Below are 47433 nucleotides of genomic sequence, written 5' to 3'. Positions count from 1 at the left end.
TGCCCTCGGGGGAGGGGTAGAGGACGACGCCGAAGCCGTGTTCGGCGGCGACGCGGGCGGCGCCGGTGTAGACGCCCGCGAAGAACTCCGTCGTGAGGACCGGGACCACGAGCAGGACGGTGCGGGTGCGGCCCAGGCGGAGGTTGCGGGCGGCGAGGTTGGGGCGGTAACCCAGGTCGCGGGCGGCCTCGCGGACGCGTTCGGCGGTGGTGGCCGAGACCCGGCCGCGCCACTTGTCGCCGAGCACCAGGGAGACGGCCGCCTGGGAGACGCCGGCGGCCTGCGCGACGTCGCGGCTCGTGGGGCGGGTGCTGCCTGCTGCCACCGTCGGCCTGCTCCTTGGTGAGGACTCCGTGGGGACTCCGTATGGACTCGTGAACAGCGCACATGGTACGTATGACAGACGACGTTATACGTAAAACCTCATGTGTGCGGTGAGGGGGAGGGCGGTACGAGGCCGTGGGATATCTGGAGATCCTCAGGGCGAGGCACGCCACCCGCCTGCTGGTGGGCACGCTGGTGGGGCGGTTGCCGAACGCCACCGCGGCGATCGCGATCGTGCTGTTCATCCGCGCCGAGGGCGGCACCTACAGCCTCGCGGGGGCGCTCGCGGCCGTGTACGGCATCGCCAACGCGGTCGGACAGCCCCCCCTCGGGCGCCTGGTGGACGTCCACGGGCAGCCGCGCGTGCAGCTGCCCGCCGCGGTCCTCTCGGCGCTCTCCATGGCCGTCTTCGCCTTCTGGGGCACCGATCCGCTGCCGCTCGCCTACACGGCCGTCGCGGCCGCCGGGCTTTTCGCGCCACCCCTGGAGGGCGGTCTGCGGGCGCTGTGGCCGGCGGTGCTGCGCCGGGAGGACCAGGTGCACACGGCGTACGCCATGGACGCGGTCGCCCAGGAAGTCATGTTCACCGTGGGGCCGTTGCTCGTGACGGTGTTCGTGTCGCTGTGGTCCGCCCCCGTGGCGCTGCTCGTGCTGAACGTCATCGGGGTGCTGGGCGCCCTCTCCGTAGTCGTGTCGCCGCCCTCGCGCGCGTGGCGTTCGGCTCCGCGTGAGGCGCACTGGCTGGGCGCCCTGCGCTCGCCGGGGCTCCTCGCGCTGCTCGGCGCGTTCCTGTTCGTCGGGATGGCGCTCGGGTCGATCACGGTCGCGTCCGTGTCGTACGCCGACGGGCACGGTGGTGACGTGGTCTACGGCTGGCTCATGGCGGCGATCGGACTGGGCGCGCTGCTGGGCGGCACCGTCTACGGGGCGCGGCAGTGGAGCGGGGTGCCGGAGCGGCGACTGCGGGTCCTGGTGGGGCTGCTGGCGGTGTGTTACCTGCCGCTGATGCTCATGCCGGGCGCGGTCGCCATGGTGCTGCTCACCGTGCTCGCCGGGGTGTTCCTCGCGCCGGCCCTCGCCTGCGCGTTCATCATCGTCGACCGGCACGCCCCGAAGGGCACGGTCACCGAGGCTTTCTCGTGGCTTGTGACGACGTTCACCGTGGGGGCGTCGGTCGGAACGGGCGTCGCGGGGCCGGTCGTACAGGCCGGTGGGGCGCTGTGGGGGTTCGCCGTGCCGGGGGTCGCGGGGGTGGTGTCGCTGCTGGTTCTGGTGGCCACCGGGCGGGTCCTCGCAGCTCCCGCCGTGGGCGCGGTGGTTGCGGCTTCATCGGAAAATGATCCAAACCGTGCCGCCGAACCCCGTTTCAGCACAGGCGATCGGGCGTAATGTTCAGTCATGGACCGCCGCATTTTCGGGCTGGAGAACGAGTACGGCGTCACGTGTACGTTCAGGGGACAGCGGCGTCTGTCTCCCGACGAAGTGGCTCGGTACCTCTTCCGCCGTGTCGTGTCATGGGGCCGCAGCAGCAATGTCTTTCTGCGAAACGGCGCCCGGCTCTATCTCGACGTGGGCTCACATCCGGAATACGCGACCCCCGAATGTGACAACGTGACCGAACTGGTCACCCACGACAAAGCCGGCGAGCGCATTCTCGAAGGACTCCTGGTGGACGCCGAACGACGCCTGCACGAGGAGGGAATCGCGGGCGACGTCTACCTCTTCAAGAACAACACCGACTCGGCGGGCAACTCGTACGGCTGCCACGAGAACTACCTGGTGGCACGGCACGGCGAGTTCTCCCGGCTCGCGGACATCCTCATCCCGTTCCTGGTCACGCGTCAGCTTCTGTGCGGCGCGGGCAAGGTGCTCCAGACTCCGCGCGGCGCCGTGTACTGCGTCAGCCAGCGCGCCGAACACATCTGGGAGGGCGTCTCCTCGGCGACGACGCGTTCCCGGCCCATCATCAACACCCGGGACGAACCGCACGCGGACGCCGAGCGCTACCGCCGTCTCCACGTCATCGTGGGCGACTCGAACATGTCCGAGACGACCATGTTGCTCAAGGTCGGCGCCACCGACCTGGTGCTGCGCATGATCGAGGCGGGCACGGTGATGCGCGACCTGACCCTGGAGAACCCGATCCGGGCGATCCGCGAGGTCAGCCACGACATCACGGGCAAGCGCAAGGTGCGTCTGGCCAGCGGACGCGAGGCCTCCGCGATCGAGGTGCAGCGCGAGTACTACGAGAAGGCCGTGGACTTCGTCGAGCGCCGCGGCATCCGCACGGGCACCGTCGAGCAGGTCCTGGAGCTGTGGGGCCGCACGCTCGACGCGATCGAGGCCGAGGACCTCGACCGGATCGGCACCGAGATCGACTGGGTCATGAAGTACCAGCTGATCGAGCGGTACCGGGCGAAGCACAACATGACCATGTCCCACCCGCGGGTGGCGCAGATCGACCTCGCCTACCACGACATCCACCGTCGCCGAGGGCTCTACTACCTCCTCGAGAGGAAGGGCCAAGCCGCCCGGATCTGCAACGACTTGAAGATCTTCGAAGGCAAGTCCGTTCCGCCGCAGACCACTCGGGCACGGCTGCGCGGCGACTTCATCCGCAGGGCTCAGGAACAGCGGCGGGACTTCACCGTCGACTGGGTCCATCTCAAGCTCAACGACCAGGCCCAGCGCACGGTGTTGTGCAAGGACCCGTTCCGTTCCGTGGACGACAGGGTGGAGAAACTGATCGCCGGAATGTAGGCGAAAGTATCCGGATATCGACCTCCGGATACATATTCGGTACGCCACACGGGCCCCGTACGTTTCACGTACGGGGCCCGTGCCACGTCGTAGAGTTGCGCGCACGCCATCAACGAGATCGACCGATACGAGGCCTTCACCGTGCGCCGACGCTCCCTTCTCATCGCTGTTCCCGCAGGATTTGTGACGCTCGCGGGGTGTGGTGACAGCGATTCCTCCTCCAGCAAGGCCAGCGCGTCGCCGTCGCCCTCACCGTCCGCCTCGGCCACGGCGGTTCCGCCGCCGAAGCTCGTGGACGGTCCGCTGCCGGCGATCACCGCGGGCACGAAGTTCGACGAGAAGCCGACGGTCGCCAAGGGCAGCGGTGATCCGTCGAAGGACCTCGCGGTGAAGACGGTGATCGCGGGCAGCGGCAAGGCCGTGGCGGAGGGCGACTTCGTCAAGGTCAACTACCTGGGCCAGATCTGGTCGACGGCGAAGGTCTTCGACAACTCCTACGACCGCAAGACCTCGTTGGTCATCCAGCTCGCGCAGGGCGGCATCATCGACGGCTGGCGCTACGGCCTGGCGGGCAAGAAGGTCGGCAGCCGCGTCGAGATGGCCATCCCGCCGACCTGGGGATACGGCACGGCGGGCAGCTCCGAGGCGGGCATCAAGGGCACCGACACGCTGGTCTTCGTGATCGACGTCCAGGACTCCTTCAACGCCAAGAGCTCCGCCAAGGGTTCGACCGTCGCGCAGTCCGACGCCGATCTGCCCAAGGTCGGCACCAACACCGACGGCAAGGCCCCCTCGGTCACCGTCCCCAAGACCGACCCGCCGAAGAAGCTGGTGTCGAACTACGTCCTGGAGAGCGACGGAGCCGTCGTCAAGGAGGCCCAGTCGATCCTCTGCCAGTTCAAGGGCGTGGTCTGGAGCACCGGCAAGGAGTTCGAATCGACGTACTCCCAGGGGCGGTTGAGCCAGTTCGCGATCAAGGACATGGAATCGGTCGTCAAGGGCCTGGCCCAGGGCATCACCGGCAAGAAGGTCGGCAGCCGCGTCATGATCGTCGCGCCCGCGGACCTGGCCTACGGGAACACCCCGCCGAGCGGCGGCGCCATCAAGAAGGGCGACACCCTCGTGTTCTCCGTGGACATCCTGGCGGCCATGTGACCCCTGAGAGGGTCGGGCCTGGCCGCAACGCGATCCCGGCCGGGATGCGAGACTGTCCGAGTTGTCTTGTCGTACACAAGCAGGAGCCAGAGACGTGAGCATCGAGAAGCCCGAGATCGACTTCCCGGAGGGCGAAGCCCCGGCCGCCCTGGAGATCAAGGATCTTTGGGAGGGTGACGGCGAGGTCGCGGTGGCGGGCCAGAACGTCACCGTCCACTACGTGGGCGTGGCCTTCAGCACCGGCGAGGAGTTCGACGCCAGCTGGAACCGCGGCACCCCGTTCAAGTTCCCGCTCGGTGGCGGCCGTGTCATCAAGGGCTGGGACCAGGGCGTACAGGGCATGAAGGTCGGCGGCCGTCGCCAACTGACCATCCCGGCGCACCTCGCCTACGGCAACCAGAGCCCGACCCCGGCGATCAAGCCGGGCGAGACCCTGATTTTCGTGGTCGACCTCGTCGCCGTCTGATCACCGGTTCCGACCGGACCCGATCACCTGGGGCCCATGCCTGTGAGGGCATGGGCCCTCGGCTTTTGCCAGGCCTCCGTGGGGCGGTACGGTCATCGTTCGTAAGCACATACAGGGAGGCGAAGGGCGTCGATGGCCATTGCCAAGGCCGAGCGGCTGATGAACCTCGCGCTGTGTCTGCTCGGGACGCGGCGGCCGCTCAGCAAGCGTGAGCTGCGCGAGTCCATCGAGGCGTACCTGGAAGCGGGCAGCGACGACTCCTTCAACCGGATGTTCGAGCGCGACAAGGACGATCTGCGCGAACTCGGCCTCGTCATCGAGACGGTGGAGAACCTGGACGGCGAGGTCGGCTATCTCGCCCGCCGCGACAGCAACCGCCTCCCGCCCATCACCCTCGACGCCGAGGAAGCCGCCGCGCTCGGTCTCGCCGCCAAGGTGTGGCAGCAGGCCCGGCTCGCCGGCGCCGCGAGTGGCGCGCTGCAGAAGCTGCGCGCCGCCGGGATGCCCGAGGACCTCGACCCGTACGAGCCGCACGGCGCCCTGGAGCCGCGCATCCCGGTGCACGAGGCGTCGTTCGAGCCGCTGATGCTGGCCTGCCGCGACCGCCGGCCCGTCGTCTTCGACTACCGCAAGGCCACCGCCGCGCGCCCCGAACCCCGCAACGTCGAGCCGTGGGCGCTGGAGTGCTGGCGCGGCCACTGGTACCTCGCCGGCTGGGACCGGGACCGGGGCGCCGAGCGCGTCTTCCGGCTGTCCCGGATCACCGGCAGGGTGCGGTCCCGCAACGGGCGGTTCACCGCGGACATCCCCGACGTCGTCACCGTGCGGGAGACCGTCGCGAGCTGGGCGGGGGAGACCGCCGACCGCTCCGCGCTGATCCGGCTGCGCACGGGCTCCGGATACCCCTTGCGGGCGAAAGCCGTGGCGGTGCGGGAACTCGGGGACGGCTGGGACGAGTTGGAGATTCCGTACGGCCACGGGCTGGACGCCTGGCTGGTGGAGTTCGGGCCCGATGTCGTCGTCCTGGAACCCGCCGAGCTGCGGGCCGACGTGGTGGACCGGCTGCGTGCCGTGGCCAAGGGCTGAGGGGGAGCGGAAGAGAACTGTGGCAGGCAAACCGGTCAGGCCCGTCAACGCCATCGACCAGACCCGGCGGATGCTCTCCCTGGTGACCTATCTGAAGGAGCGCCCCGGGGCACGTATCGAGGACGTCGCCCGTGCCTTCGGGATCACCGAGGACGAGCTGGTCTCCGACCTCGACATCCTGCCCATGTGCGGGACCAGCTTCCGCGGCGGCGACCTCCTCGACATCGACACCGACGGCGACCGCATCTGGTGGCACAACCCGGACGACGTCGCCGAACCGCTGCGGCTCGCCGCCGACGAGGCGACCGCGCTCCTGGTGGCCGCCCGCGCCGTATCGACGCTCCCCGGCCTGCGCGAGAGCGACCGGCAGGCGCTGCTGCGGGCCAACGCCAAGCTGGAGGCGGCGGCCGGTGAGGCGGCCGGCGCGAGCGCGCGGCTGTCGGTGACCTTCGAGTCCGAGGGCGGGGTCTTCGCCGACGTCGACCGGGCCATCTCCGAGCGCCGCCGCCTGTGGATCCGCTACTACTCGCCCGCCCGCGACGAGTTGAGCGAGCGCGAGATCGACCCCATCCGGCTGGTCAGCATCGGGCACACGTACGTGGAGGCCTGGTGCCGGCGCTCCGAGGCGCGCCGCACCTTCCGCCTCGACCGGGTCGCCGAGATCAAGATCCTCGACGAGCCGTCCGCACCGCCCGAGATCGAACTGCGGGACCTGTCGGAGGCGCTGGTGCAGCCCGCCGCCGAGGACCCGGAGGTCGTCGTGGAGGTCGGCCCTGGCGGGCGCTGGGTCGCCGAGTACTACCCGCACGACAGCGCCGATGAGCTTCCCGACGGCGGGCTGCGTATTACCTTGCGCACCCCCGACCCCACGTCCCTGAGACGCCTGGCCCTGCGGCTCGGGCGCGACGGCCGGATCGTCTCCCCGAGCGACCTCGCCGACAGCGCCCGCCGGGCCGCCCGCGAGGCGTTGGAGGCGTACGACGGCCCGCAGGGTGTGGTTGACGCAGTGCACGGTGTTGACGAGAGGCGGGAGTGAGTCGTAGGGGCGCGCCGTTACCGAGAGGGCGAGCGCGCGGAGGCCCGAAGGGGTGAGCACGGTCGCCCTCTCGGTAACGGCTGAAAGCGCCCCGGAGGCGAACGACCAAGGAAAGAGGAGCAGGGGCTGTGAGCGAGTCGACGATGACGGGTGTCCCGGGCGTCTCGGACGCCCAGGGCGTCTCGGGTGGTCCGGAGATGACGGTGGCCGCCGCGTTCGCCGGGATGAAGAGCGTGGTCCCCGTGATGTTCAGAGCGGGCTGCCCGGACTGCCGGGGCAACTTCGAACTGGCGGCGAGCGCCCTGCGCCTCGCCATCGGCGCCACCAGCCGCACCACCTTCTACTCCTTCACCTGCCCCGACTGCGGCGCGGCCGTACGCAAGCCCGCGGGCGAGCGGATCGTCGAACTGCTCGTCGGCGGCGGGGTCAGGACCCTGCGGCTGACCTCCGTCGGGTAGCAGGGTCTAGGCTCGCCCCATGTTCTGGGCGATGGTCGCGGTAGCTGTGGGTTTCCTGGGTCTCGCCGTGCTCGGCGTGCTCGCCGTCCGGGTCTTCCTGGAGGCGCGGCGGCTCGGACTCCAGGTCGCGGACGCCGCGCACCGCATCAACCGGGCGGCCGAGGACCTGGAACGGGCGGCGGTGTCGACGGCGCGTTCCGTGGACGCACTGTGAGTCACATATGGGCGGGGTGTGAGTTGCGCGCCTCATGCGCTTCGCGTCACTTTGCCCTGTCACGTTGTCGGCGGAGGCGGGTACGCTGCTGATCGCGGTCCGGATAACGAGGCACGGAGCGCGGACCGGGAGTACGCACGGGGATTGCCTCACGTTTACCCCTGAGCGTTACGATCGCTGGCAGCACGAAGGTCGGACAGATGTCCGACCGGTCGCACAGCACCCCACCCCAGCCGCCTCGGTGAGAAGGTAAAGACTTATGTTCGGAAGGCTCGGAGCTCCCGAGATCATTCTCATCCTCGTCGTCATCGTGCTCCTGTTCGGCGCGAAGAAGCTTCCGGACATGGCCCGCTCGCTCGGCAAGTCCGCCCGCATCCTCAAGAGCGAAGCCAAGGCGATGAAGGAAGAGGGCAACACCACGCCCACCCCCGCCGGCCCGCCGAACACCGACGAGTCCGTGCAGCGCACCATCCAGGCGGCCCCCGGCGACGTGACCAGTTCGCGTCCCGTCACCGAGCCGTCGGACACGACCAAGCGCTGACGCAGGGCCGGGACCCCCTCGGCCTGCCGCACGAGATGAGGACGTGGGTTGCCTAAGTCTGCCCGCACGAAGGAGAAGGACCCCGAGGGGCGGATGCCCCTCGCGGACCATCTGCGTGAGCTGCGCAACCGGCTCGCGAAGGCGATGCTCGCCATCATCGTGGTGACCTGCGTGGCCGCCTTCTTCTACAACGACATCGTCAACATCATCACCAAGCCGGTGCTGGACTCGGTCGGTTGCGCCTCCACCTTCGAGGAACTGCAGAAGGCGGGCGACAAGACCCACCAGTGTGCGCAGATCACGATCAACGGTCTGCTGACACCGTTCACGCTGGCGTTGAAGGTGTCCCTGATGGCCGGTGTCGTCCTGGCCTCCCCGGTCTGGCTGTACCAGCTCTGGGGCTTCATCGCCCCGGGCCTGCACAAGAACGAGAAGAAGTACGCGCTCTCCTTCGTCGGCACCGGCGTCCCGCTGTTCCTCGGCGGCGCCTACTTCGCCTACAAGGTGCTGCCCACCACGGCGAAGGTCCTGATCGGCTTCACGCCGAAGGACGTCAACAACCTGCTGCCGCTGGACGACCTGCTCGACCTGGTCACGCGCATGGTGCTCGTCTTCGGCCTCTCCTTCGAGCTGCCGCTGCTGCTGATCATGCTGAACCTCACCGGCGCGCTGACGGGCACGCGGATGCTCGGCTGGTGGCGGGCCATGATCCTCGGCATCACGGTCTTCGCCGCCATCGCCACTCCCAGCACCGACCCGCTGACCATGCTGGCGCTGGCCGGGCCGATCTGGGTGCTGTACTTCGGCGCGGTCGTCTTCTCCCTGCTCAACGACCGGCGCAAGCGCCGTCGCGAGGCGGAGGGACCGGACGACGACGAGGCCTCGGACCTGGATCTCACCCCCGAGGACATCGGCGACATCGAGACCGTCTCGGCCGGCCGGGCAGCCCTGCCCGAGCAGGCGGGCGGCACCGGTTCCGACCGGGTCAACGGCTACGACGACGTGACCTGATCACCTCCCGGACTCCACCGAGACCGGCCGTTCCCGCAGCGCGGGCGGCCGGTCTCCGTGTGTGGAGGACTCGTGGGAACGGATAATGATCGTCCTGTTGTCAGTGGCGCCCGGTACGCTCGAAAGCACGATGACAGAGGACCTCTCCCCGGCCGAGCGGTACGCGGCAGCCCGCCTGCGGGCAGCCGAGCAGGCCACCGCGCTCGCGGACTTCCGCGAGATGTACGACTTCGGTCTCGACCCCTTCCAGATCGAGGCCTGCCAGGCGCTCGAAGCGGGGAAGGGCGTGCTGGTCGCGGCGCCCACCGGCTCCGGCAAGACGATCGTCGGCGAGTTCGCCGTCCACCTCGCCCTCCAGCAGGGCAAGAAGTGCTTCTACACGACCCCCATCAAGGCCCTGTCGAACCAGAAGTACGCCGACCTGTGCCGCCGTTACGGCGCGGACAAGGTCGGCCTGCTCACCGGCGACAACAGCGTCAACTCCGAAGCCCCGGTGGTCGTCATGACCACCGAGGTGCTGCGCAACATGCTGTACGCCGGTTCGCAGACCCTCCTCGGCCTCGGCTACGTGGTCATGGACGAGGTGCACTACCTCTCCGACCGCTTCCGCGGCGCCGTATGGGAAGAGGTGATCATCCACCTCCCCGAGTCGGTGACCCTCGTCTCGCTGTCGGCGACCGTGTCGAACGCCGAGGAGTTCGGCGACTGGCTCGACACCGTCCGCGGCGACACCGAGGTGATCGTCTCCGAGCACCGGCCCGTGCCGCTGTTCCAGCACGTGCTCGCCGGGCGGCGGATGTACGACCTCTTCGAGGAGGGCGAGGGCAACAAGAAGGCCGTCAACCCTGACCTCACCCGCCTGGCCCGCATGGAGGCGCAGCGCCCCTCCTACCAGGACCGCAAGCGCGGCCGTGCCATGCGCGAGGCCGACCGGGAGCGGGAGCGCAGATCGCGTTCGCGGGTGTGGACACCGGGCCGCCCCGAGGTCATCGAGCGGCTGGACAACGAAGACCTGCTGCCCGCCATCACGTTCATCTTCAGCCGCGCCGCCTGCGAGGCGGCCGTACAGCAGTGTCTGTACGCCGGGCTGCGGCTCAACGACGACGAGGCGCGGGAGAGGGTGCGGGCGCTCGTCGAGGAGCGCACGGCGTCCATTCCGAACGAGGACCTCCATGTCCTCGGGTACTACGAGTGGCTGGAAGGCCTGGAGCGCGGCATCGCGGCCCACCACGCGGGCATGCTGCCGACGTTCAAGGAGGTCGTCGAGGAGCTGTTCCTGCGCGGGCTCGTGAAGGCCGTGTTCGCCACGGAGACCCTGGCGCTCGGCATCAACATGCCCGCGCGCTCGGTGGTGTTGGAGAAGCTCGTCAAGTGGAACGGCGAGCAGCACGCCGACATCACCCCCGGCGAGTACACCCAGTTGACCGGTCGGGCCGGCCGCCGCGGCATCGATGTCGAGGGCCACGCCGTCGTGCTGTGGCAGCGCGGGATCAGTCCCGAGCACCTCGCGGGACTCGCCGGCACGCGCACGTACCCGCTGCGCTCCAGTTTCAAGCCGTCGTACAACATGGCGGTCAACCTCGTCGAGCAGTTCGGGCGGCATCGCTCGCGGGAGTTGCTGGAGACGTCCTTCGCGCAGTTCCAGGCGGACAGGTCGGTCGTCGGGATCTCGCGGCAGGTGCAGCGCAACGAGGAGGGTCTGGAGGGCTACAAGGACTCCATGACCTGCCACCTGGGCGACTTCGACGACTACATGCGGCTGCGCCGCGAGCTCAAGGACCGTGAGACCGAGCTGGCCCGGCAGGGTGTGGCACAGCGCCGTGCGGAGTCCGCCGTAGCGTTGGAGAAGCTCAAGCCGGGAGACGTCATCCATGTCCCGACCGGCAAGTACGCGGGTCTGGCACTGGTGTTGGACCCGGGACTGCCCGCCGGGCGGTCCAACGGTCATCGTGGCTTCGAGCAGCACGACGGTCCGCGTCCGCTGGTCCTGACCGTCGAGCGGCAGGTCAAGCGGCTCGCGTCGATGGACTTCCCCGTCCCGGTCGAGGCGTTGGACCGGATGCGGATCCCGAAGTCCTTCAACCCCCGTTCCCCGCAGTCCCGTCGGGACCTGGCGTCCGCGCTGCGCACCAAGGCCGGGCACATCCCGCCGGAGCGGGCCCGCAAGCAGCGCTCGCAGGCCGCGGACGACCGGGAGATCGCCCAGTTGCGTACGGCGATCCGGGCGCACCCGTGTCATGGGTGCAACGACCGTGAGGATCACGCCCGTTGGGCCGAGCGGTACCACCGGCTGCTGCGGGACACCTCGCAGCTGGAGCGGCGGATCGAGGGGCGGACCAACACGATCGCCCGGACCTTCGACCGGATCGTCGCGCTGTTGACCGACCTGGACTATCTGCGCGGCAACGAGGTCACCGAACACGGCAAGCGGCTGGCCCGGTTGTATGGCGAGCTCGATCTGCTGGCCAGCGAGTGTCTGCGGGAGGGTGTCTGGGAGGGGCTTTCCCCTGCCGAACTCGCCGCGTGCGTCTCGGCGTTGGTGTTCGAGGCGCGGGTCAGTGACGACGCGACCGTTCCCAAGGTGCCGTCCGGTGCGGCCAAGGCCGCGCTGGGGGAGATGGTGCGGATCTGGGGGCGGCTCGACGCCCTTGAGGAGGACTTCCGGATCACTCAGACCGAGGGGGTCGGGCAGCGGGAGCCTGATCTTGGGTTTGCCTGGGCCGCGTATATGTGGGCCAGTGGGAAGGGGTTGGACGAGGTTCTTCGGGAGGTTGAGATGCCGGCCGGGGACTTTGTTCGGTGGTGCAAGCAGGTGATCGATGTGTTGGGGCAGATTTCTGCCGCGGCGCCGGTTACTGGGGGCGAGGCGTCTTCCACTGTGGCGAAGAATGCGCGTAAGGCGGTTGAGCTGTTGCTGCGGGGGGTTGTGGCCTACTCGTCGGTGGGGTGAGGGTTCGTTGGCGGGTGCGGGTTGACTGTGGCTGGTCGCGCAGTTCCCCGCGCCCCTAAAAACTCCGGCCCAGGTACGTTTTCCAGCCGCCGTAGCTTGTGATGTCCTCTGCGTTGGACAGCGCGCCCGGCTCGCACAGGAAACCCGGGACCCTTGTTCCGTCTGCCAGTTCTACGCTGCCCAGCGTCATTGGGCGGGGCAGGCCTGCCAGCAGGCGGCCCAGGCCCTCTGCTGGTAGGCGCCATACCTCTGTCTCTATCGCTGCTCCGCCCTCGCCGACGTGAACCAGGCCCGGCTTGGGCGGAGTTGTTGTCAGGGCGTGCAGGCGGTAGACCGGGGCCGTTGTGGTCGTGCGGTCCAAGTGGGCGCCCAGGGACAGGAGTTGGGGGTTCAGGGGCTGGCCCGTCAGGTGGGCGCCTACTACGGCGATGTAGGTCTCCGGCTCCAACTCGCGCGCTATGCGCGCCAAGCGGTCGTCTGTGAATGACGGGCCGATCAGCATCACGCCGAAGGGGAGGCCGTTCACCTCGGCCGACGGGACTGCTACCGCCGCCAGGTCGAAGAGGTTGGTGGAGTTGGTGTAGCGGCCCAGGCGGGCGTTGGCGCCCAGGGGGTCGGCGGCCACCTCGGACAGGGTGGGGTGGCCCGGTGTCGTCGGGAGCAACAGGGCGTCCGAGTCCGCCAGTTCGGCGAGGGCTCGGGTGCGGAGGGCGGCCAGGCGTTCCTCGTCCGCGTACAGCTGGTGGGCCGGGATGTCTCGGGCTCGGGTGATGATGCCGGTGACTGTGGGGTCCAGGCCCTCGGTGCCGGATGCGATCGCCTTGTCGACAAAGGCTCCTACCGCTGTGTAGCGCTCGGCCACGAACGCCCCCTGGTAGAGCATCGCCGCCGCTTCTGTGAACGGGGTGAGGTCCAGGGTGCGGATCTCGCAGCCCGCTGAACGGAGGCGGGTGACCGCCTTCTCGTAGGCCTCCGCCCAGCCCTCGTCCAACTCGCCCAGGTCGTTCCGTGCGGCTACCGCGACGCGCCACGGGCCCGGTGCGCGCTGGGGGAGGGGCGGGAGGTCCCTGTCCGGCGGAGAGGCCATGAAGGACAGGGCCTGTTCGGCCTCGGGGAGGGTGCGGGCGAAGACCGTCACGCAGTCGATCGAGGCGCAGGCCGGGACCACGCCCGCCGTCGGGACCAGGCCACGGGTGGGCTTCAGGCCGACTATGCCGTTGAAGGCGGCGGGGACCCGGCCCGAGCCCGCCGTGTCGGTGCCGAGTGCGCAGTCGACGATGCCGAGGGCCACCGCGACGGCCGAACCCGCGCTGGAGCCGCCGCTGATCCGCTCCGGATCGTGGGCGTTGCGGACCGCGCCGTACGGGGAGCGGGTGCCGACCAGGCCCGTGGCGAACTGGTCGAGGTTCGTGGTGCCGAGCACGATCGCGCCGGCCGCGCGGAGCCGGGCCACCACCGGGGCGTCGGTCTCCGGGTCGTAGGCGTATGCGGGGCAGCCCGCCGTCGTCGGGAGGCCGTGGACGTCTATGTTGCCCTTGGCCGCGAACAGGCAGCCCGCGAGCGGGAGTTGCTCGCCCGCTGACAGTCGTTCGTCCAGCGCCCTCGCCTCGGACTCGACCTCCGGCTGCGGGCGCAGGTCGATCCAGATCTCGGGGCGGGCTACGGCCTCGATACGGGCGTAGGCGGCGCGGACTCGGGACACGGTGGTCGAGGTGGTCGACATCTCTTGGTGCTCCTTGCTGTTCAGCTTGCGGGGGCCAGGACGAGCAGCGCCGTGCCCGCCTCGACCTGGTCGCCGGGCCTGGCCAGGATCTCCGTGACCACGCCGGCCATGGGCGCGTGCACCCTGGACTCCATCTTCATCGCCTCCAGGGCCAGGAGGGGTTGGCCGGCCGTCACCTCGTCGCCCGGCGCTACGTTCAACTGCCAGACGGAGGCCGCGAATTCGGCTTCCACCAGGCGTCCGCCCGCCGGGACCGTCACCTCGGCCTGCGGTGGTGCCGGGGCGGCCGCCGCCTCCGCCCGGGTGAACTCGCCCGCCGCCTCCCAGGCATCGCGTTCCGCGCCGAACGCGGTCTGCTGCCGGGACCTGAACTCCGCGATGGACTCGGCGTTCTCGGTGAGGAACGCCTCGTACTCGGCGAGCGAGAACGTGCCCTCCTCGATGCGCGGGACGAAGCGGCCCGAGGTGATGTCGGCCCGGAGTTCGAGGAGTTCGTCCGGCTCCACCGGGTACCACTTGATGCGGTCGAAGAAGCGGAGGAGCCAGGGCGAGCCCTGCTCGAACGCGCCGCGCTGCTGCCAGCCCGACCACACCTGGGTCGTACGGCCCACGAACTGGTAGCCGCCGGGGCCCTCCATGCCGTAGATGCAGAGATACGCCCCGCCGATGCCGACCGAGTTCTCGGCGGTCCAGGTGCGGGCCGGGTTGTACTTGGTCGTCACCAGGCGGTGGCGGGGGTCCAGGGGGGTGGCCACGGGTGCGCCCAAGTAGACGTCTCCCAGGCCCAGTACGAGGTATTCCGCGTCGAAGACCGTGGCGTAGACGTCCTCGACCGAGGCCAGGCCGTTGGCGCGGCGGATGAACTCGATGTTCCACGGGCACCAAGGGGCGTCGTCGCGGACACCGGCCATGTAGCGGGCGATCGCCTCGCGCGTTGCCGGGTCGTCCCAGGAGAGGGGGAGGTGGACCGTGCGGGAGGGGACGATCAGTTGGTCCGTGGGCGGGAGTGCTGCCGCTATCTCCCTTACTGAGGTGAGGAGTTGGGACTGGGGGAGGCGGGTCGGGTCTGTCTGGATCTGGAGCGAGCGGATGCCTGGGGTGAGGTCCGTGACGCCCTCGAAGTCGGCCTCCGCCACCGCCTCCATCAGGGCGTGGACCCGCATGCGCTGGGCCAAGTCCAGTTGCATGGGGCCGAATTCGACGAGGAGGTTGTCGTCGCCGCTGCGGCGGAAGGTGACGTCTCCGTCCCGGGCGAGTATCCCGCCGTCCACTATGTCGGGACGGGGCGAGCCGTCGACGTTCACCGGGACGAAGCGCACCGTGTCGCCGGGCCTGAACTGGCCCAGTTTCCAGCGCTGTTGGCTGATGACCGTCGCCGGGCAGACGAAGCCGCCGAGGGACGGGCCGTCGGGGCCGAGCAGTACCGGCATGTCGCCCGTGTAGTCGACGGCGCCGACCGAGTACGGGGTGTCGTGGATGTTGGACGGGTGCAGGCCCGCCTCCCCGCCGTCGGTGCGGGCCCAGCGGGGTTTCGGGCCGACCAGGCGGACGCCCGTGCGCGCCGAGTTGAAGTGGACCTTCCAGTCGGCGGCGTAGAAGTCGCGGATGTCGTCCTCGGTGAAGAACTCCGGTGCCGCGTGCGGGCCTTCGACCGCCGCTACGTCCCATACGGCGCCGAACGCCGGGCGGTCGGCCGGGGATACCGGTGTGCCCTCGGCGACCGTGCCGCCGTGCAGGACGTCACCGGTGCGCAGGGCCCGGCCCCCGTGTCCGCCGAAGCGGCCCAGGGTGAAGGTGCTCGCGCTGCCGAGGAAGGCGGGCACGTCCAGGCCGCCCGCGAACAACACGTAGGTCCGCAGGCCGTGTTCGGCCGGGGTGTCGATCTCCAGGGTCGCGCCCGCGGGTACCGTCACCGGCTCCCACTGCGGGACCGGCGTGCCGTCGACCGTCACCGGTGCCGGGGCGCCCGTCACGCACACCGTGGTGGTGTGGGTGAACCTCAACGTCGGTCCCTGGAGGGTGCATTCGAGGCCGGGGGTGCCCTCGCCGTTGCCGAGCACGCGGTTGCCGAGACGGAAGGAGAGGTCGTCCATCGGGCCGCACGGGGGGACGCCGACCTGCCAGTAGCCGGTGCGGCCCGGCCAGTCCTGGACCGTGGTGAGCGTGCCGCCAGCGACGATCTCGATACGGGGGGTGGGGTCGGTGACGGTGGCGAGGGTCGCCGTGGAGTGGGTGGCTGCTCTGAAGTCCGGTTCGGCCAGAGCCGCTTGGACCAGGCCCAGGTTCGTCTCGATGCCGTCCACGCGGGTGCGGGCCAGTGCCTCGTCGAGCCGCTGGAGCGCGTGGGCGCGGTCGGGGCCGTACGCGATGACCTTCGCGAGCATCGGGTCGTACGACGTCGTCACCTCGGTGCCGGTCTCCACCCAGCCGTCGACGCGGACGCCATGCGGGAACTCGACGCGGGTCAACAGGCCCGCGCTGGGCCGGTGTTCGCGGGACGGGTCCTCGGCGTAGACGCGGGCCTCGACGGCGTGGCCGCGCGGGGTGCCGGGGTCGCGGACCACGTCCCTCTCACCGCGGGCCAGGCGCAGCATCCAGGCGACCAGGTCGACGCCGTAGACCTCCTCGGTGACCGGATGTTCCACCTGGAGGCGGGTGTTGACCTCCAGGAAGTAGGCCTCCTCGCGGCTCGCGTCGTAGACGAACTCGACGGTCCCGGCGGAGCGGTAGCCGACCGAGGCGCACAAGTCGCGGGCGGAGGCGGCCAGTTGGGTGCGGACGTGGTCGGGGAGGCCCGGGGCCGGGGCCTCCTCCACCACCTTCTGGTTGCGGCGCTGGAGGGAGCAGTCGCGGTCGCCGAAGGTGACGACCTTGCCGTCGCCGTCGCCGAAGACCTGTACCTCGACATGGCGGGCGTGCTCGACCAGGCGTTCCAGGAAGACGCCGGCGGAGGAGAAGGAGGCGGCGGCGACGCGCTGCACCCGCTCCCAGGACTCGGTGAGTTCGGCGGCGGAGTGGCAGGCCGACATACCGATGCCGCCGCCACCGCCGGTCGCCTTGAGCATGACGGGGTAGCCGATCAGGGCTGCTTGGGTGAGTGCCTCGTCCAGGTCTGCCAACAGTCCTGTGCCTGGGGCGAGTTGGACCCCGGTCGCCTCGGCTGCCGCCCGTGCTGTGTGCTTCGCGCCGAACAGCTCCAGCTGTGCGGGAGTCGGGCCCACGAACACGATGCCGGCGTCCTCGCAGCGCCGTGCGAAGGCCGCGTCCTCGGACAGGAAGCCGTAGCCGGGGTGGATCGCGCCCGCGCCCGTGTCCTTGGCCGCCTTGAGGACCAAGTCGGCGTCCAGGTACGACTCTTTCGCGGGTGCCGGGCCGAGTCGTACCGCCTCGTCGGCGAGCCGTACATGGGGTGCCGAGCGGTCGGCGTCGGAGTACACGGCGACCGTGCGCAGGCCGAGTTCGCGGGCCGTGCGGATGACGCGGACGGCGATCTCGCCCCGGTTGGCGATCAGCAGCGTGTCGAAGGTCATGCGGCATCCCCTCGGGCGGCGGCCTCAACGATCGTCATCTGTACGGCCGTCGGCTCGAAGCCGTTGCAAGGGTTGTTGATCTGGGGGCAGTTGGAGACCAGGACCAGGACGTCGCGTTCGGCGCGCAGGGTCAGCTTCAGGCCCGGGGCGGAGAGGCCGTCGACGATGCCCAGGGTGCCGTCCTTCTCGACCGGCACGTTCATGTACCAGTTGATGTTGGAGACCAGGTCGCGCTTGCCGAGGCCGTAACGGGCGCCCTCCGCGAGGAAGTTGTCCACGCACGCGTGCTGCGACCACGTGTGGTGGCCGTAGCGCAGGGTGTTGGACTCCTTGGAGCAGGCGCCGCCGACCGTGTCGTGCCGGCCGACCTCGTCGTCCGTGACGGTCATCAGCGGGGTGTGCTCGTTGGACATCAGCACGCTGCCGGTGGTCAGGAAGAGGTTGCCCTGCGCGTGGATGGTGTCCGGGGCGCTGTAGCGGACCGAGGTGTCGTGGGCGTCGTAGACGAGGAAGTCGACGGCCTGGTTGCCGTGCAGGTCGGTGATCGTGAGGGTCTCGCCCGTGCGGACGACGGCGGACCAGGCGGCGCGGGCCGGTACTTCCACCGTCTTCATGGCCGGTACGTCCACGGTCTTCATATGAGCCCCCTCGCGGCAAGGAATTCGGTGGTGTTGAGGAAGGCGCGGCGGCCTTCGGGTGTGGCTTCCCACAGCGGGTCGCCCGGCTCGGTGGCCCCGGCGCGCCAGGCGAGCACCTCCAGCGGGGTGTTGACGTAGTCGTCGCGCGGGTCGGCCGGGTGCGGCACGTTCGCGATCAGTACGGTCACGTCCTGCTCGGCGCGCAGGGTCACGCTGCCTCCGGGGCCGGTCGAGCCGGTGAAGTCGAGGGAGCCGTCGTCGCGGACCTCGACGCCCTGGAAGAAGGAGAGAGAGGGCGGCAGGTCCCGTGGTTCCAGGCCGTTCTTGGCGGCGGCGAGCTTGAACAGCTCGCGCCCGGCGGGGGAGCCGGACTGCGGGGTGCCGTCGCCGTAGCGCTCGGTGTTCCGGACGAGCGTGGAGGTGCCGCACAGCGCGTCGTGGCGGCCGGAGGTGTCGGCGACGAGGGAGGCGAGGACGCGGCCCTGGTCGGAGAGGAGGAGCTGGCCCTCGCCGAGGTAGGCGTTCCACTGGACCTTGACCGTGTCGGCGACGTTCAGGCGCTCCCAGGGGCGGTCGGCCGCGTACAGGAGCAGGTGGGCGCAGGCGTCGCCGCGCAGGTCGGTCAGGCGGAGCTCGGTGCCGCGGGCCAGGACGCGGTGGGTGTAGTTGCCGCCCGCGACCGTCTCGGCCCACACCAGGTGGCCCGCCTCGCAGGGCGGTGCCGGCCAGTCGCCGGCCGGGACGACGGGCATCGCCTCGGCCCGCTTGCCCTCCTGGGCGCGGGCGTGGGCGCGGGCTCCGTAAGTGGTCGCTGTCGCCATCGCGGGGGACCTCCGGCTGTGGGGACGTCTCGGTCGTACGACATTTCTGTCGCTCGACAGAAATTAGGAGGCCGCCGGGTCGCCGGGGTTGCCCGGGTGTTGCCGCTCGGTTACCGAGCCCTCACGAAGATCATCGGGAGTCCGTGGTCCGGGGTCGTGTGCGAGGATCGAACGCATGGGGACGACAGGTGCACAGGGGGGCCGCCGGGTCGGCAGGCCGCGGGCCGATCAGCGGCCGGACAGTGGACTGTCCCCGCGCGCCGAACTCCGCTCCGCCGCCGCCGAGTTGTTCACCACCCGCGGCTACGCGGCCACCACGACCCGGGCCGTCGCCGAGCGTGCGGGCATGCGGCAGGCGTCGATGTACCACTACGTCTCCGGCAAGGAGGAGCTGCTCGCGGACCTCCTGGAGTCCACGGTCACGCCCTCGCTGACGTACGCCCGGGAACTCCTCGCGGACGACGCGACCCCGGCCGAGGGCCGGCTGTGGGAGCTGTGCCGTACCGACGTCGAGCTGCTGTGCGGCGGTTCGCACAACCTCGGCGGGCTCTATCTGCTGCCCGAGGTGCGCGCCGAGCGTTTCGCCGGCTTCCATGCCGTACGCGCCGAACTCAAGGACACCTACCGGCAGTTGCTCGCCGCGACGGCGGCCGGCGGGGCGCTCGCCAAGAGCGAGTTGGAGCTGCGGACGGATCTGGTGTTCGGGCTGATCGAGGGTGTCATCCTCGTGCACCGGTCCGACCCCGAGCGGCCGGTGTCCGCCTTCGCGGAGGCGACGGCCGACGCGGCCTTGCGCATCGCCGGAATCTGATCCGGAGTCCCGGCCCGAACCCGAGCCGGAATCGGCGCTTCACTCCTTACGGTGAGTGACTTTCGCATGCCTGTTCGCCGTGACTCGCTGTGTGCGATTGAAGCCGCAGCGTGTAAATGGGCTGAGGGTACTCCCCTTCCGTGTCCCTTTTCAGGGGCTTGCTGAATATGACACAGCGGTGATCCGGTCGGACTAAGCTCGCCCGCAGCGCACCGAGTTGGGCTGTATTCGTGCGCTTGTTCCCAAACATGCAAAAGATGCAGAAGCTCCCCCCAGATTCAACCGATCCCCCCAGCCGACCTGTCTTAGAGGGCATACATGGTGAGTGTTCAATCGCCTCCCGCCGGCCGTGAACTTCCCTACGCGCGCGTGCTGTTGCCGCCTGCCATAGTGATGGCCGCGGCGACCGGGGCCGCCGTCGCCCTGGTGGCGGGGCCTGCCCGGATCGCCGTCGGCTGGTGCGGAGCCGTCGCCACCCTGCTGGTGATCATGACGGCGGCCGAAGCGGTACGTCGCGGACGCAATCTGCGGGACGCTCGCGCCGAGCACAATCGTCACACCGCGTATCTGGAACGGCGGCTTGCCGAACAGAACCAGGAGATGGTCCGCCTCGGTCAGGAGATCCTGCCCGCCACGCTGCACCGGCTCAGCACTGGAGAATCCCCCGGAGAGGTGATTCGCCAAGTCGTCGACGCCGATCCGGAGTGGCGGCAACTTCCCGAGCCGCAGCGCGACTTGCTGAGGACCGTGCTCAGGATCGTGGAGCGCGAGGAGAACATGCGTGACTCCGCGCAGCGCTCCTTCGTCAGCATCGCCCGCCGCGTCCAGGCCATCGTCCACCAACAGGCCAAGGAACTCCGGGAGATGGAGGAGGACCACGGCCGTAACCCCGAGGTCTTCGACGACCTCCTGCGCATCGACCACGGCACCGCGCTGATCGGCCGTCTCGCCGACTCCATCTCGGTGCTCGGCGGCGGCCGCCCGGGCCGTCAGTGGCCCGAACCGGTGCCGCTGTACAGCGTGTTGCGCGGCGCCATGTCCCGCATCCTGGAGTACCGGCGCATCGAGCTGCACTCCATCGCCAAGGTCAACATCCGCGGCATCTCCGTCGAGCCGGTCATCCACGCGGCGGCCGAACTCCTCGACAACGCCACGCGTTACTCGCCCCCGCAGACCAAGGTGCACGTCACCGCCGTAGAGGTGCAGACCGGTGTCGCCATCGAGATCGAGGACGGCGGCGTCAGCCTCAGCGAGGAGTCGCGGGCCCGGGCCGAGGGCATGCTGGAGCGCGCCAAGGCCGGCACCGACCTCCAGGACCTGGGCGAGAGCCCGCGCCTGGGCCTGGCCGTCGTCGGCCGGCTCTGCGCGACGTACAACATGCAGATCTCGCTGCGCGCCTCGGCCTACGGCGGCGTCCGCGCCGTCCTCATCGTGCCCAGCGAGATGCTCACCCCCGGCACCGCGCCCGGACTCGCCCACGGCATCGGTGCCACCGCCCTGCCCAAGGCGGAGCTCGGCGCGGTCGACGGTCCCAAGCGCACGATCAAGCGGCGCCGCCCCACGAGCCCGCGCATCCCGGCCTCGGTGAGCATGGAGGACGAGGTTCCCGAGGTCACCGAGTGGACGGCGGGCGGCCTGCCGCAGCGCCGCAGCCGGGTCAAGGTCCCGCTCGCCCAGCGGTACGCCGAACAGGCCGCCGCCGAGCGCGCCGAGGCCGCCGCACGGGAGGCCCGCTCCGCCTGGGGCACACCCGAGCCCGAGCCGGAGAAGAAGGACGAACCCGAACCGGGCCTGTGGGTCGAGGCGTTCATGGAAGGCCTCAAGGGCGACCCGGACCCGACCGCTTTCACCCAGAAGACCGAGCCGGCCCGAGTCGAGGCCGACGACGAGGGGGACCTCAAGTGATCCAGCAGCGAGCCAACTTCGACTGGATGCTCAAGGATCTCGCCGACGGCGTGCCCGGCATCCAGCAGATCGTGGTGCTCTCCGCCGACGGGCTGCGCATCGCCCGCTACGGCGGCGACCCGGACGCCGCCGACCGCGTCGCCGCGGCCTGTGCCGGACTCCAGAGCCTGGCGGGTGCCGTCGCCTCCGAGATCCCGGGCAGCGACGGCCGGATGAAGATGGTCATCATCGAGATCAACGGCGGCTACTTCTATCTGATGGCCGCGGGCGCCAACGCCTATCTGGCAGTGCTGTCCGACGTGGTCGCCGAGCCCGGCATGATGAGCAACCGCATGCGTGACCTCGTCGTCAGAATCGGCGCCCACCTCACCAGCCCGCCGAGGCGCAACGGGCAGACCGTATGACTCCTCCGCAACGCCAGCGGCGACAACCCGCGGAGAAAGCGCCTCCCGAACCCGGCAAGAAACCGGGCGAAGGAAAGATCCCCGAGCGGCTGTACGTGCTCACCGGCGCGACCGAGGACGGTGACCGGGCCGAACTCGACCTGGTCACGCTGATCGTGGCGCGTTCCGACGCGCCGCAGTCGGCCACTCCCGAGCAGGCGGCCCTGCTCGGGCTCTGTATCGCCCCCCTGTCCGTGGCCGAGCTGTCGGCCTATCTCAACCTGCCGTACAGCGTGGTGACCGTCCTGCTCACCGAGCTGCTGACGGCCGAACTGGTGCAGGCGCGCGCCCCGATCGTCCGCCAGGCGCTCCCCGACCGTTCCCTCCTCGAAGCGGTGATGCATGGACTTCAAAAGCTCTGACACCATCACGGGCCCTCGGACCGAGGACCATCTCCCGCACACGGCCCAGGCCGCGGTGAAGATCGTGATCGTCGGCGGCTTCGGGGTCGGCAAGACGACCATGGTCGGTTCGGTCAGCGAGATCAGGCCGCTGACCACCGAGGAGACCATGACGCAGGCCGGCGTCGGCGTCGACGACAACTACGGCTCCGAGAGCAAGACGGCCACCACCGTCGCCATGGACTTCGGCCGGATCAGCATCACCGACCAACTGGTGCTGTACCTGTTCGGCACCCCCGGCCAGGAACGCTTCTGGTTCCTGTGGAACGGGCTGTTCGAGGGCGCGCTCGGCGCGGTGGTGCTGATCGACACGCGGCGCCTCGAAGTCAGCTTCGACGTCATAGGACGGCTGGAGGAGCGCGGGGTGCCGTTCGTCATCGCCGTCAACTCCTTCCCGGACGGCCCGCATTACCCCGTCGAGGACCTGCGTACGGCGCTCGACCTGTCCCCGGACGTCCCCATCATCGAGTGCGACGCGCGCCGCCGCGCCTCCAGCCGGGACGTCCTGATGACCCTGATGCGCTTCCTGCACTCCCTGGCGATGACGGGCTCACTCACCTGACCCGCCCAACTACCCCGACACCGGATCCACTTCAGTTCCCGGAGCGATCACTGTGACGCCTGAACCTCACTCCCCGACCGACACGGACGACACCAGTTTCGGCCCGCCGCCCGGCTGCCCCGCGCACGGCACGGGCCCCGGCGGGCTGCGCCGGTTGTACGGTCCCGAGGCCGAGGACCTGGGAGCCGTGTACGAGAAACTCCGCGCCGAACACGGTGCGGTGGCCCCCGCGCTGCTCCACCAGGACGTGCCGATCTGGGTGGTGCTCGGTCACGGCGAGAACCTGCACATGGTGAGCAGCCCCTCGCAGTACTGCAAGGACAGCCGGCTGTGGACCTCCATGCTCGACGGCACGGTCAAGCCCGACCACCCGCTGATGCCGCACTTCGCCTGGCAGCCCATCTGCGCGCACGCCGAGGGCGACGAGCACCTGCGGCTGCGCGGCGCGGTCACCGGCGCCATGTCGACCATCGACCACCGGGGCATCCGCCGCCACATCTACCGTGCGACCCAACACCTCGTCAACCAGTTCTGTGAGGACGGCGACGCCGACCTGGTCGCCGAGTTCGCCGAGCATCTGCCGATGGCGGTCATGTGCGAGATCCTCGGCATGCCCGAGGAGTACGGCGACCGGCTGGTGCAGGCCGCCCGCGACTGTCTCAAGGGCAGTGAGACCGCGCTCGCCAGCCACGGCTACCTCATGGAGGTCCTCGGCCGGCTCGCCGTACGGCGCCGGGCCCAGCCTCAGGAGGACTTCACCAGCCACCTCGTCACCCACCCGGCGGGGCTCACCGACGACGAGGTCAGGGAACACCTGCGCGTGGTGCTCCTCGCCTCCTACGAGGCCACGGCCAACCTCCTCGCCAACGTGCTGCGCATGGTGCTCACCGAACCGGGCTTCCGGGCCCAGCTGAACGGCGGCCAGATGACCGTGCCCGAGGCGGTCGAGCAGTCCCTGTGGGACGAGCCGCCGTTCAGCACCGTCTTCGCCTACTTCGCCAAGCAGGAGACGGAGCTGGGCGGCCAGCGCATCCGCAAGGGCGACGGCCTGCTGTTCGCGCCCGCGCCGGGCAACGTGGACCCCCGGGTGCGGCCCGACCTCAAAGCCAACATGATGGGCAACCGCTCGCACCTCGCCTTCAGCGGTGGCCCTCATGAGTGCCCGGGCCAGGACATCGGCCGTGCCATCGCCGACGTGGGCGTCGACGCGCTGCTGACCCGTGTTCCGGACATCCAGCTCGCCTGCGAGGAGGACGAACTGCGCTGGCGGTCGTCCATCGGGAACCGGCACCTGGTGGAACTGCCGGTGAGGTTCACGCCCAAGGCCCAGCAGGATGTCGCCGAGCAGCCCGCCGTCAACCCGTCACTGCGGCAGCGCCCGAACGACTGGCAGGTCAGCTTCGTGCCGACCCCGCCCACGGTTCCGGCGCCCGCCGCCCCGGTCGACGAGCCCACCGCGGTGCCCGCCGCGGCGCCGGTGTCCGAACCGGCCCGCCGACCGGGCCTGTTCCGCCGCTTCCTGCGCTGGTGGCACGGCGAATGAGGCGACCGGCCACCGGGGTCACCCCGCCCACTCCTCGTACGACGACCAGGCCCGCAGCACCCGCGGGCTGGTGAACCGGTGCTCGCACCCCGTGACCGGATCGGTGAACTCCAGGCCCCGCGCCAGCAGTTGGAGCGGACGCCGGAAATCACCGGCCGGCACGGGGTCGGTCACCACCGGATAGAGCGGATCGCCGAGGATGGGCACGCCCAACGCGCTCATGTGCACCCGCAGTTGGTGCGTCTGCCCGGTACGCGGAGTGAGCCGGTACCGGGCCCGCCCGTGTCGGTGCTCCAGCAACTCGACCCGGCTGATGGCGTTGGTCTCGCCCTCGACCTCCTGGGCCGCCAGGATGCCGCGCTCCTTGACGATCCGGCTGCGCACGGTGCGCGGCAGGGCCAGCGTCGGGTCGTACGGGGCCACCGCCTCGTACTCCTTCGCCACCCGCCGGTCGCGGAACAGCGACTGGTACGCGCCGCGCTCCTCCGGTCGCACGATGAACAGCACCAGCCCGGCGGTCAGCCGGTCGAGGCGGTGGGCCGCGCCCAGTGCCGGGATTCCCAGCTGCCGCCGCAACCGCGCCAGGGCCGTCTCGGCGACGTGGCTGCCGCGCGGGGTGGTGGCCAGGAAGTGCGGCTTGTCGGCCACCACCACGTGCTCGTCCCGGTACACGACGTCGATCGGGAACGGCACGCGCTCCTCGTCAGGCAGCTCCCGGTGGAACCACACGAACATCCCGGGCGCGTACGCCGTGTCCCGCGACACCGGGCGTCCGGTGACGTCCACGATCCGTCCCTCGGCGAGCATGGTGTCGATCACCTCGCCCCCGGCCGCGAGCCGCGCCACGAGATGATCCCGCACGGTCGCCCACGCGTTCCCGGCCGGCAGCCGCACCCGCACCGGATCCACTCCGTCGCGTTGGGGCAGGGGAGAGGGCGGGGGCGGGGTGCGGCGTCTCATCACGATCAAGCGTACGCGGCGGTTCGGTTCCTCAGGATCCGAGAACCGTGGAGGGCACGTCTCCCGGGGCGGGCGCCTGATACCGCGGGGCGGTGGTCGTCCAGGCGTCGACGGCGGCGAGGTGGTAACCCATCACTTCGACGACGGCCGACAACTGCTCACGGTCGTTGCCGTTCAGCTGCAACTGTTCGCAGAGGTCCGGGAGTTGAGTCTTCTCAAGGTGTTCGTACTCCGACCGCCTGGCCGTACGCAGCCGGGTTGTCACGGCCGCGGCCTCGTCGATGGAGATGTCCAGGAACCTCCCGAACACGAGGACGAAGTTGCATATCTCGTCCTCCTTCTCGACCTCTCGACGGTAGGAGCGGACGTCGTTGTAGAGAGTCTGAAGGTCTATCCAGGCGTCCGTCAGCGCACGGAAGGGACGGGAGCGGCGCACTCGGGCCGGCACTTCCGCGGCGGCCACGTGCTCGGCGAGGCAGATCCCGACCTGGCCGCCGAACGAGCCGCGGCGGCGGACAAGGTACTCGGCCGGATCAGGGATACGCCCGGAGCGCATGCATTCCAGCTCCCAGCACTGGCCGTCGGCATATTCCAGCACGGCGTTCCGCATGTTGCGTTTCCACTCCGTCGACCTGGTCGGCGTCATCCGTATCCATAAATCGGCAAGGGACCTCTCTATGGGGTGCTTAGGCATCGCAGGGGAGGCGCCGTGCAACGGCATGAACAGAGACAGCCGGTCGACCAGGGCCCGCGCTCCCTGGAGGTCGCGCTCGGCTTTGAACGTCCGAGGGAACAGCAGGTCGAGGGCGAACATCCACGCGTAGAGGTGGTACGCCAGGAACAGCTCATCCTTGTCCGCGGCGGGGTAGCACCACGCGGTGCAGTCGGCGAGTCCGATGGCCGCCCACTCCTCCGGGTCGGCCGCGACGGGCAGGAGCCCCATGTCGTACGTCCAGTCGTCGCCGCTGCGATTCAGCAGGTCGACGTGCGGGTTCCCCGGCCATGTGTAATGCGCTCGGAGCGCGGATGTGCTCATCGTGCTGATCTCCTGTCGGGACGCAAGACCTGGCATCAGCAGTGGTTGTCAGGCCTTTCGGCTTGGGCTGAGCACGGAATCGGAGACTCGCGGAGGGTGCCCTCGGGCCGCCGCACGCAGCCGACGGCCAGAGCTACGGCCCCTGGCGGCTGGGTGGGGGCGGAGCCCTTGGCGGTGCCCTCCGGGTGACGGAGTCGACCAAGTCCACGAACTGCGCGCTGTACTCCCTGCGCTGTGACTGCGGCGTGGCTGATTCGTACACGAACAAGGCGTGCGGGCTGAACCGGTCGAGCGGGCCTCATCGACCGAGTGCCGGGTGGTGCCGTCAGCCATGGCTCTGGCGGCGACCGCCGGACGGTGCGGTCGCGGGGCGTCTCCACCTTCCGATGTGCCCGCGGGTCCAGTCAACTGTTCGAGGCCGGTCGGAGCTCAAGGAAGGCGCCGTAGCGAGGTGTTGAGCTGCCGGCCGTCGTGGGCATCCGGGCACCACCTCCAACGGGTCCGGGTGCGACATCGAGTCATGTCGTCAATTCGCCCTGAAAGACCCTTGCTCCGGACCATGCGACGGCCCGCGTCTCCCCAAAAGGGCGTTCTACCCCGGCGCATGGTGCTACCCCGGCGCATGGAACGGTTCTCCGCTTGCCGGATGCGCGGCTTCACGCTCCGTCCGTTGCGCCGTCCATGCGCCGCCAACCGACCACAACAAGGCTTATTCAGGCGGCAGTTGAGTAGAATCCGCAAGAGATCGAGCAGGTTCGGTCGCGGAGCGCACGGGCCGCGCGCGCATGAGCCGGTACAAGGCTCCGAACGCAACCGTCACGGCCAGGAACAACACCGTGAACCACTGGAAGTACCAGTGCCCGCCCGCCGGGTCGTACACGGCAGCCCGCGGCCACGCCAGGTTGACCGTCATGACCAGGCCGTAGAGCAGCGCCAGCGCGTTGACCGGCACCCCCCACCGGCCCAGGGAGAACAGGCGCGCGCCCGTCTCGTCCGTGCCCTCGACCTCGAACTCGCCCCGCACGCGGCGCAGCAGCAGCGGGCCCGTCACCATCGCGTACGCCAGGTACAGCATCACGATGCAGGTGGTGCCGATGGCGAGGAAGGCGTCCGGGGAGGCGAAGTTGAGGAGGAGCAGGGCGGCCGCGAGGACGCCCACGACGATGGCCGGGGCGCTGGGCATGCCGGTGCGGGTGTTGACCTTGGACAGGCGGGCGGAGAACGGGAGTTGGCTGTCGCGGGCCATGGAGAAGAGCATGCGGCAGGCCGCCGTCTGGATGGCCAGGGTCGCCACCGCGATCGCCACCACCACGTCCGCCAGCAGGGCCTTGCCGACGCCGTCGCCGAGGCTGCTCGTCAGGACGTAGCTCAGGCCGTCGACGCCCAGGTGGCCGTCGGTCAGGCTGGGGGCCGCGAGCAGGCCGCCGAGGATGATCAGGCCGCCGAGCAGGCCCGCGGCGGTGAGCGCGGTGAGGATCGTGCGGGGCGCGGTGCGGCGCGGGTTGTGGGTCTCCTCGCTCATCTCGCCCGCGCTGTCGAAGCCGATCATCACGTACGCCGCCGTGAACGAGCCGACCAGCAGGGCGCCGAGCAGCCCGCCCTCCAGACTGCCGGTCGTGTGGAAGGTGATGGTCGGGGTGCGCTTCGAGTGGGTCAGGAGGAGGACGACGATCAGGACCGCGCCGATGATCTCCGCCGTCACCCCGACCCGGTTGATCACCGACATCACGCGGTTGTCGAGGATGTTCACCAGCGTCGTCAGGACCAGCAGGATCACGCCCAGGACCGCCGCGTTGGCCGCGCCGTCGGGGGAGGTGGGAGCCGGGTCCGTGCCCACCAGCTGGAAGCCCGACCAGATCGCCGGCAGCACCATCTGGAGGGCCAGGGCGGCTGCCGCCACCACCACTATCTGGCCGATCACCATGATCCAGCCCGCGAACCAGCCGAAGGTCGCGTTGGAGAGGCGAGACGACCACTGGTAGATCGCGCCCGAGATCGGATAGCGCGCGGCCAGTTCCGCGAAGCAGGCCGCCACCAGCAGCTGGCCGGCCAGCACGATCGGCCAGGCCCAGAAGAAGACCGGGCCGCCGAACGCGTACCCGAAGGCGAAGAACTGGAAGACGGTCGTCAGTACGGAGATGAAGGAGAACCCGGCCGCGAACGACGCGTACCGGCCCAGGCTGCGGTGCAGCTCCTGGGGGTAGCCGAACTCCGCGAGGGAGCCGTCGTCGGAGCTGGGGGAGTGCGGCGGATCGGGGCGTATGTCGGAGGGGGCGGTTGTGGTCACGGCGGCACCTGCCTTCGGCGCAGGAGAGCGGAATCCTGACGGCGACAGCTGAATTCCTGTCGGGTGACAGAAATTAGGGATGGCCTGTTTCCGCCGCGTCACGCCGTCGTATCTGCGGGGGGCCTAAGTCCTCACGCTCTTGCCGTGGCGGCGGGATCGCGATACATCGTGTGTATTGACGCTCTCGTTCAACTCGCGATATGTTCGTTCGCGGATATTCGGGCACGAGGTACGGATGGAGGCGGTGATCCCGATGGCTGCGAAGCGTCGCAAGCTCAGCAATCCGCTCGCGCTCGCCGTGCTGGTGACCCTCTGGCAGGGGCCCATGCATCCGTACGAGATCGCCCAGACCCTTCGCCGCCAGGGCAAGGACACCAGCACGAAGATCAACTACGGCTCGCTCTACACGGTCGTGCAGAACCTGGAGAAGCACGGCTTCGTCGAGGTCGCCGACACGGAGCGCAAGGGCAACCGCCCCGAGCGCACGGTCTACGGAGTGACCGAGGCCGGCCGCGAGGAGACGACCGAGTGGCTGTCCGAGCTGCTGGCCCGCCCGGTCAAGGAGTACCCGATCTTCGAGACGGCCCTCTCGCTGCTGGGCGCCCTGCACCCCGACGAGGTGATGACGCTTCTGGAGGAGCGGGTGAAGAACCTGGACGTGCGGGCGGCGAGTGAGCGCGGGGCCCTGGAGAAGCTGTACGAGTCGGTGCCCCGGCTGTTCCTGATCGAGGTCGAGTACCAACTGCACATGATCGAGGCGCAGGCCGAGTGGGTGCGCGGTTTCCTGGAGGAGATCAGGAAGGGCTCGATGCTCGGCGTCGACGGATGGCGCCAATTCCACGAAACGGGGGAGCTGCCACCGGAGTTCACCTAGACACGAAGAACCCCGACCGGGCTGTTGGAGCAGCCCCGCCGGGGTCACGAACCCCGAACTGACCCGCCGTGCGGCGAAGCCAGGCGATCGAGGTGCGGCACACCCAGGATAGCCGGGCGCTCTTCACGCGGATCAGTCGAGACCTTTCACATCGCACATCCGCTCATTCCTTGGAGAGCTGTCATGGGCAGTACCCGTGCGCCCGCGGTCGAGGCGCGTCAACTGATCAAGACCTATTCCGGCGATGTCACCGCCCTCAACGGCATGGACATCACCGTCGAACCCGGCACCGTCTTCGGCCTCCTCGGGCCGAACGGCGCGGGCAAGTCCACCACCGTCAAGATCCTCACCACCCTCGCCAGGCCCGACTCCGGCGCGGCCGCGGTCGCCGGCCACGACGTGCTGCGCCACCCCGACCGGGTCCGCCGCGCGATCGGCGTGGTCGCCCAGAACTCGGGCGCGGACCCGACGGCGACCGGCCGCGAGAACCTCCAACTCCAGGGCAGGCTCTACGGCTTGAGGGGCACCGCCCTCGCGAAGCGGGTGGACGAGCTCCTCGACCGCTTCACCCTCGCCGACGCCGCCAAGCGCCCGGTGAAGGGCTACTCCGGCGGTATGCGCCGCCGTCTGGACGTGGCGCTCGGCCTGGTGCACCGGCCCGAGGTGCTCTTCCTCGACGAGCCCACCACCGGCCTCGACCCGGAGGCCCGCACCGCGATGTGGGACGAGATCGGCCGTCTCGCGGGCGAGGAGGGGCTGACCATCCTGCTCACCACGCACTACCTCGAAGAGGCCGACCGGCTCGCCGAACGCATCGCGATCGTCGACCGCGGCCGGGTCGTCGTGGAAGGCACCCCCGACTCCCTCAAGGGTGAACTCCGCGGCGACGCCGTCCACTTGGAGCTGCGGGAAGCGGTCGGCGACGCCGGTCGTACGCTGCTGCGGGACACCCTCGTCGGACTGCCGGGCGTGCGCGAGGTGCTGGTCGACGGGCGCCGGGTCAGTGCCCGCGCCGACGACGGAGCGGCCGCGATGCCCGTCCTGCTGGCGGCGTTCGAGCGGGCCGGCGTCGGGGTCGCCAGCGCGACCGTCGCCCGTCCCTCGCTGGACGACGTCTATCTCCGCTACGCGGGCCGCCGTTACGCCGAGGCCGACGCGAACAGCACCGGGCAGCTCGCGGTCGCCGGAGGTGCGCGATGAGCACCGCCGTCTCCCAGACCTGGTACATGACGCAGCGTCAACTCATGGTGTTCGCACGGCAGCCGGCCTTCGCGATCATCACTCTCATCCAGCCGGTGATCTGGCTGTTCCTGTTCGGCAACCTCTTCAAGAAGGTCGTCGAACTCGGCGGCTTCGGCACCACCTCGTACCTGGACTACCTCGTCCCGGGCGTGGTCGTGATGAGTGCCCTCAGCTCCAACATGTGGGCGGGCATGGGCACGTTGGAGGAGATCCAGCGCGGAACCCTCAACCGCTTCCTGACCACCCCGGTCAGCCGGGCCGCGCTGATGAACGGCAACGTCGTCAACAACGGCCTCGTCACCGCGCTCCAGTCCGCGATCATCGTGCTGCTCGGACTGCTCGGCGGCGCCGACTACCCGGGCGGCATCGGCGGCATAGCGATCCTGATCGTGGCCTCTGTGCTCCTGGGGACCATCTTCGGCGCACTGTCCAACGCGCTCGGCATGCTGGTGCAGCAACGGGAGTCGATCATCGGCATCAACACCTTCCTGCTGCTGCCGCTGACATTCCTGTCCAGCGCCTTCATGGCACCGTCCCAGATGCCCTCGTGGATGCGACACATCGCCGACTTCAACCCACTCAACTGGGCGATGGTGGCGGGCCGTTCGGCGATGAGCGAACACCCCGACTGGGGCGACGTACTCAGCAGGGGCGGCGCGCTGCTGGCACTAGCGGTAGCGGCGGTATGGCTATCGATCCGCACGTTCAGGTCGTATCAGCGGTCGGTGTAAACCAGAGGGGCGGCACTCCAAAGGTGCCGCCCCGGGTCAGCGCCCCGAAAGGGGCGCGGGGCTGTGTCGATTTGCGGCTCCGCCGCGCGGGCGCGACCAGCCACGACGCCGCCGCAGACGCCAAACAACCCAAAGCGGCACCCTCCCGTGGCGCACCTACGCGGCAACGCCCTCCTGCTCCGCCTCGATCTTCGCGTTCCACTCCCGCTTCGACGCCTGCCACCCGTCCTCGTTGTGGCCCAGCCGCCAGTACCCGGAGATCGAAAGATCCTCGCGCGGGATCGCCAACTCGACGCGCAGCAGGGCGCGCAGGTCCTTCACGAAGGCCGCCTCGCCGTGCACGAACGCGTGCATCCGGCCCTCCGGGAACTCCAGCGCCCGTACGGCCTCGGCGAGCGCCTCGCCGACCGGACGGTCACCGCGGTGCAGCCAGACGACCTCGATGTCGGAGTCGATCTTCTGCTCCTCCTCGGGCCCGGAGATCTCCACGAAGGCGTGTGCCGTGGCGCCCTCGGGCAGCGACTCCAGGGCGCGGGCGATCGCGGGCAGCGCGCTCTCGTCCCCGGCGAGCAGATGCCAGTCGGCGTCCGCGTCGGGGGCGTAGGCGCCGCCGGGGCCCATGAAGTGGACGGTCTCGCCCGGCTGGACGCGGGACGCCCACGGGCCGGCGAGGCCCTCGTCGCCGTGGATCACGAAGTCCAGGGTCATCTCGCGGTGCTCGGGGTCCCAGGCACGCACGGTGTAGGTGCGGGTCACCGGCCACTGCTCACGCGGGAACTCGGCGCGGATGCGCTCCACGTCGAAGGGCTCGGGGTAGGTCGCACCCCCGGCCGGGAACAGCAGTTTCACGTAGTGGTCGGTGCAGGTGTCCGCCGAGAACTCGGCCAGACCCTCGCCACCGAGCACCACGCGCTGCATATGGGGAGTCAGGCGCTCGGTGCGGACGACCTGCGCGGAGTGGGGCTTACGCGGCTTCCGTGCCGGACGTTCTGCCATGACGGCCTCCCAGATTCCCATGCTTAGGCTTACCTAAGTTAGCACTAGATTCTTTGTGATAGGCAAGAAGGCGAGAGCAATAACAATGCTTACGCGCCCAGCGTGGTGAGCAGTCGTTGCAATGATCCGCCCAGCCCCCAGCGCTCCGCCAGCGCGCCCACCAGCTCCGGGTCGCGTGGGGCGTGCGGCAGCGTCGGGTCGACATCGGGCAGCGGTACGTCGTCCGCGACCCGTACGACCTTGGGCGCGACCGCGACGTACGGCCGTGCCTCGTCGAGGCGCTTGCGCTGCGAGGGGGTCAGTTTGGACTTGGGGTCGTCGATCGCGGCCATGATCGCGGGCACGTCACCGAACTCGGCGAGCAGCTTCGCCGCCGTCTTCTCGCCGATCCCGGGGACGCCCGGCAGACCGTCGCTGGGGTCGCCGCGCAGCAGCGCCAGATCCACGTAACCGCGCCCGTCGACGCCGTACTTCTCGCGCAGCCACGCCTCGTCGGTGAGCTGGAGCATTCCGACGCCCTTGATCGGATACAGCACGCGGACTCCGCGGGCGTCGTCGACGAGCTGGTAGAGGTCGCGGTCGCCGGTGACGATGTCGACCGGGCCCTTCGCGTGCGCCGTGAACGTGCCGATCACGTCGTCGGCCTCGTACGGCTCGACGCCCACGCGCGCGATGCCGACCGCGTCGAGAACCGCCTCGATGATCGGCACCTGCGGGGAGAGCGTGTCCGGCACCTCCTCCGCGTCCGGGCCGCTCTCGCGGACCTCGGCGACGCGGTGCGCCTTGTAGGTGGGGATCAGGTCGACCCGCCACTGCGGCCGCCAGTCCGCGTCCATGCACGCCACCAGCTGGTCCGGACGGTGGTCCTTGACCAGCCGGTCGATGAACTCGAGCAGCCCGCGTACAGCGTTCACCGGCGTCCCGTCCGGCGCCTTCACGGACTCCGGGACGCCGAAGTAGGCGCGGAAGTAGAGCGAGGCGGTGTCGAGAAGCATCAGTCGTCCGGTCACGCCTCGCATCATGCCGCACGACGGCGCGACGACCACCCCTCCCTGTCACCCGGAGGGACCAACGCCGCCGGCTCCGGACGGGTGAGCACCCTTGGTCGGTGAGCTGGACCACTCCTGTGTTTGCGCCCGGGAAGCCTGGGAAGGCGCGGCCTCGGAGCGATGCCGGTTGCACATTCAACCGTCGAGGGGCCTTCAGGTCCCTCGACGTCGCCTCCCGTCCTGCCCCCGACCGAGAGGTACGCGTGTCAGCCAGGCTAGAAGCCGAGCATCTGCACAAGGTGTTCGGCAGACGACCCGACCAGGCAGTCGAACGGCTCCGCGAAGGAGCCGACCGGGAGGAACTGCGCGCCGAAGGCACCACCGCCGCCGTGATCGACGCCTCCTTCTCCGTCGCACCGGGCCAGATCTTCGTCGTCATGGGCCTGTCCGGCTCCGGCAAGTCCACCCTCCTGCGGATGCTCAACGGACTCCTGGAGCCCACCGCGGGCCGCGTCCTCTTCGACGGCCAGGACCTGACCGCGCTCGGCGACCGCGAACTCCGTGAGGTCCGCGCCCGCAAGATCAGCATGGTCTTCCAGCACTTCGCGCTCTTCCCGCACCGCAGCGTCCGCGAGAACGCCGCCTACGGCCTGGCCGTGCAGGGCGTGCCCCGCGCCGAGCGCGAAGCCCGCGCCGGCGAGGCGCTCGCCCTGTGCGGCCTGGCCGGCTGGGAGGACTCCTGGCCCGACGAGCTGTCCGGCGGTATGCAGCAGCGCGTCGGCCTGGCCCGCGCCCTCGCCACCGACGCCGACCTGCTCCTCATGGACGAGTCGTTCAGCGCGCTCGACCCGCTGATCCGCCGGGACATGCAGGACCAACTCCTTGAGTTGCAGAAGTCGTTGAAGAAGACGATCGTCTTCATCACCCACGACCTCAACGAGGCCATGCGCCTGGGCGACCGCATCGCCGTCATGCGCGACGGCCGCATCGTCCAGACCGGCACCGCCGAGGACATCCTCGTCCGCCCCGCCGACGACTACGTCTCCTCCTTCATCCAGGACGTCGACCGCTCCCGGGTCCTCACCGCGAGCTCCGTCATGGACACCGACCTGCGCGGCGACGAGGCCGACTGCGCCTGTGAGACCGCGACGCCGGACACGCCGTTCAACGACCTGTGCGCGATCAGCGCCCGCCTCACGCACGCCGTCGCGGTGCTCGACAAGGACCACGAACTGGTCGGCGTCGTACCCAGGCAGCGCCTGGTCGCCTTCCTCGGCGACGAGCAGCACGAACCCACCCCCTGTGTCAGTCCGCGCGACGGCGGCGAGAAGGTGACCGCCCATGCCTAGGCTCCCGCTCGGCGACTGGGTCGACTCCGGTGTCGACTGGCTCCTCGCCCACATGTCCTGGCTCTTCGACGCGATCAAGACCGTCGTCGAGGGCATGTACGACGGCATCAACGCGGTCCTCACCGCCCCCGAACCCCTGCTCCTCGCGGGCATCCTGGCCGTGATCGCCTGGTGGCTGCGCGGGCTGGTCGCGGGCGTCCTGGCCTTCGCCGGGTTCCTGCTCATCGACTCGCTGGACCTGTGGGACCGGGCCATGTCGACGCTCGCCCTGGTGCTCGTCGCGACCGTCATCGCCCTGGTGATCTCGATCCCGCTGGGCATCTGGGCGGCCCGCTCCAGGACGGTCAGCGCGGTCGTACGCCCCGCCCTCGACCTGCTCCAGACGATGCCGTCGATGGTGCTGCTGATCCCCGCGATCCTCTTCTTCGGCCTCGGCACCTCGGCCGGCGTGATCGCCACCCTGATCTTCGCGCTCGCCCCCGGCGTCCGCATGACCGAGCTGGGCATCCGCCAGGTCGACGCCGAACTCGTGGAAGCCGCCGAGGCGTTCGGCACCTCACCACGGGACACCCTGCTGCGCGTCCAGCTGCCGCTGGCGCTCCCGACGATCATGGCGGGCGTCAACCAGGTCATCATGCTGGGCCTGTCGATGGTCGTCATCGCCGGCATGGTCGGCACCGGCGGCCTCGGCGGCGCCGTCAACGAGGCCATCGGCCAGCTCGACATCGGCTTCGGCTTCGAGGCGGGCGTCGGCATCGTCGTCCTCGCCATCTACCTCGACCGCATGACCAGCGCGCTCGGCACCCAGATCTCCCCGCTCGGCCGCAGGGCCGCCGCCAAGGCCCGCGCCGCAGGCACCGCCAAGCCCTGGAACTACCGCCCCCGCCCGGCGTTCGCCGTGATCGGCGTGGTCGTCCTCGCCCTCGTGGCAAGCGGCATCGGCGTCTTCGGCTCCTCCTCCGACACGAAGGCGACCTCCGCCACGGACGTCGGCAAGGGCAAGAACATCACCATCGGCTACATCCCGTGGGACGAGGGCATCGCCTCCACCTTCCTCTGGAAGGAGATCCTGGAGGAACGCGGCTACAAGGTGACGACCACCCAGTACGCCGCCGGCCCGCTGTACACCGGTCTCGCCACCGGCCAGGTCGACTTCCAGACCGACTCGTGGCTGCCCACCACGCACGCCGAGTACTGGAAGAAGTACGGCAAGCAGCTCGACGACCTCGGCAGCTGGTACGGCTCCACGTCCCTGGAGCTGACCGTTCCGTCGTACGTGAAGGACGTCAACACCCTGGCGGACCTCAAGACGCACGCCTCCGAGTTCGGCGGCAAGATCACCGGCATCGAACCGAGCGCCGGAATGATGGGCATGCTCAAGACCAAGGTCCTCAAGGAGTACGGCCTCCAGGGCTCCTACGACGTCGTCGACGGCTCCACCCCGGCGATGCTGGCCGAACTGAAGCGGGCGTACGCCAAGAAGCAGCCGATCGTCGTCACGCTCTGGTCGCCGCACTGGGCGTACAGCGACTACAAGCTGAAGAAGCTCAAGGACCCGAAGAACGCCTGGGGCAAGGGCGACGGCGTGCACACCGTGGCGCGCAAGGGCTTCGCCGCCGACAACCCCGACGTCGGGAAGTGGCTGAAGGACTTCAGGATGACCGAGGCCCAGCTCACCGGTCTGGAGGCGCAGATCCAGAAGTCCGGCAAGGGCGAGGAGCAGGACGCCGTCCGCACCTGGCTGAAGCAACACCCGGGCCTCGTCGACCAGTTGGCCCCGGTCACGAAGAACTAGAAGAGCCGGAAGAGCCAGGCGGCCGGGTGACCTGACGGTCCCGCAGCCGCCGTCCCGGAGGCGGGCTCCGCCGCACGTTCCCCCCTTCGTGCGGCGGGGCCCGCCTCTGTCTGCGCCCCGGCCGGTACGAAAAGGATCCGGCCAACCACATAGCGCTACGAAACCCCGCAATCAGGCCTGTGATGTGAGCGGGAACACAGGCGGGTGCGTATGCATTGAAGAGTAGAGACGAACTCTCGCGCCGATCGAGGGCCGCCGGGCCCCCGCGCGGTGGCCAGAACTGTGACGTCCGATCGCACGCTGTGTGACGTGGATGTGACAGGCGCATGAAACGGTTTGCCGAACATGCGTAGGGTGCAGAGAACTCATCAGAGGCAGCTTCGGAAGCGGCTTCAGAGGCAACCACGGACCGACGAGCGAAGGAGGGAGCCGGAGCGATGGGCGACCACAAAGAACAGCCCCTTCGGGTGGGTGCGGCCGTACGGCGGCGGCGCCGCGCACTCTCTCTGACCCTCGCCGTCGTGGCCGAACGCAGCGGCCTGTCGGTGCCCTTCCTGAGCCAGGTCGAGAACGACCGGGCCCGCCCGAGCAGAAGCTCCCTGGAGAAGGTGGCCGACGCCCTGCGCACCACGGCCGTCGAACTCCTCGCCGCCGCCGACCCCGCGTGCAGCGTCGACGTCGTGCGCGCGGAGGAGGCCGAGTCGGCCGCACCCCGGATGCGTTCCCTGGTCCGGGGTCACCACCAGCTGCACGCCTCGGAGTTCACCGGCGACCATGACGCGGGGCGCGAATTCCAGCACCGCAACGACGAGTTGATGTACGTCGCGGACGGCGCCGTCGAGATCGAGGCGGAGGGGCGTGCGTACCGGTTGGTGCGCGGCGACACGATGTACCTGACCGGCGGGGTGCGGCACCGCTGGCGCGCGACCGTGCCGGACACCCGGGTGGTCGTGGTCGCGGTGGCCGAGCACATCGAGGCGGTCCAGGACCGCCAGCGCTGATGCGCGTGGTCTCCCTGGTGCCCTCGCTCACGGAGGCAATTGCCGTATCGGCGCCGGGAGTTCTGGTCGGTGCGACGGACTGGTGCAGCCATCCGCAGGATCTCGACGTGCCGCGCGTCGGCGGCACCAAGAACCCGAAGCCCGACCAGATCCTCGCCCTCGCCCCCGACTTGGTGATCGCCAACGAGGAGGAGAACCGCGCACCGGACCTGACGGCCTTGCGCGAGGCAGGAGTTGAGGTCCTGGTCACCGAGGTGCGTGACGTCCCGCAGGCCTTCCGCGAACTGGCCCGGGTCCTCGACGCGTGCGGAGCGCCCTCCTGTCCGCGCTGGCTGGACGAGGCGGAGCGGGCATGGGCCGAACTCCCGGCTCCCGTACGCCGATCGACCGCCGTCGTCCCCATCTGGCGCCGTCCCTGGATGGTGCTGGGCCGGGACACCTTCGCGGGCGATGTGCTGTCCCGTCTGGGAGTCGACCACGCGTACGCGACGCACGCCGATCGCTACCCGCGCGCCACGGTCGACGAACTGCGGGCTGCGGCACCGGACTTGGTGGTCCTCCCGGACGAGCCGTACCGCTTCACGGCCGACGACGGCCCGGAGGCGTTCGCGGGTCTGCCCTGCGCGCTCGTCAGCGGCAGGCACCTCACGTGGTACGGGCCGTCACTGGGCGAAGCGCCACGGGTGCTGGGCGCGGCCCTGCGAGCAGCGCACCGCTGAGCAGGCCGCGGGCCGTGTGTACGGCGGCGGTGGCCCAGGCGGCGACCAGGACGCCGTAGAGGACGATCGCGAGCCCGTCGTAGACGGCGAGGCCGGTGTGGCGGGCCAGGGACTCGGCGCCGGTGACGCAGGTACCGACCGGGAAGGTGAACGCCCACCAGGTCATCGCGAAGCGCATGCCCCGGCGCCGGGCGCGGACGACGTGCGCGGTGGCGAGGCCGAGCCAGAGCAGGGCGAATCCCATGACGGGGACGCCGTAGAGGACGGCGAGGAGGGTGAAGCCCTGGGCGTACGCGACCGGTACGACGCCGGGGGCGAAGTCCGCGAACTTGCCTACGGCGGTGGTGGACTGGCCCAGTGGACCCAGTACCAGGAACAGCGTCGGGGTGAGTGCGAAGGGCAGTGGCCCGCCGGTGACGAGGCGGGCGAAGACCAGCGGCAGCATCAACAGGGTTGCCAGCAGGCTCAGTCCGAACATCGCGAAGCACGCGAGGAGGAGCGTCTCCCGGGGCTGTCCGGGCGGCAGGTGGGGCACGAGGAGCGGGCCGAGCGCGGCGGACACCATCGGCGCGACCACGGGCAGCAGCCACACGGGGGTCGCCTGGGAAGGGTGCACCTTGTGCCGTACGGCCATCAGGTACGGGACGGCCACGGCCGCCGTGAGCCCGACGGCCGTACCGGCGCCGAACAGCACGGTGTCGAGCGCGACCGCCGCCCCCAGCCCGATCCAGTCCCGCCCGACGACCAGTCCGCCGCCGCCCACCGCCAGCAGGGCCATCGCGAGGCAGCCGTAGAAGGGGGCCATTCCCGGGTCGAGGAGATGGGCGCGGGCCTGGTCGCGGTGGTGGGTCCAGTGCAGGGTGCGGGCGGCGAGCAGGGCCAGGAGCATCGCGAGGGAGAGGGCCCAGACGGCGGCGCAGGCCGTGCGCAGTCCCGGGAGGTGGAGCGGGAGCCCGGCACCGGCCGTGGCGACGATGGCGGTGCCCATGACGGAGGCGTACCAGTTGGGTCCGAGATGACGAACGGCGGTGACCATGCCTCCACCGTCTCGCCGACCGAGACGGGCGACCAGGGAGTATCTGTCTATGGGGACATAAACTGGATTTATGAGCAACGGTGAGATGGGTGAGCAGCGGGAGGGGTCGATCGCGCACCGGGTGCCGGATCTGGGCGCGCTGGAACTGTTGCTGGCGGTGGCGCGGCTCGGGAGTCTCGGCGGGGCGGCCCGCGAACTGGGCATCACCCAGCCCGCGGCCAGCAGCCGTATCCGCTCGATGGAACGGCAGCTCGGCGTCGCCCTGGTGGACCGCTCACCGCGCGGATCGACCCTGACCGACGCCGGGGCCCTGGTCACGGACTGGGCCCGCCGGGTCGTCGAGGCGGCGGCCGCCTTCGACGCGGGCGCCCAAGCGCTACGGCACCGGCGCGACTCCCGGCTCCGCGTCGCCGCCAGCATGACCATCGCCGAGTACCTCCTCCCCGGCTGGCTCCTCGCCCTGCGCTCCCAACGGCCCGACACGGCGGTCTCGTTGCTCGCCGGCAACTCGACCACGGTCGCGGAACGGCTCCTCGCCGACGAGGCCGACCTGGGTTTCGTGGAGGGCCTGTCCGTGCCCGCGGGACTGGATTCCACGGTGATCGCCCACGACCACCTGATCGTCGTGACCGCCCCGACCCACCCGTGGGCCCGCCGCCGACGCCCGGTCCCGGCACAGGAGTTGGCGTCGACGCCCTTGATCCTGCGGGAGAAGGGCTCGGGCACGAGGCAGGTCCTGGACGTGGCGCTGGGCGGACTGGCCCGCCCGCTCATCGAGTTGTCGTCCACCACGGCCGTCAAGGCGTCGGCGGTGAGCGGAGCGGGGCCCGCGGTGTTGAGCGAACTCGCCGTGGGGGAGGAGCTGTCGACGCGGAGGCTGGTGCGCATCCCGGTCGAAGGGGTCACTCTCGCCCGGGACTTGAGAGCGGTCTGGCCCACGGGCCACCGGCCGACGGGACCGGCACGGGAACTGCTCTCGCTGACGCGGGGGTAGCGGGCTTTCGCAGGGCTAGCGGGCCTTCGCAGCCGCCTCCACCAACGCCCGCATCACCCGCAGGTCCTCGCCCATCTCGGGATGCCACTGGACCCCCAACACCCAGTCGGCGGAGGGGAGTTCGACGGCCTCCGGGGTGCCGTCCCCGGCCCAGGCCGACACCGTCAGGCCCGCGCCCAGGCGGTCCACGGCCTGGTGGTGGAACGTGGGGACCGAGGTCTCCTCCGGTACCGCCGACGCGTACAGGGTTCCCGGGACCGGCTTGACCGGGTGGCTGCCGAAGACGCCCGGTGTCTCCGCGTGGCCGTCCATGTGCTGGACGAGGGTGCCGCCCACGGCGACGTTCAGCAGTTGCATTCCCCGGCAGATGCCCAGGAGGGGGATGCCCGCCGTCAACGCGGCCTCGATCAGGGCCAGTTCCCAGGCGTCGCGGGCGGGGGCCGGCGGGCCGGTGCGGGGGTCGCGGTCGGCGCCGTAGCGTATCGGTTCCACGTCCGGGCCGCCGGCGATCACCAGGGCGTCGAGGCGGGCCACGGTGGCCGCGGCGTGTTCGGGGGCGTCGGGGGGCAGCATCGCGGCCAGGCCGCCCGCGCGTTGGACGAGGCGCGGGTAGCCGGCCGGGAGGAGGGCCGCCTCCAGCTGCCAGGTGCCCCAGCGGGCGCCGGCCTCCAGGTACGTACTGATGCCGATCAGCGGCCTGCCCGTCATGCGTTCCTCCGCGCGTTGTGCGACGTGAATGGACTCCAAGGGAACCATTGGGGCCATTGAACTACCCCGCTGGTCGGGCGGTCACGCCAGGAACCCGCGCAGCAGTGCCGCCGTCCCCGCGCAGTGCTCCCGCATCATTTCCCGCGCCCCGTCCGCGTCGCCGTCCAGGACCGCCTCGACCAGCGCGATGTGCTGGCGTTGCGAGTGCTCCAGGTTGCGGACGAGGAGGGGGATGCAGTCGAGGAGGTCGTTCACCGTGGCCCGTACCGCCGCGTACTGCGCGGTCAGGGTCGGTGAACCGCACAGCTCGGCCAGGGTCAGATGGAGCAGGGTGTCCAGCCGGCGGTAGTCGGCGAGCGGGGCGTCGTGCGTGCGGGCGAGGGCGTCCCGTAGCCGTCCCGCCTGCTCGGACGTCAGGCCGTGCGTCGCGCACAGGCCCGTCGCGCCGACCTCCAGCACCTCCCGGAACCGCAGCACGTCCTCGATGTCGACCGCGCTGATCCGGCGCCGCAACTCGTCCTCGCCGCCCGCGTCCGACTTCGGCAGGACAAACGTCCCGCCGTAGCGTCCGCGCCGCGACTCCACGAGGCCCTGGTCCTGAAGTACCTTCAGAACCTCGCGCAGCGTCACCCGACTGATCCCGAGCCGCTCGGCCAGTTCCCGCTCGGCCGGCAAGCGTTCGCCCCCCGGCACCAGACCCAGCCGCACGACCTGAAGTATCTGCTCCAGCGCCTCTTCGAATCCGTTGCCCGCCCGCACCGGCCGCAGTACCGGGGTCAACCGGTCCTCAAGCCCGTTCTCCGCATCCAGCGACATATGGCGGCACCCCCTTCCCAAGCAATGGTTCTCCGCAATACCTTATGGCTTCCGGCTGACCGTAGAAGCCGAAGGAGGCTTTCCCGTGGCAGACCGCACACCCCCACTGAGCGTCGAGGAACTTCAACGCCTCGTCGCCGGTGGTGAGATCGACACTGTCGTCCTGGCCTTCCCCGACATGCAAGGGCGGCTCCAGGGCAAGCGGTTCGCCGCCCAGTTCTTCCTGGACGACGTCCTCCGGCACGGCACCGAGGGCTGCAACTACCTCCTCGCCGTCGACACCGAGATGAACACGGTCGACGGCTACACCATGTCCTCCTGGGAGCGCGGTTACGGCGACTTCGCCATGCACCCGGACCTGTCCACCCTCCGCCTCGTGCCCTGGAACGCGGGCACCGCCATGCTCATCGCCGACCTCGCCTGGAACGACGGATCGCCGGTGGTCGCCGCACCCCGCCAGATCCTGCGCCGCCAGCTGGAGCGCCTCGCCGAGCACGGTTTCACCGCGCAGGTCGGTACGGAGCTGGAGTTCATCGTGTTCAAGGACACGTACGAACAGGCCTGGGACGCGGGCTACAAGGGGCTCACCCCGGCCAACCAGTACAACATCGACTATTCGGTGCTGGGGACCGGACGCATCGAGCCGCTGCTGCGCCGGATCCGCAACGACATGACCGTCGCCGGCCTGACCGTCGAGTCCGCCAAGGGCGAGTGCAACCCGGGGCAGCACGAGATCGTCTTCCGCTACGACGACGCCCTCGTCACCTGCGACCAGCACGCCGTCTACAAGACCGGCGCCAAGGAGATCGCCTCCCAGGAAGGCGTCTCGCTGACCTTCATGGCGAAGTACAACGAGCGCGAGGGCAACTCCTGCCACATCCACCTCTCGCTCGCCGACGCGGACGGCGGCAACGCCATGGCGGGATCCTCGGACGACCCCGGGGGCATGTCGGAGGTCATGCGGTACTTCCTCGCCGGGCAACTCGCGGCGCTCCGCGACTTCTCGCTGCTCTACGCCCCGAACATCAACTCGTACAAGCGGTTCCAGCCGGGATCGTTCGCGCCGACCGCCGTCGCCTGGGGATACGACAACCGCACCTGCGCGCTCCGGATCGTCGGCCACGGCCGCTCCATGCGCTTCGAGAACCGGCTGCCCGGCGGGGACGTGAATCCCCATCTGGCGGTGGCGGGCCTCGTCGCGGCCGGGCTCTACGGCATCGAGCACAAGCTGGAGCTGCCGGAGGCCTGCTCGGGCAACGCCTACAGCGGCGACTACGCGCACGTCCCCACCAATCTCCGCGAGGCCGCCGAGCTGTGGGAGAACAGCCCGATCGCCAAGGCTGCCTTCGGCGACGAGGTCGTCGCGCACTACCGCAACATGGCACGCGTCGAACTGGAAGCCTTCGACGCCGCCGTCACCGACTGGGAGCTGCGTCGCTCCTTCGAACGTCTGTGATTCGAACGTCTGTGAGAGGTCCTTCGTTGTCCTACGAGCTTGAACTCCAGGTGCTCAACCCGGCCACCGAGGAGATCGTCGCCACCGTCCCCGCCGCCACCGCGGCCGACGTGGACGCCGCCGTCGTACGCGCCGCGCGGGCCCAGACGAAGTGGGCCGCGCTCCCGCCCGCCGACCGGGCCCGGCTGCTGCGCCGCTTCGCCGCCGCCGTCGACGAACACCTCGAAGAACTCGCCCGGTTGGAGGTGCGCGAGGCCGGACACACGGTCGGCAACGCCCGCTGGGAAGCCGGCAACGTCCGCGATCTGCTCGACTACGCGGCCGGGGGAGTGGAGCGCCTGACCGGCCGGCAGATCCCGGTCGCGGGCGGCCTCGACATCACGGTCCTCGAACCGCTGGGCGTGGTGGGCGTGATCGCGCCCTGGAACTTCCCGATGCCGATCGCCGCGTGGGGCACCGCCCCGGCGCTCGCGGCCGGCAACGCGGTCATCCTCAAGCCGGCCGAGACGACCCCGCTGACCGCGCTCCGACTGGCCGAACTCGCCCTGGAGGCAGGCCTTCCCGAGTACCTCTTCCAGGTCCTCCCCGGCCACGGCCCGGTCGCGGGCACCGCACTCGTCGAGCACCCGGGCGTCGCGAAGATCGTGTTCACGGGGTCAACGGCCGTAGGCAAACAGGTGTTGGCGAAGAGTTCGGAGCACCTCAAGCGCGTCACCCTCGAACTCGGCGGCAAGAGCCCCAACATGGTCTTCGCCGACGCGGACATCGAGGCCGCGGCCGCCGCCGCGCCCATGTCCTTCCTCGACAACTCCGGCCAGGACTGCTGCGCCCGCACCCGCATCCTGGTCCAACGCGGCGTCTACGACCGGTTCTTGGAGCTGCTGGCTCCGGCGATCGAGGGGGTGACGGTCGGTGACCCGGCCGACGAGAAGACGGATATGGGTCCGCTGATCTCCAAGGTCCAGCTGGAGCGCGTCCGTTCGTACGTGACGGACGACCTCGGCGGCATTCGCGGCAAGGCCCCCGAGGGCCCCGGCTTCTGGTTCCCGCCGACGGTGGTGACCGGCGTCGACCCGCACGCGCGCGTGGCGGTCGAGGAGGTCTTCGGCCCCGTCGCCGTGGTGCTCCCCTTCGAGGACGAGGCGGAGGCGATCGCCCTGGCCAACGCCACCGACTACGGCCTCTCGGGCTCCATCTGGACCCGGGACGTCGGCCGCGCGCTGCGCGTCTCGGGCGCCGTCCGGGCCGGCAACCTGTCCGTCAACTCCCATTCCAGCGTCCGCTATTGGACCCCCTTCGGCGGCTTCAAGCAGTCGGGGATCGGCCGCGAACTGGGCCCGGACGCGCTCACCGCCTTCACCGAAACCAAGAACGTCTTCATCAGCGACGTCTCCCCCACCAACGTCTCCACCAGCACGGAGGGCTCCGCACAGTGACCTCAGAGATTGTTTGCCGGCGACTCGTCGGCCGTACCGCCGTCATCACCGGAGCCGGCAGCGGCATCGGTCTCGCCACCGCGCGCCGGCTCGCCTCCGAGGGCGCCAACGTCGTCTGCGGCGACATCGACGAGACCCACGGCAAGGCGGCGGCCGAGGAGGTCGGCGGGCTGTTCGTGAAGGTCGACGTCACCGACCCCGAACAGGTCGAGGCGCTGTTCAAGGCGGCCTTCGACACCTACGGCAGCGTCGACATCGCCTTCAACAACGCGGGCATCTCGCCGCCGGACGACGACTCCATCCTGGACACCGGGCTGGAGGCCTGGAAGCGCGTCCAGGACGTCAACCTCACGTCGGTGTACCTGTGTTGCAAGGCCGCCATCCCGTACATGCGCCGCCAGGGCAAGGGCTCCATCATCAACACGGCGTCCTTCGTGGCGCGGATGGGCGCGGCCACGTCGCAGATCTCGTACACGGCCTCCAAGGGCGGTGTCCTCGCCATGTCCCGTGAACTGGGCGTGCAGTTCGCCCGCGAGGGCATCCGCGTCAACGCGTTGTGCCCGGGGCCGGTCAACACCCCGCTCCTGCAAGAGCTGTTCGCGAAGGACCCCGAGCGCGCCGCGCGCCGCCTGGTGCACATCCCGGTCGGCCGTTTCGCGGAGGCGACCGAGATCGCCGCGGCCGTGGCCTTCCTGGCGAGTGACGACTCGTCGTTCGTCAACGCCGCGGACTTCCTTGTGGACGGCGGGATTTCGGGGGCGTACGTCACGCCGATGTGAGAACGGTCAGCACACACAGCGACGGCCCGGAATCGCCTCCGGGCCGTCGCGCGTTTCTGCCATCCGTCATCCGTCATCTGTCATTCGTCAGAGGAACGTCATGCCCTCGCCGCGATAGGTCGGGACGGTCGAGGTCACCGCGTCGCCCTCGATCAGGTGCAACACGTCGAAGCGCTCGCACAGTTCACCGGCCTTGGCGTGGCGGAACCACACCTTGTCGCCGATGAGGAGGTCGTCGGCGGGGGAGCCGAGCAGCGGCGTCTGTACCTCGCCGGGCCCTTCCTGGGGGTCGTAACGCAGGCCCTCCGGGAGATACGGCACCGGGAGCCGGTCGGGGCCGGTGGCGCCGGAGGCGGGGTAGCCGCCGCCGAGGACGGTGACAACGCCGACGCCCGGGCGTCGTACGACGGGCTGGGCGAAGAGCGCGGCCGGACGGCCGGTGAACGACGTGTAGTTGTCGAAGAGGCGCGGCACATACAGCCCGGAACCGGCCGCGATCTCGGTCACCGCGTCCTCGGCGGCGGTGTGCTGCACACTGCCGGTGCCGCCGCCGTTGACGAACTCCAGATCGGGCACAACTGCCCTGACCGCACGCACCACTTCCGCGCGCCGCTCGGCGAGTTCGCGCTTGGCGGTGGCCTGCATCAGCCGGATCGCGCGGGAGCGGAACGGCCGCCCGGCGACGGAGTCACCGACGCCGGCGATGTGCCCTTCGTAGGCCATGATCCCGACGACCTTGAAGCCGGGGCGACGGGACACCGTCCGTGCGATGTCGGCTAGTTGGGCGGGGGTGCGCAGCGGGGAGCGGAGCGCGCCGACGCGGACGCGGCCGCCGAGCATCTTCAGCGAGGTGTCCAACTCCAGGCAGACGCGGATGACTTCGGTGCCGCCGTCGCGGGAGTCGTCGATGAGTTTGGGCTGGGCCGGGTCGTCGATCATCACGGTGACGGCGGAGGCGAGCTTGGGGTCGTTGGCCAGTTCGCCGAAGGCGGCGTGGTCGGTGGAGGGGTAGGCGAGGAGGACGTCCTCGAACCCGGAGCGGGCGAGCCAGAGCGACTCGGGGAGGGTGAAGGACATCAGGCCCGCGAAGCCGTCCCTGGCCAGGACGCGTTCGAGGAGCGCTCGACAGCGGACGGACTTGCTGGCGACGCGGACCGGCTTGCCGCCGGCCCGGCGGACGAGGTCGTCCGCGTTGGCATCGAAGGCGTCCAGGTCGACGATCGCGATGGGGGCGTCGAGGTGGGCGGTGGCCCGGTCGTAACGGGCCCGGTCGGCGGCGCGCGCAGTCATGAACGCAGCCTGCCAGACAGGATTACCGCAGGGTAGGGGGACGTTCCGGGCAGATGCCCCGGGGGTGTGGACTGGTTCCCGTTCGCGCGGGGTCAACCCGTAGAGTGACGCGCACGCACGGAGGAAAAGCCGCCGGTCGTTCGACCGCGCCCGGGATGGCGGTCCGCCGCTGCGGGTATGCGTGCTCGGGACGACTTCGATTTTGTGTCGTGCCGGGTGAGAGCGGGGTGGACGCCGGTCCGTATACGAGCAAGGGCAGGACTACACCAGCCCGCGTACGAACAAACGGTGGCCCGGTACGAGGAAACGGGGGGTGCATGAGCACGGAAGCGCGACGCGCCCCCGGACCGGCGGGTTCGACGCCGCCGCACCGTCCGCCGGGCACGACGGGCTCGGTGAATCCTGTGAACTCGGGGAACGTGACGAATTCGGGCAACCTGACGAATTCGGGAAATGTGACGGACTCGGCGGGGCGGCCGCCGGCCGATGACGCAACGGGCGAGGACTTGGACCGACCGCATTCTGGTTCTGTGGGGGATTCGGGGACGCCGGGGGCGACAG

42 protein-coding genes are annotated in these 47433 nt (G+C 70.0%); 28 read left to right on the top strand and 14 right to left on the bottom strand.

Translation table 11 applies throughout. From position 1 onward, the window contains the following. On the bottom strand, window positions 1–325 hold a 325-nt coding region (locus tag ACNFOC_RS10370), incomplete at its 3' end, for a LacI family DNA-binding transcriptional regulator (RefSeq protein WP_416958787.1). A gap of 134 nt (window positions 326–459) precedes the next feature. Here ACNFOC_RS10370 and ACNFOC_RS10365 point away from each other — a divergent pair. From ACNFOC_RS10365 to ACNFOC_RS10315, 11 genes are all read left to right on the top strand, one after another. Next, window positions 460–1713: an MFS transporter gene (locus tag ACNFOC_RS10365; RefSeq protein WP_416958786.1), complete on the top strand. Its 1254-nt coding sequence runs from the start codon at window positions 460–462 to the stop codon at window positions 1711–1713. 9 nt (window positions 1714–1722) lie between these two features. After that, window positions 1723–3084, top strand: coding sequence for a Pup--protein ligase (pafA, locus tag ACNFOC_RS10360; protein WP_366097020.1), 1362 nt, complete (start codon window positions 1723–1725; stop codon window positions 3082–3084). Between the two features lie 141 nt (window positions 3085–3225). Continuing rightward, window positions 3226–4239 (top strand): FKBP-type peptidyl-prolyl cis-trans isomerase, encoded by a 1014-nt coding sequence (locus tag ACNFOC_RS10355; RefSeq protein WP_416958785.1) that lies wholly within the window; start codon window positions 3226–3228, stop codon window positions 4237–4239. Window positions 4240–4333: 94 nt separating this feature from the next. Further along, complete coding sequence (locus ACNFOC_RS10350) at window positions 4334–4705, top strand: FKBP-type peptidyl-prolyl cis-trans isomerase (RefSeq protein WP_416958784.1); 372 nt, start codon at window positions 4334–4336, stop codon at window positions 4703–4705. Window positions 4706–4837: 132 nt separating this feature from the next. Beyond that, window positions 4838–5791 carry a helix-turn-helix transcriptional regulator gene (locus ACNFOC_RS10345; protein WP_406128655.1) on the top strand — a complete coding sequence of 318 codons (954 nt, stop codon included), beginning with the start codon at window positions 4838–4840 and terminating at the stop codon, window positions 5789–5791. 19 nt (window positions 5792–5810) lie between these two features. Further along, on the top strand, window positions 5811–6827 hold the full coding sequence (locus tag ACNFOC_RS10340; RefSeq protein ID WP_416958783.1) for a helix-turn-helix transcriptional regulator: 1017 nt from the start codon (window positions 5811–5813) through the stop codon (window positions 6825–6827). 128 nt (window positions 6828–6955) lie between these two features. Continuing rightward, window positions 6956–7285, top strand: a complete 330-nt coding sequence (locus ACNFOC_RS10335) for a hypothetical protein (protein WP_416958782.1) — start codon at window positions 6956–6958, stop codon at window positions 7283–7285. A gap of 19 nt (window positions 7286–7304) precedes the next feature. Beyond that, entirely contained in the window at window positions 7305–7499 is a 195-nt protein-coding gene (locus tag ACNFOC_RS10330) for a hypothetical protein (RefSeq protein WP_033283741.1), read from the top strand. 259 nt (window positions 7500–7758) lie between these two features. Continuing rightward, window positions 7759–8040 carry a Sec-independent protein translocase subunit TatA gene (gene tatA / locus ACNFOC_RS10325; protein WP_416958781.1) on the top strand — a complete coding sequence of 94 codons (282 nt, stop codon included), beginning with the start codon at window positions 7759–7761 and terminating at the stop codon, window positions 8038–8040. Window positions 8041–8088: 48 nt separating this feature from the next. Beyond that, on the top strand, window positions 8089–9051 hold the full coding sequence (gene tatC / locus ACNFOC_RS10320) for a twin-arginine translocase subunit TatC (protein WP_416958780.1): 963 nt from the start codon (window positions 8089–8091) through the stop codon (window positions 9049–9051). 85 nt (window positions 9052–9136) lie between these two features. Beyond that, window positions 9137–12001, top strand: a complete 2865-nt coding sequence (locus ACNFOC_RS10315) for a DEAD/DEAH box helicase (protein WP_416958779.1) — start codon at window positions 9137–9139, stop codon at window positions 11999–12001. A gap of 55 nt (window positions 12002–12056) precedes the next feature. Here the strand turns inward: ACNFOC_RS10315 and atzF are convergent, their stop codons facing one another. Genes atzF through ACNFOC_RS10295 form a run of 4 tightly spaced genes read right to left on the bottom strand, consistent with a single transcriptional unit; the run spans window position 12057 to window position 18713 of the window. After that, window positions 12057–13748 carry an allophanate hydrolase gene (gene atzF / locus ACNFOC_RS10310; protein ID WP_416958790.1) on the bottom strand — a complete coding sequence of 564 codons (1692 nt, stop codon included), beginning with the start codon at window positions 13746–13748 and terminating at the stop codon, window positions 12057–12059. Next, complete coding sequence (locus ACNFOC_RS10305) at window positions 13745–17254, bottom strand: 5-oxoprolinase/urea amidolyase family protein (protein WP_416958778.1); 3510 nt, start codon at window positions 17252–17254, stop codon at window positions 13745–13747. Before ACNFOC_RS10305 ends, atzF begins: the two co-directional genes overlap by 4 nt. Beyond that, the gene (locus ACNFOC_RS10300) at window positions 17251–17868 is read right to left on the bottom strand and encodes an urea amidolyase associated protein UAAP2 (RefSeq protein WP_416958789.1); all 618 of its coding nucleotides are present in this window, start codon (window positions 17866–17868) and stop codon (window positions 17251–17253) included. The genes ACNFOC_RS10305 and ACNFOC_RS10300 overlap by 4 nt, the downstream gene beginning before the upstream one ends. A gap of 20 nt (window positions 17869–17888) precedes the next feature. Then, entirely contained in the window at window positions 17889–18713 is an 825-nt protein-coding gene (locus tag ACNFOC_RS10295; RefSeq protein WP_416958777.1) for an urea amidolyase associated protein UAAP1, read from the bottom strand. A gap of 175 nt (window positions 18714–18888) precedes the next feature. Here ACNFOC_RS10295 and ACNFOC_RS10290 point away from each other — a divergent pair, with 175 nt between their 5' ends. The 6 genes from ACNFOC_RS10290 to ACNFOC_RS10265 all read left to right on the top strand — a co-directional run bounded on the left by ACNFOC_RS10290 (window position 18889) and on the right by ACNFOC_RS10265 (window position 24378). After that, complete coding sequence (locus tag ACNFOC_RS10290; RefSeq protein WP_416958776.1) at window positions 18889–19524, top strand: TetR/AcrR family transcriptional regulator; 636 nt, start codon at window positions 18889–18891, stop codon at window positions 19522–19524. Window positions 19525–19842: 318 nt separating this feature from the next. Next, a complete protein-coding gene (locus ACNFOC_RS10285; protein WP_416958775.1) occupies window positions 19843–21429 on the top strand; it encodes a sensor histidine kinase in 1587 nt (528 codons plus the stop codon). Beyond that, window positions 21426–21833 carry a roadblock/LC7 domain-containing protein gene (locus tag ACNFOC_RS10280; protein ID WP_019064912.1) on the top strand — a complete coding sequence of 136 codons (408 nt, stop codon included), beginning with the start codon at window positions 21426–21428 and terminating at the stop codon, window positions 21831–21833. Before ACNFOC_RS10285 ends, ACNFOC_RS10280 begins: the two co-directional genes overlap by 4 nt. Beyond that, complete coding sequence (locus tag ACNFOC_RS10275) at window positions 21830–22234, top strand: DUF742 domain-containing protein (RefSeq protein WP_266870892.1); 405 nt, start codon at window positions 21830–21832, stop codon at window positions 22232–22234. The genes ACNFOC_RS10280 and ACNFOC_RS10275 overlap by 4 nt, the downstream gene beginning before the upstream one ends. Next, window positions 22215–22835: a GTP-binding protein gene (locus ACNFOC_RS10270; protein WP_390165160.1), complete on the top strand. Its 621-nt coding sequence runs from the start codon at window positions 22215–22217 to the stop codon at window positions 22833–22835. The genes ACNFOC_RS10275 and ACNFOC_RS10270 overlap by 20 nt, the downstream gene beginning before the upstream one ends. Before the next feature lie 52 nt (window positions 22836–22887). Next, window positions 22888–24378 carry a cytochrome P450 gene (locus ACNFOC_RS10265; protein ID WP_416958774.1) on the top strand — a complete coding sequence of 497 codons (1491 nt, stop codon included), beginning with the start codon at window positions 22888–22890 and terminating at the stop codon, window positions 24376–24378. An 18-nt stretch (window positions 24379–24396) separates the two neighbouring features. Here the strand turns inward: ACNFOC_RS10265 and ACNFOC_RS10260 are convergent, their stop codons facing one another. The 3 genes from ACNFOC_RS10260 to ACNFOC_RS10250 form a co-directional block, all read right to left on the bottom strand. After that, on the bottom strand, window positions 24397–25338 hold the full coding sequence (locus tag ACNFOC_RS10260; RefSeq protein WP_416958773.1) for an RluA family pseudouridine synthase: 942 nt from the start codon (window positions 25336–25338) through the stop codon (window positions 24397–24399). Window positions 25339–25369: 31 nt separating this feature from the next. Then, window positions 25370–26374 carry a terpene synthase family protein gene (locus ACNFOC_RS10255; RefSeq protein WP_416958772.1) on the bottom strand — a complete coding sequence of 335 codons (1005 nt, stop codon included), beginning with the start codon at window positions 26372–26374 and terminating at the stop codon, window positions 25370–25372. A gap of 709 nt (window positions 26375–27083) precedes the next feature. Further along, on the bottom strand, window positions 27084–28661 hold the full coding sequence (locus ACNFOC_RS10250; RefSeq protein ID WP_416958771.1) for an amino acid permease: 1578 nt from the start codon (window positions 28659–28661) through the stop codon (window positions 27084–27086). A gap of 253 nt (window positions 28662–28914) precedes the next feature. On the opposite strand from ACNFOC_RS10250, the gene ACNFOC_RS10245 reads away from it, so the two are divergent. The 3 genes from ACNFOC_RS10245 (at window position 28915) to ACNFOC_RS10235 (ending at window position 31508) form a co-directional block, all read left to right on the top strand. Beyond that, entirely contained in the window at window positions 28915–29535 is a 621-nt protein-coding gene (locus ACNFOC_RS10245; protein ID WP_416958770.1) for a PadR family transcriptional regulator, read from the top strand. Window positions 29536–29718: 183 nt separating this feature from the next. Next, complete coding sequence (locus ACNFOC_RS10240) at window positions 29719–30735, top strand: efflux ABC transporter ATPase subunit, DrrA-related (protein ID WP_416958769.1); 1017 nt, start codon at window positions 29719–29721, stop codon at window positions 30733–30735. Then, window positions 30732–31508 (top strand): ABC transporter permease, encoded by a 777-nt coding sequence (locus tag ACNFOC_RS10235; protein ID WP_398852976.1) that lies wholly within the window; start codon window positions 30732–30734, stop codon window positions 31506–31508. Before ACNFOC_RS10240 ends, ACNFOC_RS10235 begins: the two co-directional genes overlap by 4 nt. Before the next feature lie 156 nt (window positions 31509–31664). Here ACNFOC_RS10235 and ACNFOC_RS10230 read toward each other — a convergent pair whose 3' ends face one another. Together ACNFOC_RS10230 and ACNFOC_RS10225 are read right to left on the bottom strand one after the other, a co-directional pair. After that, window positions 31665–32504 (bottom strand): siderophore-interacting protein, encoded by an 840-nt coding sequence (locus tag ACNFOC_RS10230; RefSeq protein WP_416958768.1) that lies wholly within the window; start codon window positions 32502–32504, stop codon window positions 31665–31667. Window positions 32505–32593: 89 nt separating this feature from the next. Further along, window positions 32594–33523 carry a 5'-3' exonuclease gene (locus ACNFOC_RS10225; RefSeq protein ID WP_416958788.1) on the bottom strand — a complete coding sequence of 310 codons (930 nt, stop codon included), beginning with the start codon at window positions 33521–33523 and terminating at the stop codon, window positions 32594–32596. A 233-nt stretch (window positions 33524–33756) separates the two neighbouring features. On the opposite strand from ACNFOC_RS10225, the gene ACNFOC_RS10220 reads away from it, so the two are divergent. From ACNFOC_RS10220 to ACNFOC_RS10205, 4 genes are all read left to right on the top strand, one after another. Then, window positions 33757–34842, top strand: coding sequence for a quaternary amine ABC transporter ATP-binding protein (locus ACNFOC_RS10220; RefSeq protein WP_416958767.1), 1086 nt, complete (start codon window positions 33757–33759; stop codon window positions 34840–34842). Further along, the gene (locus ACNFOC_RS10215) at window positions 34835–36637 is read left to right on the top strand and encodes an ABC transporter permease/substrate binding protein (protein WP_416958766.1); all 1803 of its coding nucleotides are present in this window, start codon (window positions 34835–34837) and stop codon (window positions 36635–36637) included. The genes ACNFOC_RS10220 and ACNFOC_RS10215 overlap by 8 nt, the downstream gene beginning before the upstream one ends. A gap of 437 nt (window positions 36638–37074) precedes the next feature. Continuing rightward, window positions 37075–37638, top strand: coding sequence for a helix-turn-helix domain-containing protein (locus ACNFOC_RS10210; protein WP_416958765.1), 564 nt, complete (start codon window positions 37075–37077; stop codon window positions 37636–37638). Continuing rightward, the gene (locus tag ACNFOC_RS10205) at window positions 37638–38357 is read left to right on the top strand and encodes a helical backbone metal receptor (protein WP_416958764.1); all 720 of its coding nucleotides are present in this window, start codon (window positions 37638–37640) and stop codon (window positions 38355–38357) included. Before ACNFOC_RS10210 ends, ACNFOC_RS10205 begins: the two co-directional genes overlap by 1 nt. Here ACNFOC_RS10205 and ACNFOC_RS10200 read toward each other — a convergent pair. Then, window positions 38284–39393 carry a TDT family transporter gene (locus ACNFOC_RS10200; RefSeq protein ID WP_416958763.1) on the bottom strand — a complete coding sequence of 370 codons (1110 nt, stop codon included), beginning with the start codon at window positions 39391–39393 and terminating at the stop codon, window positions 38284–38286. The two genes, ACNFOC_RS10205 and ACNFOC_RS10200, sit on opposite strands and share 74 nt — an antisense overlap. A gap of 70 nt (window positions 39394–39463) precedes the next feature. Between ACNFOC_RS10200 and ACNFOC_RS10195 the strand changes: the two genes are divergently transcribed. Then, window positions 39464–40387: a LysR family transcriptional regulator gene (locus ACNFOC_RS10195; RefSeq protein WP_416958762.1), complete on the top strand. Its 924-nt coding sequence runs from the start codon at window positions 39464–39466 to the stop codon at window positions 40385–40387. Window positions 40388–40402: 15 nt separating this feature from the next. Here ACNFOC_RS10195 and ACNFOC_RS10190 read toward each other — a convergent pair whose 3' ends face one another. Together ACNFOC_RS10190 and ACNFOC_RS10185 are read right to left on the bottom strand one after the other, a co-directional pair. Continuing rightward, a complete protein-coding gene (locus ACNFOC_RS10190; protein WP_416958761.1) occupies window positions 40403–41095 on the bottom strand; it encodes a gamma-glutamyl-gamma-aminobutyrate hydrolase family protein in 693 nt (230 codons plus the stop codon). 81 nt (window positions 41096–41176) lie between these two features. Beyond that, window positions 41177–41911 (bottom strand): FadR/GntR family transcriptional regulator, encoded by a 735-nt coding sequence (locus ACNFOC_RS10185; RefSeq protein WP_384159568.1) that lies wholly within the window; start codon window positions 41909–41911, stop codon window positions 41177–41179. Between the two features lie 85 nt (window positions 41912–41996). On the opposite strand from ACNFOC_RS10185, the gene ACNFOC_RS10180 reads away from it, so the two are divergent. Genes ACNFOC_RS10180 through ACNFOC_RS10170 form a run of 3 tightly spaced genes read left to right on the top strand, consistent with a single transcriptional unit; the run spans window position 41997 to window position 45582 of the window. Beyond that, window positions 41997–43367: a glutamine synthetase family protein gene (locus ACNFOC_RS10180; RefSeq protein ID WP_416958760.1), complete on the top strand. Its 1371-nt coding sequence runs from the start codon at window positions 41997–41999 to the stop codon at window positions 43365–43367. A 26-nt stretch (window positions 43368–43393) separates the two neighbouring features. Beyond that, entirely contained in the window at window positions 43394–44803 is a 1410-nt protein-coding gene (locus tag ACNFOC_RS10175; protein ID WP_416958759.1) for an aldehyde dehydrogenase family protein, read from the top strand. Beyond that, complete coding sequence (locus ACNFOC_RS10170) at window positions 44800–45582, top strand: 3-oxoacyl-ACP reductase (protein ID WP_416958758.1); 783 nt, start codon at window positions 44800–44802, stop codon at window positions 45580–45582. Before ACNFOC_RS10175 ends, ACNFOC_RS10170 begins: the two co-directional genes overlap by 4 nt. Before the next feature lie 87 nt (window positions 45583–45669). Here the strand turns inward: ACNFOC_RS10170 and ACNFOC_RS10165 are convergent, their stop codons facing one another. Further along, window positions 45670–46872: an amino acid deaminase/aldolase gene (locus ACNFOC_RS10165; RefSeq protein ID WP_416958757.1), complete on the bottom strand. Its 1203-nt coding sequence runs from the start codon at window positions 46870–46872 to the stop codon at window positions 45670–45672. Window positions 46873–47433: the final 561 nt, after the last annotated feature.

The sequence above is a fragment of the Streptomyces colwelliae genome, from assembly GCF_048158785.1.
Lineage (GTDB): Bacteria > Actinomycetota > Actinomycetes > Streptomycetales > Streptomycetaceae > Streptomyces.
This window is presented reverse-complemented; position numbering and strand designations above follow the sequence as displayed.

Excerpts from the sequence above, each read along its gene's own strand:
- ACNFOC_RS10235 (WP_398852976.1), top strand. The coding sequence starts at position 30,732 with ATGAGCACCGCCGTCTCCCAGACCTGGTACATGACGCAGCGTCAACTC.
- ACNFOC_RS10210 (WP_416958765.1), top strand. The coding sequence starts at position 37,075 with ATGGGCGACCACAAAGAACAGCCCCTTCGGGTGGGTGCGGCCGTACGG.
- ACNFOC_RS10345 (WP_406128655.1), top strand. The coding sequence starts at position 4,838 with ATGGCCATTGCCAAGGCCGAGCGGCTGATGAACCTCGCGCTGTGTCTG.
- ACNFOC_RS10200 (WP_416958763.1), bottom strand. The coding sequence starts at position 39,393 with ATGGTCACCGCCGTTCGTCATCTCGGACCCAACTGGTACGCCTCCGTC.
- ACNFOC_RS10165 (WP_416958757.1), bottom strand. The coding sequence starts at position 46,872 with ATGACTGCGCGCGCCGCCGACCGGGCCCGTTACGACCGGGCCACCGCC.
- ACNFOC_RS10270 (WP_390165160.1), top strand. The coding sequence starts at position 22,215 with ATGGACTTCAAAAGCTCTGACACCATCACGGGCCCTCGGACCGAGGAC.
- ACNFOC_RS10215 (WP_416958766.1), top strand. The coding sequence starts at position 34,835 with ATGCCTAGGCTCCCGCTCGGCGACTGGGTCGACTCCGGTGTCGACTGG.
- ACNFOC_RS10275 (WP_266870892.1), top strand. The coding sequence starts at position 21,830 with ATGACTCCTCCGCAACGCCAGCGGCGACAACCCGCGGAGAAAGCGCCT.
- ACNFOC_RS10205 (WP_416958764.1), top strand. The coding sequence starts at position 37,638 with ATGCGCGTGGTCTCCCTGGTGCCCTCGCTCACGGAGGCAATTGCCGTA.
- ACNFOC_RS10315 (WP_416958779.1), top strand. The coding sequence starts at position 9,137 with ATGATCGTCCTGTTGTCAGTGGCGCCCGGTACGCTCGAAAGCACGATG.
- ACNFOC_RS10245 (WP_416958770.1), top strand. The coding sequence starts at position 28,915 with ATGGCTGCGAAGCGTCGCAAGCTCAGCAATCCGCTCGCGCTCGCCGTG.
- ACNFOC_RS10330 (WP_033283741.1), top strand. The coding sequence starts at position 7,305 with ATGTTCTGGGCGATGGTCGCGGTAGCTGTGGGTTTCCTGGGTCTCGCC.
- ACNFOC_RS10285 (WP_416958775.1), top strand. The coding sequence starts at position 19,843 with ATGGTGAGTGTTCAATCGCCTCCCGCCGGCCGTGAACTTCCCTACGCG.
- ACNFOC_RS10195 (WP_416958762.1), top strand. The coding sequence starts at position 39,464 with ATGAGCAACGGTGAGATGGGTGAGCAGCGGGAGGGGTCGATCGCGCAC.
- tatA (WP_416958781.1), top strand. The coding sequence starts at position 7,759 with ATGTTCGGAAGGCTCGGAGCTCCCGAGATCATTCTCATCCTCGTCGTC.
- ACNFOC_RS10190 (WP_416958761.1), bottom strand. The coding sequence starts at position 41,095 with ATGACGGGCAGGCCGCTGATCGGCATCAGTACGTACCTGGAGGCCGGC.
- ACNFOC_RS10230 (WP_416958768.1), bottom strand. The coding sequence starts at position 32,504 with ATGGCAGAACGTCCGGCACGGAAGCCGCGTAAGCCCCACTCCGCGCAG.
- ACNFOC_RS10225 (WP_416958788.1), bottom strand. The coding sequence starts at position 33,523 with ATGCGAGGCGTGACCGGACGACTGATGCTTCTCGACACCGCCTCGCTC.
- ACNFOC_RS10255 (WP_416958772.1), bottom strand. The coding sequence starts at position 26,374 with ATGAGCACATCCGCGCTCCGAGCGCATTACACATGGCCGGGGAACCCG.
- ACNFOC_RS10185 (WP_384159568.1), bottom strand. The coding sequence starts at position 41,911 with ATGTCGCTGGATGCGGAGAACGGGCTTGAGGACCGGTTGACCCCGGTA.
- ACNFOC_RS10290 (WP_416958776.1), top strand. The coding sequence starts at position 18,889 with ATGGGGACGACAGGTGCACAGGGGGGCCGCCGGGTCGGCAGGCCGCGG.
- ACNFOC_RS10240 (WP_416958769.1), top strand. The coding sequence starts at position 29,719 with ATGGGCAGTACCCGTGCGCCCGCGGTCGAGGCGCGTCAACTGATCAAG.
- ACNFOC_RS10300 (WP_416958789.1), bottom strand. The coding sequence starts at position 17,868 with ATGAAGACGGTGGAAGTACCGGCCCGCGCCGCCTGGTCCGCCGTCGTC.
- pafA (WP_366097020.1), top strand. The coding sequence starts at position 1,723 with ATGGACCGCCGCATTTTCGGGCTGGAGAACGAGTACGGCGTCACGTGT.
- ACNFOC_RS10295 (WP_416958777.1), bottom strand. The coding sequence starts at position 18,713 with ATGGCGACAGCGACCACTTACGGAGCCCGCGCCCACGCCCGCGCCCAG.
- ACNFOC_RS10305 (WP_416958778.1), bottom strand. The coding sequence starts at position 17,254 with ATGACCTTCGACACGCTGCTGATCGCCAACCGGGGCGAGATCGCCGTC.
- ACNFOC_RS10260 (WP_416958773.1), bottom strand. The coding sequence starts at position 25,338 with ATGAGACGCCGCACCCCGCCCCCGCCCTCTCCCCTGCCCCAACGCGAC.